This window comes from Anaerolineales bacterium, from assembly GCA_003105035.1.
Lineage (GTDB): Bacteria > Chloroflexota > Anaerolineae > Anaerolineales > UBA4823 > FEB-25.
Window position 1 is genome coordinate 1 of sequence record PQAL01000043.1, and the last position, 57,671, is coordinate 57,671.

The following is a 57,671-nucleotide window of genomic DNA, read 5'->3' on the forward strand; positions in this document are numbered from 1 at the left end:
ATAGGCAGCATGTGTAAGCGCAGCAATGCGTTCAGCTAAGCTGTACTAATGGCCGAGGGCTTAATCACGTGGTACGGAGAACTCGAAACTTTTCGCATCACTCAATCGATAATTATCACTATTTGGTTGGTATCTTAACATGTAAATAGAGTCTCTTGGTGATTGGAGCGACAGGGGTACACCCGGACACATCCCGAACCCGATCGTTAAGCCTGTCAGCGCCGATGGTACTTGGTGGGTAACTGCCTGGGAGAGTAGGTCATTGCCAAGAGACTTTATTGTTTTAATGGAATGTACCCGGGCATAATGCCTGCCAAATTGACAGATTTCCATTGTTCGGTTAGAATTCTCGTCGACGTTAAAATCGCTCTTTTGGATGGATGGTGACCAAGACTATTATCGATGACTGATACAGGAGTGCACGTAATACCTGGCTCGGCTGAGAGCGTGAACGTCAGCCGGGTTTTTTTGTCCCACCGCCCGGCAGCCAGGATACCAGAATGGTAAGGAGGTGAGGAAGTTGACCACGGTAAATCTACGCCCGAACGAGTCGCAGGACGCCCTGCTCAAGCGCTTTCGCAAGAAGGTAGCTAAAAGCGGTATCTTGAGCACGGTCCGCCGCAAGCGCTGGTTCGTTTCGAAAAGTGAGTTACGCCGCATTCAGAAGAAAAAGGCCATTCGCCGCATCAGGCGAAAGGAACGACCAGACATGGATTAAGCTCGTTTGAGCGAGTGGTTCTGCTTCCTTAATCAGGCGCGGAACAGTTAGTCAGGAGGTATGCATGGCGAAAGAGGAAGATAAGATTGTTGTCGAAGGCACGGTGATTGAGGCCTTGCCTGGGACGCAATTTAAAGTACGCCTGGAGACGGGTCACGAAGTCTTGGCATATCTCTCAGGGAAAATGCGCAAGTATTATATTCGCATCCTATTGGGAGATAGTGTGCGGGTGGAAATGTCACCCTACGATCTCACCCGCGGACGGATCGTTTACCGCCACAAGAAGGCTCACGAAGGCGAACCCGAATCCTTCTAACCTGCATATCGCATGAGCATTAAAAAGCAAGAGCGGGCGCGCAGCGCCCGCTCTTTTGTTTTAATTCGATACCGGGGTTAGATAAAATCCGGGTTGAAAGAGTTGAGTACCTTCATATAGTTAGCGCGCTCAAAGGCGGCTGGTTCTGCCACGGCACCTTGGCTCATGCTACCCCGCATCTGATGCACCGAAGAATACTCGTGCTCGGTCATCCAGGCTTCCATCCCCGAGAGGATTTGCTGTACTGCCGGGGTGCCACGCTTCAATAGGGCTGAGGTGGTCATGGCCACATTGGCACCCGCCATAACGGCCTTGATGGCGTCTTCGGAGGTGTGTACGCCGCTGGTCAATGCCAGATCAGCCTTCACCTTGCCGTACAGGATGGCAATCCAGCGTAGGGGCAGGCGCAGCTCATCCGAGTTGCTCAGCACCAGGTGCGGCACCACTTCCAGGTTCTCCAGGTCCATGTCGGGCTGGTAGAAGCGGTTGAACAGCACCAGACCGTTCACCCCCGCTTCCACTAGGCGGCTGGCAAAGTGCGGCAGGGCGGTGAAGAAGGGTGCCAGCTTAATGGCCAGGGGGATGTGGATCGAAGCTCGGATGTCGCTGACCAGCTGGAGATAGTTATCTTCGATCTGGCTGCTGGTCAGGTTGGGATCGACAGGCAGGTAGTACAGGTTGAGTTCCAGCCCATCCGCACCAGCCTCCTGGATCTTGCGGGCATACTCGATCCATCCACCCGTAGAGACGCCGTTCAAACTCCCCAGGACAGGGATGTTGACCGCATTTTTGGTCTTTTCCAGGGTTTCCAGATACTTGTCGGGTGCCAGGCTGAATTTGCCGATGTTCGGGAAGTAAGTGAGCGCTTCAGCGAAAGATTCGGTGCCGCGGTTGAGAAAGTGATCCAATTCCAGGCTTTCGTGGATGATCTGCTCTTCAAACAGTGAATACATCACCACTGCAGCAATGCCCGCATCTTCCATGCGTTTCACATTGGCAACCTTTTCAGATAACGGGGAAGGTGAAGCTACCAGTGGATTTTTTAGGTTAAGTCCGAGGTAAGTGGTTGTGAGGTCTACCATGATTTTTCTCCTTTGTGGCCCTGGGTTATTCGTTGCCGTCATTATTCCCGTAATGCATGGCTGCCATCTGCTTATATAAATCCCAGCGTGATTTAACATCCTGCTGGGCTTGTTTCAGCAGCATTTCGGCTCGTTCTTCATCAGTCTGGGTCAGCATCTTGTAACGCGGCTCATTGTAGGCGTACTGCTCCAATGGGATGGAGGGATCCTTTGAGTCAATCGTTAAGGGGTTCTTGCCTTCTTCAACCAGCCTGGGATTGTAGCGGTAGAGCGGCCAGATACCTGATTGGACAGCCAGTTTCTGTTGTTCTAATCCCCTGCGCATATCAATGCCATGGTTGATGCAATGGCTGTAGGCGATGATCAGGGATGGTCCGTCGTGTGCATCAGCTTCCAGGAAGGCATTCAGGGTCTGCTGATCGCTGGCTCCCATGGCCACACGCGCGACATACACATACCCGTACGACATGGCGATTAACCCCAGGTCTTTTTTCGGCATCCCCTTGCCGTTGGCTGCAAATTTCGCCACGGCACCCCGCGGGGTGGATTTTGAGCTCTGACCGCCGGTGTTGGAATACACTTCGGTGTCTAGCACCAGCATATTCACGTTGCGGCCCATGGCTAAAACGTGGTCCAGGCCACCATAGCCGATATCATAGGCCCAGCCATCACCACCCAGGATCCACACGCTCTTGCGGACCAGCAGGTCGGCCAGGCTGAGTAGATCGCGGGCGCGCGGGTCCTTCACACCATTCAGGCGGGTCTTAAGCAGGTCAACCCGCTCGCGCTGTTCCTTAATCCCCGCTTCGCTGGTCTGGTCGGCATTCAGCAGGCCAGTTACCAGTGGCTCCCCGACCAGGTTGGCAAGCTGGGGGAGCAGCTCACGGGCGTACTCGTTCTGCTTGTCGATCGTCAGGCGGAAGCCGAACCCAAACTCGGCGTTATCTTCGAACAGCGAATTCGACCACGAGGGACCACGCCCGTCCCGGTTGACCGTCCAGGGGGTGGTGGGCAGGTTACCGCCGTAAATGGACGAGCATCCGGTGGCATTGGCCACCAGCAGGCGGTCGCCGAACAGCTGGGTGAGCAGCTTGACGTAGGGTGTCTCGCCGCAACCGGTGCATGCCAGCGAGAACTCAAACAAAGGTTCAAGCAGCTGGGTGTTTTTCAGGGTGCGCAGGTTGATTTGTGCTCGGTCCACAACCGGCAGAGCCTGGAAGAACTCCCAGTTAGCTGATTCTTGCTCGCGCCGGGGTAGCTGCTCAACCATGTTGAGCGCTTTGCGACCCACCTGGCTCTTGTCTTTTGCAGGGCAGGTTTCCACGCACAAGGCACATCCGGTGCAGTCTTCTGGAGACACCTGGACGGTGTACTTCGTGTCGGGGAATTCCTTGAACTTGGCATCCATCGACTTGAAGGTTGCGGGGGCATTCGTGAGCTGCTGTGGCTCATAAATTTTCGCCCGGATGACTGCATGCGGGCAGACGAAGACACACTTCCCGCATTGGATGCACAGGTCCGGTACCCATTCGGGCATCTCGAGCGAGATGTTGCGTTTTTCCCATTGGGTTGTGCCCAGTGGATAAGTTCCATCCACGGGGAAAGCACTCACCGGCAAGTCGTCACCTTCCAGGCCGATGATCTTACCCAAGACATCCTTCACGAATTCAGGAGCTTTTTCTGGCACTTGCGGCCGGCGAGTGATCGTGCTGGTCACCGATTTGCCTGCCAGGTTAACTTCATGTAGGTTAACCAGCGTCTGGTCAACTGCGTTGTAATTCTTCTTGACCACTGCCTCGCCAAATTTTGAATAGCTCTTCTTGATACCTTTTTTGATCTGGGTAATGGCCTCATCGCGAGGCAGCACACCGCTGATGGCAAAGAAACAGGTCTGCATGACGGTGTTGATGCGCACACCCATGCCGGTCTGCTTGGCCACTTCATACGCGTTGATCACGAAAAAGCGCAGTTTTTTCTGCAGGATGGTCTGCTGGACCTCGCGCGGCAGGTAATCCCACACTTCATCGGGTCCGTATAGGCTGTTCAGCAGGAACACGCCGCCGGTCATGGCGAACTTGAGCACATCGAAGCGCTCGAGGAAGTTGAACTGGTGACAGCCCACAAACTGGGCGTGGCTGATCAGGTATGGCGCATGGATCGGCTTGGGGCCAAAGCGCAGGTGCGAGATCGTGTTGCCCCCCGACTTCTTAGAGTCATACACGAAGTAACCCTGGGCGTAGTTGTCGGTTTCCTCGCCGATGATCTTGATCGAGTTTTTGTTGGCGCCTACCGTGCCATCCGCACCCAAGCCCCAGAATACGGCCCGCGTAATTTCAGGTGTTTCGATATTGAAACTGGGATCAAATTGCAGGCTGGTCATGGAGACATCATCCGTGATGCCCACGGTGAAGTGATTCTTCGGCTCGGCCTTGCTCATCTCATCGAAGACACTCTTGACCATCGCAGGTGTGAATTCTTTGGATGAAAGCCCGTATCGACCGCCGATAATTTTGATTTGACGGCCGCCTTCATAAATTGCATTCACCACATCCAAATAAAGCGGCTCTCCAGCTGCTCCAGGTTCCTTGGTGCGGTCAAGCACAGCCACAGTCTTAACTGTCTTTGGCAGGGCATTCAGCAGGTGCATGTTGGAAAATGGGCGGTAAAGGCGTACTTTTATAACCGCCACCTTCTCTCCCTGCTTGTTCAGGTATAAAGCAGTTTCACCCGCGGTTTCCGCGCCGGAACCCATCAGGATGATCACGCGCTCAGCATCGGGAGCTCCGACATAATCAAAGAGGTTATATTTGCGCCCGACCGTGGCAGCAAATTTGTCCATCACTTTTTGGACGATTTCCGGGCATGCGCTATAATAGGGGTTGACCGCCTCACGGCCCTGGAAATAGACATCTGGGTTTTGAGCGGTTCCACGAATCATGGGGTGGTCAGGCGAAAGGGCTCGGCTCCTGTGCGCGCGGATTAGCTCGTCAGAGATCATCGTGCGAATTTCATCATCGCTGAGGATCTCGATTTTATTGACTTCTGCGGAGGTTCTGAAGCCGTCGAAGAAGTGCACGAAGGGTACGCGGGCTTCCAGGGTGGAGGCCTGGGCGATCAGTGCGAAGTCATGGGCTTCCTGTACCGAGTTGGATGCCAGCAGGGCAAACCCGGTCGAGCGGGTTGACATCACGTCGGAATGATCCCCAAAGATCGACAGGGCGTGCACGGCCAGGGAACGGGCTGAGACGTGGAACACCGTCGAGGTGAGCTCACCGGCGATCTTATACATGTTAGGGATCATCAGCAGCAATCCCTGCGAGGCAGTAAAGGTGGTGCTCAGGGCACCTGCCTGCAGCGCGCCATGAACGGCCCCCGCTGCACCCCCTTCAGATTGCATCTCGACTACCAATGGGATTGTCCCCCATAAGTTGGGGCGCTTCTTGGCTGACCATTCGTCGGCATACTCTCCCATTGTGGATGACGGGGTGATGGGATATATTGCGATCACCTCGCTGGTCTTGTGGGCAACATAGGCAGTCGCCTCGTTGCCATCAATATTGGCGGTATGTTTTTTCATTAACAATGCTCCAGTTTTGGAATACGCACTTAGCGTTAGTTATATAAATGATACCCAAGAGACTAACTAACTAGTTTAGCCGTACCAGGAGGAAACAGACAGTTATATATGGCATAAAAAACACCTGTCCCCTGTCATATTTCAATTTCAGCTGGTGAGTGGACTGGTTCATGAAAATTTGCCTGGCAAAAAACTGCCGCATAAAACTGTGCTATACTTTACTCATGAGTGAGAACCAGCAGAACTGGAATAATTGGGCGCGTGCATTGCATCGCTGGGGTGTGGAGAATGGAGTGGCTTCACTGCTTGAGATCGCTGGCTCGCTCAATGTGCTGCTGGCGCAGGTCCTGTATATCAGTCAACCGGTGCTTACCGGGGCGGTCTCGTCCAGGTCACTGCAAGCCTTCGCACAGGTGCTCGAAGACCCTGAAGATCGACGTCAATTTATCGCCATTTTGAGAGAGGTTTCCACGCGTGGAACAAGCGCTTAGTGCTCTCAATACCTACTTAGCTCTGGCGCTGATCTTGGCAGGCTTGGGTTTAATTTTGTTCTTCTATCTTGCACCGAATATCCCCAAGATCACCCTGCGCACCATCCAGGCCTTCTCCCATTTTCGCCGCGAAGTCGATCTGGCCGTGGAGGCCGGCAAGCGCCTGCACATCTCGCTGGGTCGAGGTTCGATCAATGACCTGCAGGGTGGGGCGGCTTTACTTGGGCTGACGATCCTCGATCGGTGTGCCCGGGCTGCCTCGAATAGCGACCGCCCTTCGGTTGTGACGTCTGGCGACAGCGTGGTCACTGTCTTGAGCCAGGATACACTGCAAAGCACCTTTGGCAGCCTGGCTGCGGAGCAGCGATACGATCATACTAATGCCCGCCTCTCTGGCCTCACCCCCATGGCGTATGCGGCGGGAGCCTTGCCTGCAATCCATGACGAGCAAGTGTCTGCCAATATCCTGGCGGGTCATTTTGGAACCGAGGTGGCTTTACTGACCGAAGCGGCTGAGCGTAGCCGTTCACTGACAGTCGGTGGGACGGATAGCATCTCAGCCCAGGCCGTCCTGTATGCAACGTCTGACGAGCCCCTGCTGGGCGAGGAGCTGTATGCCTCCGGAGCTTATCTCGGGGAGGATAAAGTCCATTCGGCCAGTTTGCGTATGCAAGATATCCTGCGCTGGGTGATCGTGGGTGCCATTTTGTTCGGTGCTATTCTTAAATTATTGGGAATCCTGGCATGAAGAAGGTTTTGCCGATCACCAATGCGGTCATTGCCATCGCTGCCGGGGCATTGGTCTTATTAGGGTATTTTTTCCCGGGCTTTTTCGGCAAAATCCAGTCCACCTTGATCGGCTGGGCCATCATCCTGGCCGGGTTTGCGGTGCTATTGGGGATTTTTAACCTGGCAATGGTACATTGGAAGAAAATCACCAGCCATGATAAGAACCAGGGGTATAGCATTGTATTGCTGGTATCGCTCGTCCTCACCATCCTGCTGGTTGGCATCAGTGGTCCCACCGGCTCACTGTCACTGTGGATATTCAATACCTTCCAGGTACCAGCCGAGATCAGCCTGCTAGCAGTATTGGCGGTTGTCCTGATCTATGCCGTAGCGCGCTTGCTCTCCAGGCGACCGAAATGGTACACCATCTTGTTCCTGGCAACCGTGCTGTTGGTTTTACTGGGGTCCGCACCCCTCTACTTCTTAGGTGAGATAAACATCCTCAGCACAATCCGCGCATGGTTAGCCCAGGTACCTGCAGCCGCTGGGGCGCGTGGCCTATTACTGGGGGTTGCCCTGGGAACTGTCGCGGCCGGCCTGCGCATCCTCATCGGAAGTGATCGCCCGTATGGTGGATGAATAGATGGCTGAAATCATTTGCCCACTGTGCGGAAAGCCCAATCCAGAAGAGCTGGATGAGTGCAAATATTGCCAGGCTCCGTTAAAATCGGGTGGTTTCATTGCCTCCCCGGAGGGGGACGATGAAATTGCCAGGATATTTTCCGCGCCTCAAGAAGATCAAAAACCTGCGGAAAAACCTTCAGCAGTACCATTTACCCCTGAAGGCCTGGAGGAAGCGATCCCCGATTGGCTGAAGGAGACCGAAGCTGGTTTCCTCGCCTCAGTTGAACCGAAACCCCCTGAAGAAAAGCCTAAAGAATTCACACCGGACGAGATTTCAGCCCAAATCGATGCATTGATCAGCCCACCTTCATCGTCTGAAGAGTCAGCTAAGAAAAGTGTTGATGACGAATGGCTGGCTAGCTTGCTCAACGAAGCCGGGGTGAGTGAAACGGGTTCGGATGAAAGCTTGAGTGAGCCAGAAGAGGAACCTCTTGCCGAGCAAGAACCTGCGCAGGAGGAAGAGGCTATTAGTGCACCAGCCCTTCAAGAGCCGGAAGAGGAATCGCTCCCACCCGCTGTTCCTGCCGAAAAGCCTGCCTGGCTGACCAACCTTGAGGCTGCCTCGACCATTAAGCTGGAAGGCGGCATCACTCAAGCTGAGGAAGGGCTGCATGAGCCCGTGGCCGAAGAACCTACTGAGCAAAGCGAGCCCGAACCGGCTGAACCACCTGAGTGGTTAACCAAATCCATGCCGGAAGGTGCGCCTCCCGCGTCTCAGGAACAAGAAGGAGGCCTCAGTCCTGCCGAGCTCCCCGGTTGGCTGGAGGCCCTTCGCCCCGCTGAGGTTTTAGAGCCCAGTGGACCAGTGGAGGATGTTTCGACCGCCGATCTTGTCACAGCTGGGCCGTTGGTTGGGTTGCGTGGGGTGATCTCATCCCATCCGTCAGCCATTCGCGCCCGGAAGCCGCCCACCTACTCTATAAAACTGCGCGTCACCGATGAGCAAAAAGAGCGCGTGGAGCTGATGGAGGCCCTGCTGGCTGATGAAGAAAAACCGACCCCGCTTCCTTCGCAGCCTGTCATAAGCTCCCGCAATATCTTCAGGTTGGTGATCGGTCTGGCGTTATTATTACCGATCCTCTGGGTGATCATCATGGGTAGTCAAAACGCTGCCCAACCTCAAGCCAGCAGCCTCCCCGGGCTGGATGATTTTACGCTGGAAATCCAAAAGCTACCCTCCGGGGCACCCGTGTTGATCGCATTTGACTACGAAGCTGGTTTTTCTGGGGAGCTGAACCTGGCCATCACCAGTGTGCTCACCCAGCTGATCAATAAAAACGCCTACCTGACCCTGGTGTCAACCAGCCCATCCGGACCGGCATTGGGCGAAAGCATGGTCAAGGCGGTTTACTCCGGTTTAGTTGGGAATTCCCAGGCTTATACAGATTATGCTGACCTCGGCTATATTCCCGGAGGAACCTTGGGCCTGCGCGGCCTGGCGACATCGCCGAAGACGGTCATGCCTTATTCATTGAGTGGTTATGATGTTTGGGCTGCCCCGCCGTTAAATGCCATCATGAGTATCCAGGATTTTAGCGCGGTGATCATCCTGACCAATGATGCTGACACTGCCCGTATCTGGATCGAGCAGGTAGGTACGCCCTTGCGTCAGAGCGGCCGGCCGCTTTTATTCGTGTCGAGTACACAGGCCGAACCGCTAATCCTGCCATATTACCTGTCCGCGCCAGAGCAGGTTCAAGGCATCATCTCAGGCCTGGCGGGAGGCATAGCCTATGCAAACTCGGTTGGCAGTCTCCCGCAAAATGGTGCCTGGGATGCCTATAGTATTGGCATAAGTGTATCGATCGTTGTCATTCTCGTCGGGAGTATCGTCAGCGGTGTAGGCAAGACGCTGCCCTCCAGTAAGAAGAAGGAGAACTAGGCCCGATTATGTTAGCGCAGATCAGCCAGCTGGCAGATCCGATTGGAGCGATCATCGGTTTTATCCTGACGATCATGGTGCTCAGCTATATCATAGGCGACAATTTTCTTTTCCGCCTGGCGATTCACATATTTATTGGTGCTGCATCCGGGTATGCTGCCATCTTGATCATTTACAACGTACTTTGGTACCAGGTACTCGTGCCGATCCTCCAGATATTTGCCACCGGTAACCTGGATGGTTTGCTGCCCTATGCGGTCCAGGTTGCTCCCGCTGTCCTCCTGGGTCTTTGGATGATGACCAAGCTGTCTCCCCGCCTATCCCGCTATGGAACCCCGGTCCTGGCTTTCCTGACCGGTGTTGGGGCCGCCACGGTGATTGCCGGTGCGGTAATGGGCACGATTTTCCCCCAGGTTGGGGCTTCCGCTAATCTGCTCAACAAAAATTACGCCCCTGCTGAGATGAGCAGCATCGTCGGGTGGTTTATTAACGGGTTGGTAGTTATCGCCGGCACCGTTACCACGCTGATCTACTTTCAATTTGGCCTGAAGCGCCGGGAAGACGGCCTGCCTGCCCAACGACCGGTTGTTTTGGAATACTTATCGACCGTTGGTCAGGGTTTCATCATTATTACCCTGGGAGTCCTGTTTACTGGGGTGTATCTTGCTGCTCTCACGGCGTTGATTGATCGGATCGGTTATCTTTGGAATGTCATTATGCGCTTTTTCTAATGTGAAATCGTTATGCCTACCTCACTCATTGATGCTGACTCAGTCCTGGCGATAGAAATTGGTACGGTTAACACACGGGTGATTCTTTTCGACGTGGTGGAAGGTCGCTATCGTTTTCTGGGGCAGGGTAGTGTGCCCACCACCATAGGTGCTCCCAGCAACGATGTCTCCGTGGGTGTGAAAGCCGCTCTAGACCAGCTGCATGATATTACTGGTCGGGTGTTGTTTAACGCTGAAGGACAGCTGGTCATCCCCTCACAGCCCAGTGGGGTTGGTGTGGATGCCTGTGTGGCGACGGTATCTGTTGGACCTCCGCTAAAAGTAGTGGCGCTCGGTCTGCTGGAGGATGTTTCGGCAGAGAGCGCAAGAAATCTGGCTTCCACCACATATGCCAGGGTAGTCGAAACGATGAGTTTGAACGACCGGCGAGATACAGTGCAGCGTTTGGATTGCATCCTGCAAGCCCATCCCGATCTGATCGTTGTAGCCGGCGGCATGGAGGGTGGTGCCACGAAATCGGTGCTTAACTTACTCGAAGCAGTTGGATTGGCTTGTTACCTGATGCCAAAGGACCTGCGCCCCGAAGTGCTTTATGCCGGGAATTCTGCCCTTGTGAAGGATGTACAGGAATCCATCGGCAGCCTGGTGAATTTACACACTGCCCCGAACGTTCGCCCCTCCTATGAGAGTGAGCAGCTCACCCCTTCTCAGCCTGCCCTGGCACAGGTCTATCGCCTGGTACGATCGCGGCAAATCCGGGGCATCCTCGAAGTGGATTCGTGGACTGGCAACCATTTATTGCCGGCTGCAACTGCCTTTGGCCGTACCATCCGTTACATTAGTAAGGAATATGCCAAGTCCCGTAAGGGAGTGTTGGGTATCGATGTGGGTGCTTCCGCCACGACAGTTGCTTCGGCATTTGCGGGCGATTTGCGCTTGAGTATTCACCCAGGGCTTGGTTTGGGTGAAAACCTGCCCGAAATACTCGATATGTGCTCCCTGAGTGATGTTACCCGTTGGGTCATGGTCGACGTCCCCGATAGTTACGTGCGGGATTACATTTATCACAAAGCACTCTATCCCTCTAGTTTGCCCATTTCACCGGAGGAGCTGGCCATCGAGCAGGCGATTGCCTGCCAGGCTATGCACCTGGCGGTGAAGCAGGCCAGCAAGGCCTATCCTGCCAATGTGCCCGGCACACGGTCCAATCTACTTCCCTGGTTTGAGCCGATCATCGCCTCAGGCAGTGTGCTGACCAAAGCACCCAATCGTAGCCAGGCGTTGTTGATGGTCGTCAACGGATTGCAGCCCACCGGGGTTACCACGGTAGCGCTTGACCGGAACAATCTGGCCGCCTCCCTGGGTGCCACGGCAAGTGTCACCCCACTGTTGACCATCCAATCCTTGGATGCCACGAATTTTGTAAATTTGGGCACGATCATATCTCCCGTTGGCACTGCCCCGCTGGGTACGCCCATCCTGCGCGTGCGCATGACAAACGACAGTGGAGCTGAGTCGGAGCAGGAAGTACGACACGGAGCGCTGGCTGTGTTTAAACTACCCGCAGGCCAGGCTGGAACCCTCCACCTCACCCCGCTGCATAAATTTGACGTTGGTATGGGAGGGTTTGGCAGAGGTGGCACGGTAAAAGTAATCGGTGGTGCCTTGGGCGTGATTATCGATGCGCGCGGCCGCCCCCTACGTTTACAAGCGGAGCCTTCCAGGCGCCGGGATTCCCTCAATAAATGGCTGGCTGCCGTCAGCGCGGGGCAGGCATAATGGCATTCTTTGTGCACCCAACTTCTAATAGTCAGTTTTGTGCAGGGCTTGTTTCGGAGAACTAAGCATGCAGGCACCGCTTACGCATTTTATTTCAGCAGCTGCGATCCAACGGGAGAGGCTAATGCCTGCCAGCGGGCGAATCGTTGCCAGGCGTGGTCAGCAGGTTAACCCGAACGATGTTGTTGCTGAAGCCATGCTCCGCCCGGAGCATTTGGTGCTGGATATTGCCAGAGGTTTGGGTCTGTCAGCCAATGATGCTGACCACTATATCCAGCGTCGGGCTGGCGATGAGGTTGGTGAAGGGGATGTCATCGCCGGACCAGTTGGGCTCGGGCGACGGGTAATTCGCACGCCCCGCTCTGGCACCGTGGTGATCGCCGGGGGTGGCCAGGTATTGCTGGAGCTGGAAGGCGAATTCACCGAGCTGCTGGCAGGCTATCCGGGGACAGTCGCTGATATTGTAGGTGATCGAGGCGTGCTGATCGAATCGACTGGCTCTCTCCTCCAGGGGGTATGGGGGAATGGCAGGATCAATTATGGGTTATTGAACCTCCTGGCGCACGCACCTGAGGATGAGCTTACCACCGGGATGATGGATGTGAGCTTGCGAGGCTCGGTGGTCATGGGAGCGTATTGCGGAGACGAAAGAGTCCTTCAAGCTGGTGAAGAGCTTCCCATTCGCGGCATGATCTTAGCCAGCATGGATTCTGCGTTGTGCTCAATCGCCAGGGGTTTAAGTTATCCCATTGTGCTCCTGGAAGGTTTTGGAAAGCTAGCCATGAACCCTGACGCGTTCAACATCCTGGTTTCAGGCTCGCGCAGGGAGGCGGCTTTAATCGCCGAGCCGTGGGATCGGATCAGGAATACCCGCCCCGAAGTGGTCATCAGCCTGCCAGAAGGCGTGCGCCCCGAGATACCCGCCGAATCGAAACCTTTTGCCAGCGGGCAAACCGTTCGGGTGATCAGCCCACCTTATAAATCGATGGTAGGTACATTGACCAATCTGCAGGCCGGTTTATCGGTCTTGCCGAGCGGGCTTCGCGCGGAAACAGCCGGTGTTCGTCTGGCGAATGGTGATATCGTCCAGATTCCCCTGGCTAATCTTGAGGTAATTAAGTGAAGGTCGGGTAGAATAGGGTTGTGTGAGGAGAGCGAACGATGGCCTTTACAGACATGAACGACATTGAAAACGAGTTGGGTGAGGAAAAGCCGCCAGAGAGGAATGGCAACCGCACATTTCTGATCATCGCCGGCACTTTAGGTGGGATCATGGTTTTGGCACTGCTCTGCATCGCCGGCCTCGCCTTATATCGCTACTTGCCCAGCCAACAGGCAGCCCAGGTGGCAAAAGCTACCCAGGCTGCTCAAGATACAGCTGTGGCGCTCTCTGCCAGCCAGACAGCTTCCTTACCAACCGCCACAGCTACACGCCGCCCTACATCAACCCCCACCAACACTCCCATGCCTACCAATACACCGGTCGTCGTAATCGTTCCGACCAAATCACCGACCATGGATGTGGCTGTAGCCACCCGCAATGCCTTGCTCACCCAAACTGCGGTTCACTCAATGGTCACCATCACCTCGGCGGCGCCTACCAGCACCGCACCTATCAATGCTACTTCAGTGTCTCAGCAACCCACCTCAACCTTGCCCAGAGCTACCTCAACAGCCCTGCCAGGCACTGGTATCGCTGACGAGTTGGGCACTCCTGGACTGGTTGCGGCAGCATTTGCTCTGGTGTTGGTGATCTTTGTTGTACGCAAGTTACGCACCGCTCTCTAGCAGGATTGCCCATTAAACACAAATCGGGATCCATCAATAAAAAGGATCCCGATTTTTTATTTTTTTTCTGCTATACCACCAGGGTAGCTATCTTTTCACCGTATCCCAGTAGGGCCCGCACCATTTCCGGGCTGCGTCCCTCGGCGTATACCCTCAACACCGGTTCTGTGCCGGATGGCCGGATGAGCATCCATGAGCCATCTGCAATCATGTACTTGACCCCATCTACGGTGGATATATCGCTTACTTTTTCTCCGCCAATCTCTGCCGGTGCTTCTTCCACCAACATACGGCTCATGACCTGCTTCGAGACCGGATGGCTTAAGCGCAAGTCAGTACGTTGATAAAAAGAGGGACCTACTTCCCTCAGCAAATCTTCCACTAGCTCGTAAAGGGTCACCCCCGATTCTGCCACAATCTCGAGCAGCAGCAGGCCCATGATAATCCCATCGCCTTCCGGGATATGCCCATGGAAGGATATACCCCCCGATTCTTCCCCACCAATCAACACATCGCCCTTGAGCATGTAATCGGCAATATGGTTGAAACCAACAGGGGTCTCATACATGGGAAGATCGTAGCGCTTTGCCAGCCGGTCGATCATGCTGGTGGTGGAGACGGTGCGGATGACCGGCCCACGCCAGCCGCGTTTTTCAACCAGGTATCGCAGAGACAATGCCATGATCCTATGTGGATCGACGAAATTTCCCCGCCCGTCCATTGCTCCGATACGGTCGGCATCGCCATCGGTGACTAACCCCAGGTCGCCCATCCCCATGCTGATGGCGCTGGCCAGCGCTCCCAGGTAGCGTCCGATTGGCTCGGGATGTACCCCACCAAAGCCAGGGTTAAGCTCGGCACGTATCTCCTGCACTTCACAGCCGGTACCCTGCAGGATGCCCTTGATCACCCCTCGTCCTGAGCCATACATTGAGTCAACCACCACACGCTGTGGGTGTTCGGCAATCAGGTCGAAGTTGATCAGCTTGCGCAGGTGGTCATAATACGATGGAAGGGGGTTAAAGCGCTGGATGAGACCAGTCTGGCGCGCCTGATCAAAATCCATCTGGTTTGGACCACGGCTACGCTCCTCGTTGTCATTCAGATAGACTTCCACTCTGCGGCACTGTTCGGGCAGTGCCGAGCCGCCGTAAGCGGCTTTCAGCTTCACCCCGTTGTAGCGGGGTGCATTATGCGAGGCAGTGATCATCACACCGCCGATGGCACCTTGCTGGCGTACAGCGAATGAAATGACCGGCGTAGGCGCATCGGATTGTGCTAGCAATACTTTGTAACCATTTGCAGCCAGCACCCGCGCCATGTCGGCTGCGTAGCGGTCGGAGAGGAAACGTGTATCAAAACCCACCACCATCTTGTGCATGTCAATCTCGCTTAAGTCGGTATTGCTATTCAGCCAATGCTCTGACCCGACTGCATCCGCGATTGCCTGGCCCACCAGGCGCAAGTTGTGAAAGGTGAACGTATCTGAAATGACTGCCCGCCAGCCATCGGTTCCAAAATGGATGGGCATGAAAACATCCTCCTGTTTGTAAATAGGGTGGGTTTATTCTATCACAAGCTAATCTCTCAGCTGGAGATACCACCAATACCCCGGCTCATCGGAAGCATTGATTCAAAAGAAAAGCAATGTTCATGCTAGAATCAGGTTATGCCCGGTAATCACCAACAGCTGATCGCCATACTCCAAAAGCTCAGCTTATTTGCTGGCCTGAACGATGGCCAGCTGGAGCAGGTGGCTGGTTATATCCACCCTTTAAACATGAAGGAGGGTGATACCCTTCACCTGGAAGGCACGAAATGCCCATTTTTTATTATCGTTTCGGGTAAGCTGCGTTTCACATCCCTTAAGAAGGGCATCGAGATTGGTGGTTATTCCTTGAGGGCAGGCGATTTTTGCGGTGCCGATGTCGTGCTGCGGGGAAAACCTCAAACATTTAACCTCACAGCCTTGCAACCTGCTTTGTTGTTCAGCATCCAGGTGGATAGGCTGCGTTTATTGGTCAATGCCATCCCATTGCTTACTAAAAACATTAAAAAGCAGGCGGCCTGGTACACCCTAATCCATTCAAAGCCATTTGCCTGGCTGGGGGAGGAAGAGACGGTAAAGGTTATCTGCCGTAAACATCCAGCCTACCTGTTGGTTCTGGAGCTTGGGCCATTGCTGGCATCTTGGGCTGGGTTGTTGGTGATCTTGTTTGCTTCGCAGCTAGCTACCACTTCATTCCGTGTGGTGGCGGGCTGGTTTGGCGCAGCGGTGGTGGCTGCCGCTTGCCTTTGGGCGATATGGCGGTTTTATGATTGGGGCAATGATTATTACATCCTCACCGATGAGCGCATCGTCTGGTTGGAGCGCACGGTGGCTATATATGACAGCCGGCAGGAAGCACCCTTGGTGGCGATTAAATCTGGAGAGACCAAATCGGGCCTGGTCGGGCGCTGGTTGGGTTATGGAGACCTGATCAACGAGACATTCATGGGGCAGATATTTTTCCGCCACATCGGGAATCCCGCTCAAATCAAGAGCCTGGTAGATACGGAGCGCAGGCTGGCCCTCGAGCGCCAGATGTCAACGGATATCCATACCATCGAGGGAAAGATCAGAGAGAAAATCGAGCCATCCCAGGCAGCTACCGTGCCTGTCAACGTGAATGATCAAGTCATGGAGACGCAACCCAACACTCCCTCCCGGCAGGAGACTCAGTTCCTGCCGGAGAAAATCTCATTCTGGCAGGCCTTACTGGCGCGTTTCCAAATGCGTCGCGAAGTAAACGGGGTGATCACCTACCGCAAGCACTTCTACATTCTGTTTCGAATGACCCTTGTACCGGCCGGTTGCACGCTGGCTGCAATCTTTGCCACCAGCCTGTTGTATGCCTGGCGCGTGCAGGGCTTAATCAGTCTATGGTCCCCAGGCACAATCCTGCTCGCGGGTGTTGGGTTAACGGTATCGGCTTTCCTGTGGTGGTTGTATAAATTCATCGATTGGAGCAATGATATTTACCGGCTCACCCCTGAAAAGATCATTGATAGTGAGCGCAAGCCCCTTGGAGATGAGATCACTAAATCCGCTCCACTTGAAAACATCATCGGTTTGGATTACGAGCGGCTCGGTTTTTTGGGTGTGGTGCTGAATTTCGGCAATGTGATGATTAATATCGGCACCGAAAACAAATTTATTTTTTACGGCATCCATAATCCAGCCAGGGCTCAGAGCGATATTTTCCAATACATGTTTGAACGGCGTCGCAAGAAGCTGAAGTCAGATACCATGCAAGAGCAGGAACGCGTCTCCAGCTATATTGCTGCCTACCATCGCCAGGTGGAAGACCTGCATCGACCGAAAGAACCTCCCCAAATTTGACCAAATTAGGGTAAAATATTCGCCATGACTGTCAGAGAAATTGTTGCACTCCCGCAGGCCATCCTGCGGCACAAAGCTCATAAAGTAAGTGATTTTGGACCCGGCTTCCAATCGCTTGTGGATGATATGGTGGAAACCATGCGCCAGGCGCCTGGTGTCGGCCTGGCTGCCCCTCAGGTGGACGAGTCCCTCCGCTTAGCCGTGATCGAATTTGGTGATGAAGAGGACGAGGAAGTGCCGCCGAAACTCTATGTGATAGCCAACCCCCAGATCACACGCACATCTTCCGATACGCTGGTGGGCACTGAAGGCTGCCTGTCTATCCCAGGCATCCAGGGGGATGTGGAACGCTTTGCTGCAGTCACGGTGAAAGGCTTGAACCGCCAGGGCAAACCGATGACGGTCAAGGCCAAAGGCTGGCTGGCGCGCATTTTCCAACACGAGATCGACCACCTGGATGGGATTTTGTTTGTCGACCGGGCAGAAAAGGTCTGGCAGGCTGCCGAGCACCAGGGTCAGGTCAGTCCAGACCGGGTATAAGCTGCTCTAAAGCTAGTTCTCTCCATTTATTTGCAACTGCTCTCTTTGATATAATCTAGGTAAGTTTGGAAATGCCACGGCCACCCAAATCCGTGGCATTTACATGATTGTCTGAGGCAATGCAGCTTACCCATCTATCATTGACTAATTTCCGCAACTTCACCCGCCTGGATATGGATGTGCCCGGTGGGACGGTCATGTTGGTGGGCGATAATGCTCAGGGCAAGACGAGCCTGCTGGAAGCGATCTATTTTCTGGCGACCTTGACATCATTTCATGCCAGCAGCGACAAGCAGCTGATCAATTTTATTGAAGCCCGGCAGAACCTGGCCGTCGGGCGTATCGTCGGCGATTATACGCGCGGCAGCGAACATCACCGCCTGGAAGTGCGCATCATCCAGGAGCCGAATGGTCAAAATGGCAGCACCCATCTGCGCAAGGAAATTTTGCTGGATGGGGTGAAGCGCAAAGCCGGTGAAGCCATTGGTCAATTTAATGCAGTGCTATTTCTGCCCCAAATGATGGGAGTGATCGAGGGCGGTCCAGAGGAGCGGCGGCGCTACCTCAACCTGGCTTTGGCGCAGGTCATTTCACATTACCAGTCTGCCCTGGCTGAATATAATAAGGCTCTTCTGCAGCGCAATGCTCTGCTCAAGCTGCTGTTCGAGCGCAAGGGGGATGTCTCCCAGCTCGAGTATTGGGACGATCAGATCGGCACCTTTGGGGCCCAGATCATCCATGCCCGCATTCGGGCGGTGCAGGAGCTGGAGAAACTGGCTGCCCGTACCCATCGTGAGCTCACCCACGCCAACGAGATCCTGCGTTTGAGTTACCAGCCGGCTTATGATCCAGTACCCCAAAAACCTGGTCAGCTGGCCCTGTCTCTGGATGCACCGGTCGACCGCAGTGGCTTTACGGTGGAGCAGATCCGCAGAGGGTTCATCGACTGTTTGCACAAACTGCGCTCTGAAGAGATTACCCGGGGTGTTACCACCTTTGGGCCACATCGCGACGAGCTGCGCTTCCTGGCGAACGGGATCGATCTGGGCACCTACGGATCGCGCGGCCAGGTGCGCTCTGCAATTCTGGCGCTTAAGATTGCTGAGGTAGCCTGGATGCATGCCAAAAGCGGTCATTGGCCCGTTATGCTGCTCGATGAAGTGCTGGCGGAGCTGGACACTCAGCGCCGTTATGACCTCCTCGAACGGCTGACTCAGACGGAGCAGGTGTTGTTGTCCACTACCGATTTGGATTTGTTCACTCCTGAATTTGTCCATCAGGCCGTTGTCTGGCACGTGGCCAATGGCAGGGTGGAAAAGGATTGATGAGGGGTTATAGAGGTTGCTTGGCAGGCATGCCCACCTTACGGGGGTAGGCAGCGGGGGTGGCAGCAACTTTATCGATCACCACCAGATAGCGTTCTTCAACCACGCCGGGCAGGGTGACCGGCAGGAGCTGGCGCAGGTGTCCCCCCAGCATGCGCAGGGCATGCTCGGCAGCATGGGCTTCGGCCGGGCCACTTTCGCCTTTCATTGCCAGCACCGTGCCTCCCACGCGCACCAGGGGTAGCAGATATTCTGCCAGGACGGGCAGGATGGCAACCGCCCGGGCGACCGCCCAATCATACTGTTCACGATAATTCTGGTCCTGCCCTAACACCTCGGCGCGTTCCTGGACGACCTCCACCTCGGGTAAGGCCAGGATCTTCACCACGTGCCGGCAGAACTCTGCTTTTTTCCCAACCGATTCCACTAAGGTTAGCTGAACCTTCGGATACAGGATCTTAATCGGGATTCCCGGGAAACCTGCCCCGGTACCAACGTCAATAAACCGCCCAAAGGCCGATTCACGCATCACTAGCAGGCAGGTAAGCGAGTCAAGGAAGTGCTTGATATGAATTTCATGCGGGTTGCGGATGGCGGTCAGGTTGAAGCGTGTATTCCAATCCAGAAGCTCGCGCTCATACAGCGACAGGGCGGCTAGTTGGGAACGTGTCAGGTGAATGTCCAGCTTTTGCTGGGCATATAGAGCCAATTCCTTCATTGTTTAGATTATACACGCTCCATCTGCCTGGCATGAAGCTTGCAACACCGCTGGTCATGAGCCTTCGAGGGAACCCTGGCATGCATCTTGTGAAGATGTTTCTCCGCACGGTTGCGCTGCTGGCATTGCTGATCCTTGCTGATGTTTCGGTCGCTCAAGGGGATAATTTGCCAGATTCTGCCAATATTGCCAGTGTGCACGGGCACCCACAAAAACATTCCCTTTCATGTGAAGCCCGCTCTGCAGCCGACCTGGCTGCATACTGGGGTATTAGCTTGGGTGAAAATGAATTCCTGGGGGTTCTACCGCGTGCCGATAATCCCGAACAGGGTTTTGTGGGCAATCCGGACGACCCCTGGGGTTATATGCCTCCCCACAGCTATGGTGTGCATGCTGGCCCGGTGGCGCAGACCCTCGGGGAATTCGGGTTGCAGGCCAATGCCCATAGCAACCTCGGTTGGGATGACTTGCGGGGAGAAATTAATGCAGGTCACCCGGTCATCGTGTGGGTCATTGGGCAGATGTGGCCAGGGAACGTGGTGGAGTACCAGGCCCCTGACGGCAGCACTTCGCTGGTGGCTGCCTATGAGCACACCATGATCCTCATCGGCTACAGCTCCGATAGTGTCCAGGTCCTCGACTCCTACTCGGGTCAATATCAGACCTACCCCCTCAGTACATTCTTACAATCTTGGGCGGTGCTTGGCAATATGGCCGTCTTCAGCTCAGGTGAGCCACCTGTCGCCGCGTCTGCTCCAGCGGAGGCTGCCCTAACACAACCCGCCACAACGGAGCCCGCGAGTGAGACCTATACCGTGCAACCCGGTGATTACCTGACCAAGCTGGCGATACATTTCGGCACCACCTGGCCGGTGTTAGCCGAGTTAAATGCGATTCCGTATCCTTATGCGATCTACCCGGGCCAGGTGCTGCAGCTGCCTCCTGCTGCGGTTGTTTTAGCACAGCTGGATAACGCCGCCCCTTCCCCCGAGCAATTGCTGGCTGAACCGGTGATCGAGGTGGTGAATTTCGAAGTGCGCCTGCCGCTTGTGGTGCGCGATCAGGATGTGCGTACTACTCAAACCACGGCTGGCCTCTCCTCGTCGACCAAACCTACCCAGGGTAACAATGCTCCCACGCCACCGGATAGTGGAAACGGGCCTGCCAACCTTGCGGTGGATTGGACATTGCTGGCCCACTTGAGAGAGATGGTTTTCCCTTCATTGGTTAAACCAACCGATGCCCTTGTGCTCAGGTAAAGCCTGACAAGCACCTGGACGAGGATATTCTCATCGCTATTTGCCAATAAAATATAAAAGCTGCCTGGTGATTAGCCAGGCAGCCCTTGATTTTAGAAACACCTATGCTTCAGGGGATGCCGGAGGGGTTGGCTTTGGCCTGCGTATCTTTCGGACCAGAGCTACAATGCCCCAGACAATCAGGCCGATCGGTACGAAGATAATCAGCAGGACGGGGACATATAGGATGATGGCACGTATAGCGAAATTCGTCAGCGACTGCAAGGCGTGGATCAAAGACTGCAGGGCTTGCTTGGCCACCCCACCAGGCTGCCAGCCGGCAATGGTGATGGGCTGCATGGCGGCATTAGCGATCAGCTGTACGGAGATGGAAGATAGTGCGGCTGACTGCTCATAATACTTCATCTGGCCCTTGATCAGCTCTATCTGTTCGCGCACCGACACCAGCTGTTGGTAAACCGAGAGGACATCCTCAGTTTTAACTGCTGAATCCATGATTTCCTGGAGCTGATTTTCAGCCGCTTGCAGGTTTACCAGGCGTGAATTCAGGTCGGTGTACTCCGCAGTCACATCCTGGCTTGATTCGTTTTCGCTGATGATCGGTTGGGTGGTTTCAGCCTTGATGGTCGTCAAGGCTTCCGCCAGGCGTTCGGCTGGTACCCGGATGGCCATGTTAACTTGTGGGACCTTCACACCATTCTCCAGGCTTTGTTGGTACATGTCGGCGTTGACGACGAATCCCCCCATCGCTTCAGCCATGCGTGAAATGTTGTCCATTGATTTGAGCGGATCATCCACTGCCATGGACAGGGTCGCGTTCTTGATCACCAGCCGTTCGATATTCGCAGTTGGCTGATCTAGGGCGTACGCACTTTTATCTGCGGATGGTTGGACTCCCTGGACCGATTCATTCACCGTTATCCCGCTTACTGAAGGTGCCTCAGCTACCCTAAGGTTTTGAGCTGCAGGGGAACAGGCGCTCAGTAGCAATCCGAATATTACCAGTGCAATCGAGATTTTTTTTATCATTGGCTCCTCCTTAGATGAATGACTAGGCTTAAAACGTCCCCGGTCATGCTATTGTTCCCCATCCACGATTTGATATTACAGATTCTACCAACCTGCCGAAAGCCTGCTAATATGCCTCTCAGGCAAGTTCTCACGGCGCATGCGCTCTTGCACGTCCTGGATATCATAGCTCACCCGGTGCCACTCCCAGGTTAAATCATCCATATTGAGGATGGCATAAGCGGAGCGCGCATCACGGTCGCGCGGCTGCCCGACCGACCCTGGGTTGAGGATGGCCCGCGGGGCCAAGGTCATTTGTGAGACGTGTTCAGGCACGATCAGCTGGGCGGTCAGCCGGTCGTCAGGCAGGTAATATAACACTGGCAGGTGTGTGTGGCCAACAAAACAGTAGGGGGTGTCGAAGAACTCGAAGCTGATCGTGGCAGAACGGGTATCCAGCAAATATTCCCAGATTGGTTTGAAAGGGCTGCCATGCACCAGGGTGATATAGTCGAGTTTGATCCGCTCAGGTAGGTTTTTTAAATACTCCATGTTGGCCAGGGTAAGGCGTTCCTGCGTCCATAGGACGGTCTTGCGTGCGTCCGGGTTGAAAGCATCCACTTCGATGGCCCCCACTGCAGCGGCATCGTGATTCCCCATGATGCACTGCAGGTTGCTGAGCCCGCGGATACGCTCGATGCATTCGTTGGGGTTAGGGCCATAACCGACCAGGTCCCCCAGGCACCAGGCGGCGTCGAACTCCCCGGCGTCCGCTAAAACTGCTTCGAGGGCATTGAGGTTCGCATGAATATCAGAGATGATTAGGGTTCGCATGGGTTAATGGTAGCATGATTTTTAGCTTTGAGCAATCAACGACTGGTTATCAGCTTTGTTAGGACAAACCCTGGAATTATGATTTGGATGATTAATTGATTACTATGATTATGAGAGAAAATCATAGTCCATCATCAAATCATTCCAATCATAGTTCAGACCATTCTCGGTGGCCCTTGGCGCAGGCGAGCAGCTGCGTCTTCTTCGCTTGTCTCCCATAAGCCTTCGATCCACCAGGTGGCCCCCGCTTCTGCCCATTGGTTGACCTTTTCAATGGCTTCTTCCTGGTTAAGCTCAGCGCGGTTTCCTTCAACCACATAGTCAAATGGTGTGGTCAGGCTTCGGTTGGCATCGATGTAATCTTTCATCTGGCGCAGGTCAGTCGGGGTAACGGCCTCAAATTCGCCTGTGCTGTTCATCTTCTGAGGCAACAATCCGTCGCACTTGAGGATGCGGCGCATCGATTTCATGCGCGGCCAGATACCCGGTACCCACATGGGGATGCGCGGCTGCTGGATGGGCTTTGGGGGATAGTAGCTCTCATCCAGCTCGGTTAGCTTAATGTGGTAATGCTTGCCATCATAATCGAACGGTATACGCTGGAAAAGCAGGGTCAGGATGTCGATGGTCTCGTCCAGCATGCCGGCGCGGGCTTTTTTATCCGTTGGCTCATCGGGGAAGGCTTGCCAACCCATCCAGACTGCCCCGGCACCGAGGCCGAGTATCAGGCGGCCGTCTGATAGTTGATCCAGGGCAATTGACTCGCTGGCCAGTTTCCACGGGCGGCGCAAGGGCACTGGGATAACCATGGTGCCCAGGCGGATGCGCTTAGTGGTCATGGCTGCCGCTGCCAGGCACACCATCGGGTCTTCTAGCCAGATGGCATCTCCCAGGAAGATGCCATCCCAACCCGCTTCTTCAGCGATACGCGCCAGACGGGCAGCCGCTTTTGCGCTGCCGTAGGGCAAAGCAGCTCCAAATTTCATGGCATCCTCCTGTTCAGGTCGGAGCATGTGCTCTTTGGGTTAAAATTACTGGGATCCTGCCTGAAAGCACCTGTGCCCGGGTCAAACGCCTGCTGTGGTCAATGAATCCACCAGCTTGGAGATCAAGGCCGTCAGCTCGGGGTAGCTGACTTCAAAGTGGCAGATGGCATCATCCAGGCGACCAACGATACCCGGGTGCACATCCAGTGGAGCTTCTCCCGAACGCTCAAGCAGATCGCGAATATCCCCATCGATGTCCTTTAATAACTCAGTACCCTTTTCGTCAACCTGTTGGAGGTTATTAATCTCATCATGCAGTTGTTGGAGAAGATCGCGTGATTTATTGTCGTTCATTGGGATTTATCTCCTTTACATGAGGAATGATTTATTCTAGCATTAAATGAGCCTGGTGGGGGTGTTTCTGGCTTCCGGGTTGATCATTGCTCCCCGTCCTTGAAATGTTTTGTCCAGCACTACATAAAATTGGAAAGCTAATCGGTTTGAGAGGTAGGTTGCCACACCTGGTAAAGTCCCAGGCGGCCGTTCTCGCCGTCCGAGAGGAAACTGTCGAGGATGGTAAACCCGGCTGCATGCGCCAGATGCTCCAGTTCAGTTTCAGAAAAATGATGTACATAGCGTAGGCCTGTGCCACCCTGCCTCCAGTCCAGCAGGTAATCTCCCGGGTCGAGATCGTTTGCGGATAAACCGACGGTCTCCCAGGGTAGTACCCGGGCAGCCAGGCGGGAGCTGTTCAAAAACTGCCATTCGGAATGAATGAGGCGCCCCTCAGGTGCAAGCAGAGAGTGTGCTTTGTTCAGGATTTGCTGGCGAGTTTTTGTGCCTGGAAGGTGGTGCAGCACGGCAAACGCCAGGATGAAATTGAATCGGCTGCCTGCCAGCCCAGCATCCCATGTAGCGCTTGATAGGTCGGCCAGTTGGAAGTGGAAATCAGCTGGCTGGTCAGCTGCAGCTTGCTCAAGCAGGGCAGGTGAAAAATCTAGCCCGGTGTAGGCGCCCGCGTGGCCACAGCGGGCCAGCTCATGGGCCAGCTCTCCGTTCCCGCAACCCAGGTCAAGCAAGTTAGCGGACGGTTCCACAAGCTCAAGAATGCGTAGCACTCCTGGCTGCAGCCGGTGGCGGGTTGCTGAGAAGGGCACGGCGAAGGTCTGGTAGAATTGCCGGTTGAGGTCAAGCAGGAGTGAAATGGTGGTAGGATTCACGTTTGTATTGGTTCGAAGCTCTGTAAATATTATAGCCTAATCAGCTATTCAGGTTTAGCAGGCAGGTATGGATCGAGAAAACTGGCTAAAATCACGCCAATATACCCCGCAAATGCTCGAGCAAGCCTGTGAGGTGCTGGAAGAAGTGAGGCGTGGCGCCCCGGTGGATAAAGCCCTGCGCCGTCATCCCAGCCCTGCAGGCGGCTACCTTGCCAAGCACGTCTTGGTGGCAGCCTATCGCACGCTGGTCGATTCCGGTGATTGGCAACCGGACCCGGCTGTTTTGGAGCGCATTCGCATGAAACCGGTACGCACCCTTTCGGGTGTGACCACGGTGACTGTGCTGACCAAGCCCTACCCCTGCCCGGGAAAGTGTATCTTCTGTCCGACGGATGTACGCATGCCGAAAAGTTATTTGCCGGATGAGCCCGGAGCGCGGCGGGGTGTGGAGCATGATTTCGATCCTTTCGGCCAGGTTTCCAGCCGCCTGCTGGCCCTCGAATCGGTCGGGCACCCCACTGACAAGGTGGAGTTGCTCATCCTGGGTGGCTCGTGGTGCGCCTATCGCCGCAACTACCACGAATGGTTCATCAAACGCTGCTTTGATGCCATGAATGGCCAGGAATCACAGACCCTGGTAGAGGCCCAGGCACTTAACGAAACCGCCGCTAGCCGGAATGTGGGCTTGGTGATTGAGACCCGCCCGACCGACATCAAACCCTCTGAGCTCCGCTGGCTGCGTCAGTTGGGTGTCACCAAGGTGCAGATGGGAGCGCAGAGCCTGGATGATCGCCTTCTCCAGCTGAACCAGCGCGGCCATTCCCTGGCCGATACGAAATACGCGGTGGCTTTGCTCAGGGCGGCTGGTTTCAAGGTCGTGCTGCACTGGATGCCGAACTTGCTGGGTGCTACACCCGAATCTGACCGTGTGGATTTCGCCCGCTTGTGGGATGACCTGTGCCCGGATGAGATCAAGATTTACCCCACCCAGCTGCTGGCGAATGCTGAGCTCTATGAATACTGGAGGCGAGGCGAATATACCCCGTATACCACCGAAGAGCTGATCTGCCTGATCGCTGACCTCAAACCTACCATCCCACGTTACTGCCGGGTGAACCGGGTCGTGCGTGACATCCCCTCCGATAACGTGGTGGAGGGTAACAAGCGCACCAGCCTTCGCCTGGACGTCCAGGAAGAGCTGAAACGCAGGGGCACTGCTTGCCAGTGCATACGTTGCCGGGAAGTAGGTAAGCAAGCAGTGGCAACCGACACCTTGCAGTTGGATGACCTGGTTTACACCGCAGGCGGCGCAGAAGAGCATTTCTTATCATTTGTAACCCCCGAGGATAAGCTGGCGGGCTTTTTACGCTTATCCCTACCCGGAGCAAACGCTCCTTCGCCTGATTTTTCAGACCTGGAAGATGCAGCCATCATCCGCGAAGTGCACGTATTTGGGCAAAGTCTGGCGGTGGGCGCAGAGCAGGACGGGGCTGCCCAGCACGCCGGTTTGGGGACGGTGCTGCTCCAACGCGCCCAGGAGATTTCCCTTGAAAGGGGGTTTAAACGCCTGGCAGTCATCTCCGCCATCGGTACCCGGCTGTATTATCTGGAGCGGGGGTTCAGTAGGGGTGAGTTTTATCTTATTAAAGAGGTGAATAATTTGTGACAGAATGCACTTGTAAAGGGGGATAATGGTCATTTGTGATGATGGAAAATATTTGTCAAAATACAAGGGCTGCATTCCATATGTATTTAATAATGAGTCGCCAAACAACATAATTCATTAAGGAGGAGCTTTGCAATGAGTCCGAAAGGTGGTTCACGTCCATTTGTCCCATCCAAGCTAAATTTGCGCATTCCTGTCCCTTCAGATATTGATATTGCCCAGGAAGCCGTGCTAAAACCTATCTCGGTGATCGCAGAGGAAGTTGGCCTATTGCCCGAGGAGCTCGAATATCATGGTGAGTATAAGGCCAAGGTACGCTTGAGTGTATTGGAACGCCTCAAGGACGTGCCCGACGGCAAATATATCGAAGTCACCGCCATCACTCCCACGCCGCTGGGCGAGGGTAAAAGCACCACTATGATGGGCTTGAGCCAGGCGCTGGGGGCATTCCTGGGTAAGAGAGTGTTCACCTGCATCCGCCAGCCATCACAAGGTCCGACCTTTGGCATCAAGGGTGGGGCAGCAGGCGGTGGCTACAGCCAGGTGGTGCCCATGGAAGATTTCAACCTGCACTTGACGGGTGACATCCATGCCATCACCGCTGCCAACAACCTGCTGGCAGCGGCTATTGATGCGCGCATGCTGCACGAACGGGCTACGCCTGACGATGAGAAGCTCTTCAACGCCCTGTGCCCAGCGGATAAGACGGGGGCGCGCAGGTTCTCCATTTCCATGCTTCGCCGACTTAAAAAGCTGGGGATCAACAAGACTGACCCGAACGAGCTGACTGTAGAGGAACGCAAGCGCTTTGCCCGGCTGGATATTGACCCGGCCAACATCACCTTCCGCCGTGTAGTGGATACCAATGATCGCCTTCTGCGCACCATCACGATTGGGCAGGGGCCTGAAGAAGCGGGCAATGAGCGCCAGACCGGCTTCGACATCACCGTGGCCAGCGAGATCATGGCTATCCTAGCCCTCACCACCGACCTGGCCGATATGCGCGACCGTATGGGGCGCATTGTGATCGGTACCAGTACGGCTGGTGAAGCCGTCACCGCTGAGGATTTAGGCGTGGCAGGCGCCATGACCGTCTTAATGAAGGACGCCATCATGCCCAACCTGATGCAGTCGTTGGAAGGCACACCCGTGTTTGTTCATGCCGGGCCTTTTGCCAATATTGCCCATGGGCAGAACTCGATCATCGCCGATAAGATCGCCCTCAAGCTGGCGGATTACGTGGTAACTGAATCAGGCTTCGGGGCCGATATTGGCATGGAAAAGTTCTTTGACGTCAAGTGCCGCACCTCCGGCTTGATCCCCCAGGTGACGGTGATTGTGGCCACCGTGCGGGCACTGAAGATGCACGGCGGTGGACCCAGGGTGGTGGCGGGAAAGCCGCTGGATCATGCCTACACGACTGAGAATTTGGACCTGCTGCGAGCTGGCTTGGGGAATATGCAGCACCACATCCGCAACGCCAAAAAGTTTGGTGTGAACGTAGTGGTGGCGGTTAACTCCTTCAAGGACGACACCGACGCCGAGGTGGAGCTCATCCGCCAGGCAGCTGCGGAAGCAGGGGCTGAAGATGCGGTGGTGTGCCGGCACTGGATGGAGGGCGGTAAGGGCGCCATCAAGCTGGGTGAGGCTGTCATCAAGGCTGCCGAAAAACCGACTAACTTCAAGTTCCTGTATCCCCTGGAGTGGTCGATCAAGCAGAAGATCGAGATCATCTGCAAGGACATCTACGGGGCTGATGGCGTGGAGTACACACCCGAAGCCGAACGGAAGATCGCGCTGTACAACAAGCTGGGCTTCGACAAGCTCCCGCTGTGCATGGCCAAGACCCACCTCAGCCTGAGCCACGACCCCGCCTTGAAGGGCGTGCCCAAGGGTTACAAGATCCCCATCCGCGACATCCGCGCCTCCGTGGGGGCGGGCTTCCTGTACCCGTTGCTGGGCGAGATGCGTACCATGCCCGGCTTGCCTACCCGGCCCGTGTTCTATGACGTCGACCTGGACCTGGAAACCGGGCGCGTGTTAGGCCTGTTCTAAACAGGTTAATAACCTTCGTGGGCGGCAAACCTCGCCGCCCACGCTTTATTTAATGACAGGATGTTGACGAATGTTCGGGGATTGTCAAATAACTAAAAATGCACGTAGATGGCCTGATACTGCCACTGGATGCAGCTATCGAGCCACGAGGGAAAGGACCATGGATAGGATGATCAGCACGCCAATCACACCCATCACAATCTGGTAAGTGCGCAGGTTGCGCTGCTGCCCCTTGGAGAGTGAGTTCTTTTTTGCCATACCTTGCTCCTAGGTTATCGATTATAACCTTTAATCCTAGATTCACCAATAACTCTATTAAAAAATTAAAAATCGCTCAAGCAATCAGCAGGCAGTTTTGTTCCACTGCCGCCAGTGGTGCAAATAGGCGTACATACTCCTCGATCTGGCGCAAGTGCGACTGGATTTGATCTTGTGGCACACCTGCCGGGGCATAGGTGACATATAAAACATCACGCGTCTGGGCTGAAATTGGGGAACGGTTATCCTGACCATACAGGATCGTGCAGCATATGCCATGCGGGTCGCGCATCACCATGTCTCCTGGGCGGATAGGTTTATGCTCACCATACATATTTACCATCTCATCACCCAGGTGTGAGACATCCATCACGACTGGCTGCTCTAGCTTCGCCCCATCATGCCCGGCGGTTAAGACCAGGCTGCTCACCTCGGCGGTGAAATTGGCATCTACCAGCGGCGATACATCCGGCAGGTTCCGAGACTTTAAGACGATTGATTCTACCTGTAGAAGCACATGATAGGTCTTGTCGAAGTGCCGGTAATACTTCTCGTAGGCTGCCATAACCGGCAGCGCCAGGAAATCCTGGCGGCTGTAGCCTGCGTAATGGCTGCGCAAACGGGCTTCCGTCTCACGTTTACGTTGGTTGAGCTCCGCGCTGGGTGAAGTGTTCACCACGCCCGATAATTCCAATAACCCGATCGCTGCCCCCGGGTGAGCTGCTCTCCATTCTGGCGTGGCAGAGACGTTAATCATCTCGAGTCATTCCTCCAACCTCTCCGGTCATAGGTTCTCCTTGACCGCCTGTGCCAGCTTCTCAGTCATGCCTTTGACTGACTCGAGTTCTTCGATGGGCGCTTCGCGGATGCCGTCGATATCGCCAAAACGAGCCAACAGCGCTTTGCGGCGGCTCGGACCGATGCCGGGTATGGAATCGAGCTGCGAAGCTACCCCGGCTTTATCGCGCCGGTTGCGGTGGGCGGTGATGGCGAAGCGATGCGCTTCATCGCGCACGCGTTGGATCAGGTACAGGGCCTGCGAGTGACGTGGCAGTACGATGGGTACCGCTTGCTCGGGTACGAACAGTTCTTCATTTTGCTTGGCCAGGCCTGCGACGAAGAACTTGCCAGTGAGCTCGAATTTCTCCAGCACTTTCACCGCCCGTCCCAGCTGGCCCTTGCCGCCATCGACGATCAGCAGGTCGGGCAGGATGGCAAAGGCAGGGTCGGGTTTCTCGCCCGGGTTTTCAGCCAGCTCCTGGGCAGCTTTCCAGCGGTTGAAACGCCGGGTGAGCACTTCCTCCATGCTGGCGAAATCGTCTGGGCCTGCTACGCTGCGGATATTGAACCGCCGGTACAGGTTCTTTTTGGGCACTCCCTGGCCAAAGACCACCATGCTTCCCACTGCAGCAGTCCCCTGGGTGTTTGAGATATCGTAACACTCGATGCGGTTGGGGATGCCTGCCAGGTTCAAATAGGTTTTCAATTCTCCCAGCGATTGCTCCTGGCGGTGGGTATCAGCATGCCACTGGGCTTCCAGGGCTTCCAGGGTGGCAGTTGCGTTCTCGGCTGCCATCTGGATTAGCTCCTGCTGAGGGCCTTCCTTGGGGATATGGATCTCCACTTTTTGACCGCCACGTTTCGTGTTCAGCCATTCGCGGATGATGTTCATTTCCTCGATTTCCTGCGGCAGGAGCACCTGGGCGGGCACCGAGGGGCTCTGGTTGTAAAACTGGGTGATGAAATCACCGATCACTTCCTTATCGGGGGTTTCTTCCGCTCCTTCCATCAGGAAGTATTCGCGCCCGATCAGCTTGCCGTTGCGGATGAAGAATACCTGCAGGCAGGCTTCGCCATTTGTGCGCGCCATGGCGATCACATCCGAATCGATATATTCACTGGAGACGACCTTCTGCTTCTCGACCACCCGCTCGATGGATTGAATCTGGTCGCGCAGGGTTGCCGCCCACTCGAATAGCAGCTGCTCCGAAGCCTGTTCCATCTCCACCCTCAGGCGCGACACGATGGGCTCGGTATGTCCTTCCAGGAACTGGCCCAGGTCGTCGATCATTTGCCGGTAGCCAGCCTGGTCGATCTTCCCGATGCACGGGGCGCAGCATAGCTTGATGTCATAATAAAGGCAGGCCCGTTCATCCTTGCCGGTGATCACCCGGTCGCAGGTCAGGTAGGGGAAAATGTGGCGCAGCACATCCAGGGTTTGATGCACCGCCCACACGCTGGTGTAGGGTCCGTAATAACGCGAGCCATCCTGCACCATCTGCCGCGTCACCGTCAGCTTGGGGAAGGGATCATTCCAGTGTACCTTGATGTATGGGTAGCTCTTATCGTCCACCAGCCTTACGTTGTAATGCGGCCGGTATTTTTTGATCAGGTTCATCTCGAGGATCAGTGCCTCGAGTTCCGAACCAACTACGATCCACTCGATCTCCGCGATGTGACTGACCAGTTTGCGCGTCTTGCGGTCCTCCTGGGCGCTGGAGTGAAAATACGAGCGCAGTCGGTTACGCAAGACGACTGCCTTACCGACGTAAATCACTTTTCCGTCGGCATCCTTCATCAGGTAGCAGCCCGGCTTGAGCGGGGCAGTATCTAGGATGCCTTGCAGATGTTCAGATATCTCCATCGGGCTTCGATTTTATCACTCTTGATGGTGGCGGATAAGGGGAGGTGGGATGTATTCAACCTCCATTAATCATGCCTGCTAACTCGGGTGTTGTATAATTGCGCCTGCTGGCGTAGATGCAGCTTATTCAGCCTATTGGAGGATCAGCTTGGATAAACCCTTGGAAGTGCTTGTAGGCGAGATACTATTACAGCATGAATTATGGCTGGCTACTGCTGAATCCTGCACGGGTGGCCTGATCAGCCATCTCATCACCAATGTGGCGGGGTCGTCGGCTTATTACCTGGGGGGTGTGACCGCTTACGCAAACGAAACCAAGGTCCGCCTGCTGGGGGTCAATCCGGAGACTCTCGAGCTGCATGGGGCGGTCAGCGAGCAGACTGTGCTCGAGATGGCCCGTGGCATACGCTATACCCTGGCTGCGGATATTGGCCTCTCGGTGAGTGGCATCGCCGGGCCTGCGGGCGGCACACCCGAAAAACCGGTCGGCACCGTATGGATCGGCCTCAGCGCTGCCAGCGAGAAGATCGCCCGCCACTACCTGTGGTCGGGGAGCCGGTCGTTGATCAAAGAGCAAGCGGCCCAGGCGGGGCTGCAGCTCCTGCTGGAACATCTGCAGAAGGTCTATAAATAAACCGTTGGCGTTTTGAACCATTTCTTGAGTTAGAATCAATATTCAGACTGAAACATGGAACCCATTGAAGTTACCGCCCATTTTGACGACCATGGCACGGTCACCCCGTTGCACTTCAACTGGAAAGGTGGCCATTTCCGGGTTGAATCCACTGGCAAGCGCTGGTCTGATGATACCGGCCTGCACATGCTGGTCATGCTTTCCAGTGGGCAGATTTACGAGCTGGTCTTTAAAGGTATGGAGGGGTGCTGGTACCTCGCCAGGGTTAGCCCGGAACGCCCGGTGATCTAAGCCCATGCCACGCAGGTTAGCTCAAATTTCGCTTGGCATCCTTGTGCTCCTGCTCCTGGGATCATTCCTGGTGCCTCAACCTAGCCAGGCTCAGGCGGGTGACCCCTATGCACTCATCGATGCAGTGAACACCCTGCGGTTGAACAGTGGGCTGACTCCCTACAAGATCGATAACACCCTGATGGCAATTGCCCAATCACACAGTAATTATCAGGCATCCATCGGCAGCGTTAGTCATATCGGGCCAGGTGGCAGCCGGCCGCGTGATCGGGCAGCTGCTGCAGGCTATGGAGGCGGCGCTACGTTTTTTATTTCTGAGAATATTGCTGGCGGGACTGATTTATCGGTGGATGGTGCCGTTCAAATGTGGCTGGGGGATGACCCGCACATCCAAACCATGCTGAGTGGCAATTACCAGGATGTGGGTGCGGGGGTGGCTGTAGCTGATGGTTTCGTATACTACACGCTTGATGCTGCCTATGTTGCCGGAGGATCCTACAGCCCACCTGCCACAACCCGCCCAGGAGGTCCCACCGCCTTGCCATATTATGCCGTGCGAACGGTCACTCCGAATCCGGATGGTTCACTGGTGCATACCGTGATGGCCGGCCAGAACCTGACCCTGATTGCCAAGGGTTACGGCGTCACGGTGGCTGAGCTTAAGGAGATGAACCACCTAACCAGTGATACGATTTACGAGGGCGATATCCTGATCATCCGCCTGGGGAACACACCCGGGCCGACGGGCACACCTACAGGCACTTCCACGCCAACCAAAGTAGCCACTCCCACCCGGAAGCCCACCCGCACGCCTACTGTCACAGCCTCACCGCAGAACACCGATTTCTCTACCCAAACCCCCGACCCGCCCAGCCCGGAGCTGGCCCAACCCGGCTCAGATAGCTTGGGAAATATCCTGGTGGTGGCCATCATCGTAATGGCCGTGGGTGGTGTTGTGCTGATGGTGGCAGGCAGCGTGATCAAGCGCCGCAGGTGAGGGCGGCTAGCCTTCGCGCGGCACCCATAACTTTTGTAATCGTCCGTCAGTGGCTTCGTTTAGCTCATTCCAGCTTGAAATGGGTAGGTCAATTTGCGCCAGGGCTGCCGTGTTCATGTGTTCATTCACATCGGTTAGCAGGGTTAGCAGCTCATCCAGGTCGGGGTTGTGCCCCACGACCAGTACACGCGTCGCTGTATCCGGTAAACGCTGCAGGATATCCAGGTAACAGTCTGTATCCGACAGGTACAGGTCTTGGTATAACTCAATTTCCTTGGCGTAACCGCTTTCCTCTGCCACTGCCTGGGCCGTATCATGAGCGCGGCGGGCAGTTGAGCTCAGGATTAAGTCTGGCACGAGGTCATTGGCCTTGAGGTATTCCCCCACCTTGGGGGCTTCCTTCTTGCCGCGTTTATTCAGTGGCCGCTCATGATCGTTCAATTCTGGCTGTTTCCAGCTTGATTTTGCATGTCGGAGAAGCAGGAGTGTTTTCATAGAATACCCTCGAATATCATTCCTGTACCCATTATAATTGCATCTTGATTTTTTATTGGGATGGTGACGATGATCCGCGCAATCATTTTTGATTTTGATGGCTTGATCTTGGAGACGGAAGAACCAACCTACCAGGCATGGGCGGAAATCTACCAGTCCTTCGGTTTCCCCCTGCCGTTTTCGACTTGGATGGCCAATGTCGGCACCACCCAGGGAGATTTTGACCCGCGCAGTGAGCTGGAACGCCTGGTGAAGGGCAGCCTGGATTGGGAGCAAATCGAGCTCCGGCGGCGCGCGATCGAAAACCAGCTGATAGAAACCCAGCCTGCATTACCCGGGGCAGCCCAGTACCTGCAGGATGCGCGCCGCCTGGGATACAAAGTGGGTATAGCCTCGAATTCCCCCATTGCATGGGTGACGAAATACATGAGTCGCCTGGGCTTGCTAGACTGTGTCGACCGCTTCAGCACTTCCGACTTCGTCAAACATATCAAGCCAGACCCCGAGATTTATCTGAATGCGCTGCAGGCCTTAGAGCTGAGTGCAGCAGACGCCATCGCTCTGGAGGATTCACTGATTGGGGTCCGTGCTGCCCGGCGGGCAGGGATATTCTGCGTTGCGGTGCCCAATCCATTGATCAGGGGGGTAACCTTTGCTGAGGCGAATTTTCAGCTCCAGTCGTTGGAGGAGATGCCGCTGGAGAGCTTGCTTGAGCGTATAAATCCATTAAAAACACAGGAAGTCGCTGCTTAGGCGGCTCCCTGGTGCGCTGCAGCACCCTTATCCGATCTGGAGGAGGGATGCTGCAGCGCTGAGTCTAAAACGTTCACTTGACATGGCTGACATCACCTCCTATACGGTGGGATAGCATATGAAAGGTGGCGTTGCCACCACCCGTTACTTAAAGTATCACACAAATTGAACTGGCCGTCAATGGATGGTCATTGGGTTATAATAGCCAATCGTTCGCGAAGGTGAGGCTACGATGGGATTTCATGGTGGTGGTTGGTTTTCATACCTCAGCTCAACCGGCGAAAAGCCCAAGGTGACCCTGGGGTTGTTACGGCGGGTGATGGCTTATTCAAAACCTTACCGCTGGAAGTTGGTGGCTATGCTGTTGCTCATCCTGGTTTCCACCGGCCTGGCCCTGCTCACCCCGCTCATCCTGCGCAATTTAATCGATAAGACCATCCCCTCTGGTAACATCACACAGCTCATCCTGCTGGCACTTGCCCTGCTGCTTATCCCGGCAGTGGGAGGCTTGCTGGGTGTTGTCCAACGGCGCCTTAATGCCACGGTCGGTGAGGGGGTTATCTACGACCTGCGGGTAGCCCTGTATAGCCGCCTTCAGCGCATGTCGCTGCATTTTTTTACCAACACCCGCTTGGGCGAGTTAATGAGCCGGCTCAACAACGACGTGGTGGGTGCCCAGAATGCCATCAGCAACACCATCGTGAGCATCATCACCAACATCGTCCAGGCCGCCGCCGTGCTGGTGGTCATGCTCACCCTGGAGTGGCGCCTGACCCTGATCAGCATCATTATCCTGCCGCTTTTCATCCTGGCTGCCCGCCATATGGGAGGTCGCCTGCGTGATATCTCGCGGCGCCAGCTGGAAGCCAATGCCCAGATGAACGCCACCATGAACGAAACCCTCAACATTGGCGGTGCACTGCTGGTCAAGTTGTTTGGCCGGGTGGACACGGAAGTGCAGCGCTTTGAGGGTCGGGCTGCCCAGGTGCGCGATCTGGGGATCGGCAGGGCTTTCCTGGGCGCCATTTTCTTCATTATCATAGGTTTGGTCAGCGCAGTCGGTACAGCCTTGGTTTATGGCATTGGGGGCTACCTGGTGATGCAGAATGCTTTCACCATCGGCACCATCGTTGCCTTCGGGGCATATATGTCCAGCCTGTACGGCGCCTTGCAAGGTCTCACCAACGCCCCGGTTGATTTTGCCACATCGGTGGTCAGCTTCGAGCGCGTTTTTGAGGTCATCGATCTGCCGCACGACATCCAGGAAAAACCCGATGCGCTTGCCCTGAGTGCTGTGCGCGGTGAGCTGGTCTTTGAACACGTCACCTTCCGCTATGACACGGATGGCAAAGCCCTGCTGAGCGATGTAAAGCGCTACGGCCGCATGGATAATGTCGATGCGGTGCTTTCCGGAGAGCCTCAACCCCAGAAGGCCCCCACCCCCAAAACCATAGAGACCCAACCCGTTGGCGATGTGGAAGAGCCTGGCCATAACCAGGCGCGCTTGAACGCCCTGGAAGATGTGAGCTTTATCGCCCAGCCAGGCCAGCTGGTTGCCCTGGTAGGGCCCAGTGGAGCGGGCAAGACCACCCTCACTTACCTGATCCCGCGCTTGTACGACCCCACCAGCGGGCGCATCCTGCTGGATGGCCACGATCTGCGTGATGTAACCCTAGATTCACTCTCGGCCCAGATCGGCATGGTGACCCAGGAGACGCACCTGTTCCACGATACCATCCGCACCAACCTGCTATATGCTAGGCTGGATGCTTCCCAGGCCGGGCTGGAGGCAGCCTGTGTGGCGGCCAATATCCATGACTTTATCGCAAGCCTGCCCGATGGCTACGATACGATTGTGGGTGAGCGTGGCTATCGCCTGAGCGGCGGCGAGAAACAGCGCGTGGCCCTGGCGCGCGTCATCCTCAAAGACCCACGCATCCTGGTATTGGATGAAGCCACCAGCAGCCTGGACAGCGAGTCGGAGATGCTCATCCAGGAAGCCCTCAAGCGCGTGATGGTGGGTCGTACCAGCATCGTGATTGCCCACCGCCTCAGCACCATCCTGGCCGCAGATATGATCCTGGTCATGGATCGCGGCAGCATCGTCGAACGCGGCACCCACCGTGAGTTACTGGCTAAGGGTGGGCTGTATGCCCAGCTTTATGAAACCCAATTCAGTTGTGAGAGAGAAATGGCATGAATATATATTTTGCTTGTTCGATCACTGGCGGCCGTCAGGATGAGCAGGTGTACCAGCGCTTGGTGGCAGCCCTGCAGGAATTCGGTCACCATGTGCCCACGGCCTTGCTGGCCAGCCCCGATGTGATGCCCCTGGAGGGCGTGGTACCTGCCCGGGATGTCTATGAGCGCGACGTCAGGTGGATCTCGGAATGTGACTTCCTGCTCGCCGAGGTCAGCACTCCCTCGCATGGCGTGGGTTATGAGATCGGTTATGCCCTGTCATTGAACAAGCAGGTTTTGTGCCTCTATCGGAAGGGTCGCAAGGTTTCCAAGATGATCCTCGGCAACCCGCACCCCTGTCTGACGGTGCATGACTATGAAACCCCCGATCAGGCAGTGAATATGTTGAATACTTTTTTAGCTGGCCTGACCGTCATTGAGGCATGATGAATAAGGGCATCCTGGCTGGCATCGGGGCCTATGTATTCTGGGGGCTTTTCCCCATTTACTGGCGATTGTTGGAAAGTGTCCCTGCCATCGAGATTCTGGCTCATCGCGTAGTTTGGTCGCTGGTGTTCATGCTGGGGTTGTTGCTCCTGCAAAAGGACCTGTTCTGGTGGAAAGGCATCCTGCAGAACCGGCGTACATGGCTGCTCTATACCATGGCAGCCATCCTGCTCTCGGCCAACTGGTTCACTTACATTTGGGCGGTCAATGCCGGTTATGTGGTGGAAGCCTCCTTGGGGTACTTTATCAATCCCCTGGTCAACTTCATGTTGGGCGTGATTTTCTTCAAGGAAAAGCTGCGTGGAGGCCAGCTGGCGGCTGTGATCCTGGCAGTGCTGGGCGTGCTTTACCTGACCTTTAATTACGGCAGCCTGCCCTGGATTTCGCTGGTGTTGGCGTTCACCTTCGGTATGTACGGGCTGATTAAGAAAATTGCTCCCCTCGAATCGATGCATGGTTTCAGCCTGGAAACCGCCGTGATGTTCCTGCCTGCCCTGGCATTTTTACTCTACCGGAATGCATCCGGAATGGGTGCCTTCGCCCAACAGGGAGCGGCAGTTACCATCCTGTTGATTCTGGCTGGCCCGGTGACTTCCATTCCTCTGCTCATGTTCGGCTTCGCCGTGCGCCGCATCACCCTCTCTTTGCTTGGTTTCCTGCAGTATATCGCCCCCACCTTACAGTTCCTGCTGGGCGTGTATGTCTATCACGAGCCCTTCCCCACCTCCCGGCTGGTCGGTTTCTGTATCATCTGGCTGGCTTTGCTGTTGTACTCACTGGAGAGTGTGTACTTTAACCGTAAAGCTCGACCGTCACTGGTCGAGCCGCTGTAGTATATCCCAAACCAATCCCTGGATGCGTTCAAGGGCAGCCGGCTGGAGTTTGCTGGGTGTATCTGTCATGCGGTGCCACTCCGGCATGAGCGTCGACCCAGTGCGCGAAGCGATCAGACGGGCCGCGTTGAAGCCGCGGTCCAGCAGCAGACTGCACTCAGTGGAGGCACCCACCAGTGGGGTTTTATCCGCCTTCAGCCCGTAGGGCTGACCAACTTTCTTGAGCAATGTCTCCATCTCCTGTGAAATGGTGACCCTCCGCAGGCTGCCTTCTTCGCGGATGTAATTCAAGGTATCACCAATCCCCACCATCTCAAGGTCGATGAACCAGGCCTCTTTGAGTTCGTTTCCATAAGTTGCCATCAGCGCCTGGATTCCATCCCCGCTGCTCTCCTCGCAGCCAGTAAATGCCAACCAGACTTCAGTGTTCTTCAGCGGTTGCTCTGCCAGCCTCCCGGCGAGTGCCAGCAGGGTGCCCACTGAGCTGGCGTTGTCGTTTGCCCCCGGTGAGTAGGGGCCCAGGTCTGCAGTTACTCCTGTGAACCAGCCCAGGAAGTGAAAGCCTGCCAGGCAGATCCCCAGCCAGCCAAAGGCGGGCCAGTCGGTTAATCCAGCCAGCAGGTATACAGGGATCGCCAGGAATATCCCTAATATCGCCATCATCCCGATTGGGCCGAACAGACGCACCAGGAAATCGCTGGCGAACCAGAACACTGCCCGGTGGCTGTCGAGGTGGGCAACCAGCACGACCTGGCGCTCTGCTTGATCGGTTGGCGGGATCCTGGCAATGACGTTCTGGCTGGGCGCTTGCGGCAGGCTGTTACGCAGGGGGTTACTCCGGTAGGTAAACCTGAGCCAGTACAGATATCCGCTTATGCCGAAGGCCAGCACTGCGATGATCACCGCTGGGAGCTCACCCACCGGTTTTCGCAGCAGCCAGTAGGCAGCATGCCCGACCAATGCCAACCCAAGCACCATGGCGATAAACAGCCACAGCGAACGCTCCCCAGAAAAGAGTTGCAGGCTGATGTTTTGTAAGCCCAGCGAGGCTAGCTGTGCTTGCACGTACTCAGCAGCCTGTTTTTCAGCCTGGGTGGCAGAACCGCGCCCGGTTTTGGAGAGGTGCTGGGCATGCGCCAGGGCACGTTGGGCATACCGTGCTGGGTCAGTGTAGTTCAATTCTATGGTGTCGATGTTTGCATTCTCTCTCTTGTAGATAATTTACAGATCGGCAAACGGTGAATTAAGGTTTTATCTCCAGCATGCCTCCCGCACTGTTTCCCTGTACCTCGGGGAAATACACCATCCAGGCATGTGTAGGCAGCAAGTGATACTCGCCAGCCTGGAGGATGTTGAGCGTATAGGTCAATTCATAGGTACCAGCAAGCAGGTAGGCGGCTGTCCAGCTGATATGGTCATCATAGATGCGAGCTGCATCAAACAGCCACCACGCCCATCCATCACGGTAAGGATCGGTCGAATCATACAGTGGTAGCGGCTCGCCCATGTCTCCCAGCTGCATCGTTTTAATGTTGGTGTTGTAGATTTCGCTTCCCGCTGGGATATAGTCTTCCACCTTGAAGTGATAGGCATCCGTGGGCAGGATGATGACCAGGCGCACAACTACCTTATCACCCACCCTGGCGGAGCTGATGGGGGTGGCTGTTGCCAGGTCGGACCCATACGGATAATATGACCGGCTGACGCTGACACCTCCATTAAAGGGTGCCACATCTTCAGCCGGGCGCGATACGTTGAGCGCGGCTGTGTAGTACAGCTGCCCTGTGCCCACCTGGCGCTGGATGGTCAGGCTGTTCGGGTCATTTGGGAAAAGGTTGCCGATCGGCTGGCTGGTTGTCACTGGGCTGAGCTGGGTTTCGCCATCCGCTTCTCCGCTGGCAATCTGGGTGCCATTCAGGCTGGCTCCGAAGGTGTAGTTGCTGTTTAATTCGCCGGTGCCTTTCATCACCTCATCCATTGCCAGCAGGATCCAGCTATCTTCATAGGTGGAGTTCCAGCAGCCATCTGCCTGGCGGTTAGACATCAGGTAGTTAACCGCATCGGGGATCAGCGCCGAATCCGGCTCGAGCTGCGCCAGGGTGTACAGTACGATGGCGCTGTTGGAAAGCGTGGAGGTCATGTTGTTCCAGTCGGGGTTGGTCACCTCCCAGTGTACTCCGGTAGCTGAGCGGATGGCCGTGGCCTGCAAGTCGGAAATCAAGGTGGGAATGGCATCACTGCTGGATGAGGTCAGATCCAGCGATAAGGCCAGGAAAGCCTTGGCCCACGGGCTGAGCCGGTCGCGTACCTGGTATAGCTCGTTGGCACTTTCCAGGTTGCCTGCCCCGGCTAGTTTAAGGGCGTAATTCTCAAATGCCTGGCGGTCCAGCATCCAGGCTTTGGCGGTGGAGTCTGGCGTAACCAGGGACGAGGTGACAAATCCCACGGTGTTGCTGATCGTGTCCGATGGCACTGCAATCCCCACCGCCTGGCTGGTCGCCAGCCCGTAAAGCACATAAGAGGAGATATAGGCATCGCTCACACTGTTCCGGCACCAGCCCCAGCCGCCATCAGCATTCTGCAGCATGAGTAGCTTTCCCAAGGCCTGCTCAAGGTTGCTGTCCAGGCTGGTTTTAAGGTCGGGTGCCTCAATCCCGAAGCTCTGCAGGGTGGTGTAGGTCACCAGGTTCGGTAGGAAGCTCGAAAGTACCGGTTCCGTGCATTCCGAGGGGTAGTACTTAAGCGCCTCCAGGCTGTCCAGCATGGCAGAGGCCAGGGATGGATTAAGCTCGACATCCAGGGAACCCTGTTTGGCATCGAAGGTTGCCGGCAGGCTGACCAGCTCCAGGCGTTCGCCCGCTTCTGGCAAGCTGCCTGAGGTGGCAAAGGTCTGCGGGGCGGTATACCTCAGCACCGGTAGGGCTCCGTTCGCCACCAGGATGGCATCCTGCAGGTTACCAGCCTTAACTGAGAAACGCAAGGAGACACTGGCAACATCCTCAGCGCTGCCCCACCATTCCAGGCGCACCCGCCCATATGCAGGCACGCTGACGGGTTGCGATATCTGTCCAGGGTCGTCTAGCGTGAATCCGCTTGCCTGGAGCGTGGCCATCCCTTCCAGGGCGTTCTCGGTGTTGTTCTGCACCACCGCTGCCAGCTGGGCATGGTCGCCCACCACCAAAAAGCGCGGAGTCGCCGGGTTGATTAGCAGCTCCTGGGTAGTGACCACTTCGATTTGTGTTTCACCCACCAGGGTTTCTTTGGTCAGGCCGCGCACCAGCACCTGCCAGGTGGTCAGGCTGTCTGGCAGGTTGATGCTGACCGTGGCTTCTCCGTTGGCGTCCGTGCGAATTTGCGCATTCCAGTAGGCCGTGTCGGGGAAATTTTCACGGGTCACCGATTCTGGTGCTTCCCCGCCGCCTCCACCACCCATCCCTCCAGGCATGTAGCGCAACCTCTGGCCCGAGGCCGCCAGGCTTAGCCCGGTCTGCACGGCTAGTGCCTGATTGCCATAGAAAGCCTGATAAATATCCTTTGCGTTAGGGTTTGCCAGGCTGAGCACTGCCTTGTCCACTACAGCCAGGGAGAACTCACCCTCCACCGGCTTTCCGTCAGCATCGGTGATACGCAGGTTGAACTTTACTGGCTCGCCCGGCCCTGTGCGCTCGGGTGTGCTGGTGAGCGTCACTTCAAGGTAGTTAAAGGACGGATCTACGGTCAGGTTGGTATACCCCTGGCGGAAATCGGGGTAGCCATTTTCATCGTATCCCAGCAGGGTGACTGCCACATAGACGTTGGGAGCTTCATCTTTGGTGAGCTGCATGGGTATCGTGCTACCGCCCGGTTCCAGGTGCAGGATCTGGTGATCAAGGATTGAGCCGCGCTCGATTGTTAGTAATCCCAGGGCAGTGTCGTTGAACGGGTTGGGGACGAATACCTGGGCAGTCTCACCAGCCTGGTAGCCGTCTTTGTCAGGCACCAGGCGTATGCGCTGGTTGGGCAGGGAAGGCCACACGCTGGTGCCTGCCCCTCCGACCCAGATAACCACCTGCGTCAGCGTGCCATCCCCATCTATGTCAAGTTGGTACGTGCCAGCCTGGGGTGGGGTGAACACCACCCTGCCCGTACCGTCTGCTGCTGTGCTGAGCGTGCTGGTAGCGACCGGGGTATAAACAGCCTTGTATGTTGGAAACGAATATCCCATTGATTCGGGTGGGGGATCGGTACGTACCCAGGTCACGCTTTGGAAGCGGGCGGAAAGCGTCTGCTCTCCCGCCGGGTTGCCATCCCAATCAGCCACCAGGATGTTAAAACCGGCTTCAGCTTTGGCTGCAAACGACCAGGCATCCGGATGGACCCCAATGTAGTATTCAGCCGGGTTCACATAAGCGGACGCTCGCGCACTTACCGGCATCCCACTTTCATCGGTCAAGGTGACTTCCAGGATATACTCCTGGCGACCCGGCTTGCCTGGGGGTGTGATCGTCACGCTCGCCAGCCCCTTGGCATCCGTCCGCAGATCGCCGTCACTGATGAATTCGCCCAACCCGTATGGAGAAAAGTGATAATTGTAGGCACTCAGCCAGCTGGTGTCCACGGGTCCCACCTGGTAGTTGGGGATGTCAAAATAAGAAGTCTGGCGGTACAGCGCCCAGTGCACTGGCTGGTTGTTCGCTGGAGCGTCGTAGAAGTAGCGGGCATTGATCGCTGCCAGCAACTGTGTGCCGCTGAGCACTTCGGTTGCTTGGAATGCAACCTGCAGGTCGACAACAGGTTTTCGGTAATCAGCCACCTTGAATACAACGTAGGTTGAATAATCGTGGTCATGGAAACCGTAGTCACCCGGGGTTGCGTCGATGGGTATGGTGTATTCACCCTCACCCGTACCATATTCCGAAAGAGGCACATCGAAGCTTGCCAGCGTTGCACCCATTGGGTCGTGAATTTCCAAACGGTATGAGCTGATATCTGGCAGTATATAATGCCCTTCGGAGACCTGCCTGGCTACTAATCGAAAATGCATCGTATCGCCGGGGCGGTAGATTGGCCGGTCTGTGTACAGGTACCCGGTGATATCCGATGGGTAAAAGCGCATCGTGATGTCGAAATCCCAGGGCGACACACCGTCGTACCAATGAGCCATGGCGAATCCGAATTTGTCCGTGCCTTGCTCCCCCAACACAACATAAGAGCTATTCGCCTTATTCGGATCGGTTTGAATAGGTTCTTCGAAAACTCCATCTCTGTCGGTTGCTCCGGAGCTCAGCACATCCCCATCTTGGCTATACACGGTGACGGGCAGGTCAGCTACGGGCGTATTGGTGGCGAGGTCGACTACCCAGGCGAAGGCTTCCGTCGAGCTGGTTTTGAAGGTCGTCTGGTAAGGACTGACCGCCAGGATGAGTGTGTTATCGTAGCTATATGAGTTTGGCGGCGTCATGCGCATAAAATACAAGCCCGCCGGTAGGGGGTGCCCATCGGGCGAGACCGGGATGGTTACCGGGGTGGCCTCATTGAGCGGGGTCTCGGGATAGAAGGTCCACGAAACGGCATCCGCAGGGACGAAGTTCTGACGATTTTCATAATTATATGGATCCTGAATTTTCACCAGGTCTTCGATGGTTAGCGAGCCTATACTGATGGGGATGGAAGGCGTGTTGGTCACCAGGGCCAGGATGCCGGTGTCTTCTGTGGTCAGAAATGCTGAGTCGGCGATGTAGGGGAATTGCACCGAGGCGTTCAACGAGCCAGTGCGGAAATGCAGCGTGAAGGGTTGGCCCAGCTTGCTGCCCCACAGGTCGGTCAGCTCGGGTGACACGGTCAGTGAATAATCCGTATCTGGGTCGAATTGCCCATTGGCGTACAACGTCAGCGAGCCTTCATCCAACCATGACCCAAACCCCGGCACGTCTGGCTTAAAGGTCAGGTAATCCTTCATCTCAGAAGTATCCACATATGATGAAAGGATCAGTCCAACGCCTTCATATTGGGCTTTGGTGCCTCCTTCAGGTGGCAGGCTGCCAAGGAGTGTCAGCTCCGATACCGTATGCCAGCTCTGTTGGATCTGGTTCCCCAGAGGAGTGCCGCCCAGCGCGGCTGCACCGGAACCGAGTATGGCTGTGTAAGAGCTGTCGCGCTTCAGTAAAACGGTGGGGGTAAACGTAAAAGTGGTGGAGATATCATTCCAACCTGTATTACCATCCATCGGCGTTCCGTCGCTGGCCTGCAGCGAGAAATTTGCCTCCACACTGGCTTTATCCATTGAATAACTGAAATCCAACCGCACGGAAGCATCCAGGCGTACATTTTCTGTCCCGTTGTAGGGCATGCCAGACACCAGGCGCGGCAAGGTGGTGTCGAATGCCCAGCCCGTTTTGGACTCCAACGGCGCTCCACTGGTGCTGGTTAGGTTCGGGTTGATGCTCACATAATAGTGCTTGCCCCCTGACAAACCAGGTGCAGGATAGAAAATATACGTGCTGGTGTTGATCCATTCACCCGTGCCCGAGGCAGTGGGGGTCAGGACAAACCCCGCCGGCAGGCTGGCAGGGTCTGCACCCAGTGCAACCACAGGCTGGTTAAAGCTCGCCACAATGGCTGAAGTGGGATCCACCTCCTGGGAATCTGGCGCGGGCAGGCTCTCTGTCAGGGCCAGGTAGCTGCTTGTATCGAATGAAAGGCTGATGGGTTGTTGCAAGGCCAGACCCTTGGTAGATTGCGCCGTTGCGGCAATGTTGATGACCTGCGCGCTGCCGGGCTCCAGGGCAGTCTCAGGGGTGTAGGTGACGGTTGCATCATCCTTCCAGGAAAACTTTCCCTTGAGGGCTGGCTCGCCCGTCATTGCGCCTTGAACGGAAGTCCGTTGCATGGGCTGATTGAAATAAAAGGTGATTGGGTTTTTCAGCGCGATCTGCGCTCCTGGCAACGGGTCTGTCTCCACCAGTGCCGGAGGCAGGGTCTGTGGTACCGGCGGGGGCATTGTGGTCGGAGTGGCAGGCACCGAGGTCGGAATGGCAGGCACCGCAGCAGTCTCCACTGTCTTGGAGGGGGATGTCTGCCTGCAGCCTGCCAGCGATATGATCAGGCTGGACAGGATCAGAATGGATAAGATTTTAAAAGAAATAGAAGAATGTTGCCGGATTCCTGGCGCGGAATGGGAACACATGGGCCTCTCTCCTTTTTGGAAGGGAATGGACCTTCCCAGTTGATTGGATTATAACACCCGCCCTTTAAGACGTCCGCCGGGCGGGATTTGTTCACCTCAGGCCCTGTTCCAGGTCTGCCAGGATGTCGGCCAGGTTTTCAACCCCCACCGAAAGGCGTACCAGCCCATCTGTGATACCCTGGTTCAGGCGGTCTGCCTTTGCTACCGGCCCGTGGGTCATGCTGGCTGGGTGCTCGATCAGTGTGTCCACCATACCCAATGAAACAGCCAGGGTGGCCAGCTTAACACGTTCCATCAGCCGTATCCCTGCTTGCATGCCACCCTTGAGCTCGAAAGACAGCATGCCGCCATAGGCGTGCATCTGCCGTGTGGCGATCTCGTGCCCGGGGTCACCTTCCAGGCCCGGATAATGCACTTCCGCCACCGCCGGGTGGCTCGACAGGAAGTGTGCCACCTGTAAGGCATTCTCACAGTGGCGCTGCATGCGCAGCTCAAAGGTCTTCAGCCCCAGGTTTGCCAGCCAGGCGTCGAAGGGGCTGGGGATACCGCCCAGGATCTTCACGAATTTGAATAGCTCATCGTGGATATAGGCTGGGTGCGAGCTGACCACTGCCCCGCCGGTGAGTGTGCCATGCCCCGAAAGGAACTTGGTGGTGGAATGCATCACGATATCCGCCCCCAGGCTGAGCGGCCTCTGGCAGTAGGGGGAGGCGAAGGTATTATCCACCGCCAGCCAGGCACCGTGCTGGTGGGCCAGCTCGGCCAGGGGCTTAAGCTCCACCACCGCCATGGTCGGGTTAGCTGGGGTCTCTGCATATGCCAGTTTAGCGTTGGGGTGTTGGTCAAAGGCAGATACCCAGCTGGAGGGGCTGGTGTCGTGCACCCAGCTCACCTGGATACCCAGGCTGGGAGCGATATCCTTAAGGAATGTGAACGTGGCGCTGTATACCGCTTCCTGTGCCACGATGGTATCGCCGGCTTTTACTTTTGACAGAAGGACGGCCGTGATAGCCGCCATCCCCGAGCTGAAAACCTGACCGGCCACCAGATCGGCAGGCTGCACACCTGGCTGTGCACGCAGCAGATCCAGTCCTTCCATATAAGCGATTTTTTGGGCCAGCTGGTCGAGGTTGGGGTTGGCCAGGCGGGTGTAGTAATATCCGGGCTCTGTCCGGGCGACGATCCCGGCCCCCGTGGCAACATCCGTGAAATTGAACGTGGAAGTCTGATAGATGGGGCTCACGTGGCTGTGGTGAGGGTTTTCATCTTCCCCGACGTGGATGGCCAGGGTGCCGATGCTGTGGTTGGGCAAATATTGGTACATATATTGCTCCTGGTTTACAGAGGTTGTCCTCTAGGGTAGCGTCTGCTGGGTGCAGAGCATATGATTCTAAAGGCTATGTGCAGGGTTTGTTTACCAAAACCCTCCGTTCGCGATCGATTTGCCGCCTTCAGAAGCTGCTTTTTATATGGAAAGCTGAGCTACTGCGATCTGAGCTGAAGCGCCTCGCGGGAACCATACCCTAGGATTATACGTCTATGCGCGGTATCAGAGGTAACGATCCTGGATACTAATCCAATTCTTAGCAAAATTGTCCTGATTTAGACGAATCACCTGGCACTCTTTGGTAAAATCAACTTATGACAACTCATCCCAACACCAGCGCCCGTCCCAGGATGGCGCATGCTCCCGCTACACCCGTTAAAGCCAGCCCTTTGGCACAGGCTGCCCTGGCATTATTTATTGGTTTCGTCTTACTGGCTGTGCTGATCGCTTTGCTGCCTGGTTTCTATGCCCAAAGATATGCAGGACACATCTTTCAGGGTGTGGCCGTGGGTGGCGTGGATCTGTCAGGGATGACCACCGACCAGGCAGCTACCCTTCTTTCGGAGCAGCTGGATTACCCGCAGCGTGGCCGCATCGTTTTCCAGGAGGGCACCCAGCTGTGGCAGGCCACACCTGCTGAGCTCGGGCTGACCCTCGACGCCCGCACGACTGCCCTGGCAGCCTACAACCTGGGCCGCACTGGTAGTATGTCCATACGCCTGGGTGATCAGTGGCAGGCATGGTCTTCGGGTACTGACCTGGCGCCTTGGTTCGTGCTGGATAAAGGTGTGGCTCAGAATTACCTGCAGGGGATTGCCAGCCAGGTTGATAAACCCATCGTTGAAGCTAGCCTTGGTTTCAACGGGGTGGACGTGGTGGTAAATTCCGGCCAGGTTGGGCGCAGCCTGAATGTCCAGGCGGCAATGGACAGCCTGGATGCCCAGCTGAAAACCATGACGGACGGTATGGTTCCCCTGGTGGTGAATGAGACCCCCCCGGTCATCCTAGATGCCACCGCCCAGGCTGAGCTGGCCCGCAGCATGCTTTCGGCACCCCTCACCCTGCAGATTCCCAATGCCGAGCCCGGCGATCCGGGCCCCTGGTCCTTCGACCAGGCTGCCCTGGTCCAGATGTTAACCATCCAGCGGGTTAAGAGCGATACTGGCGAAGTCTACCAGGTGGGACTCAACCCCGAGTTATTGCGAACCTTCCTGCAGAATGTTGCCCCTTCCCTCAACCGTGACCCGCAGAATGCCCGCTTCATATTCAATGATGAAACCCGCCAGCTGGAGGTGATCCAACCAGCAGTCATTGGGCGGGGGATGGACGTTGGTTTGAGCTTGCAGCAGATCAACCAGCAGCTTCTGGAAGGCCAGCATACCATTAACCTGGTGATGCAGACTACCAACCCCCAGGTGCCAGATTGGACCACGGCTGCCGACCTGGGTATCACCGAGCTCACCAGCGAGTACACCTCATATTTTTACGGTTCCGATGCCGCGCGCATCCAGAATATCAACACGGCTGCTTCCCGCTTTCACGGGTTGCTGATTGCTCCGGGGGAGAGCTTCTCGATGGCAGCTACCCTGGGTGATGTGAGCCTGGATAACGGTTATGCTGAGGCACTGATCATCTTCGGTAACCGCACCATCAAGGGTGTGGGCGGTGGAGTTTGCCAGGTGAGCACCACCCTGTTCCGCACCGCTTTCTTCGGAGGCTATCAGATCGACGAACGCTGGTTCCACGCCTACCGGGTGAAATACTACGAGCAAACTGCCAGTGGCGGGCATGACGAAGACCTGGCCGGGCTGGATGCGACCGTGTTTGCCCCGGATGTGGATTTTCGCTTCACCAACGATACACCTTACTGGCTGCTCATGGAGACCTACCCGGGGAAGAGTTCACTCACCTGGAAGTTCTATTCCACGTCCGATGGGCGCTCTGTAGATTGGAATACCAGCGGTTTACAGAATGTAGTCGAGCCACCGGATCCGCTTTATGAGGAAAATCCCGACCTGGCCCAGGGTGAGATCAAGCAGGTCGATTGGGCGGTCGATGGTGCGGATGTGTCGGTGACCCGCACGGTCACCCGTGATGAGGTCGTGATCCACGGGGATATCTTTGACACACACTACATGCCCTGGCAGGCCAAGTACCAGTACGGCCCTGGCACGGAGGTGCCCACCCCCGAGCCGAGCCCCAACCCGTAACACCACAATTTCATGAATCTAGCCGTAAATCTCGCAATGGCATTCGTACCCAGGCTGTTACGAGATTGCTTTTTAAGTGGTGCTGGAAATCTCTGTCTTTTTTGGTGTCTGCCCTGAATAGCCACAATATTTGCACGTAATAAAATTAAGCCGGGAATGCGCGGACTTTTAAGATAGAATATTCTTGTAAATCGACCAGGTACTTATTGATCAAGTTCCGTTTCTGGTCTGGATAGGTAATTACAAAAAAAGTTTTATTCCTTTGGAGGGATCATGGTCAGTCAAGAATTGCTGGAGATATTACGCTGCCCAAACTGTGTGCGTGAAAAAGATGGCTTGTTGGATTATTACAAGGAATCCTGGCTGATCTGCCATGACTGTGATCGCAAATACCCAATCCGTGATGACATCCCGGTGATGCTGATCGATGAGGGTGACAAATGGATCAACACACCCCGCGAATCTTTGCCGGTGCCACCACCTGATAAATAAGCCTGGCCCTCATCGCCGTCGCATTGGAACGTCTTATTGGTGTGGATATGGATAGTTATTTGGGTATATTATATGAGCTGAGCTGTGGGGAGGATGAACGGGCTGAAGAGGCTTTGACTCACCTGGGAGTATGGGGGCCGGAACTGGTGGCGCCATTGCGCGAGCGTCTTCATCATCATGAAGCGGAGATACGCTGGTGGGCAGTTCGTGCCCTGGCTGAGATCAATGACGAGCGCGTGCCAGACCTGCTGGTCAAGGCCCTGGCTGACCCTGACCAGGGGGTACGCTGGTGTGCTGGATTAGCGCTGCGTATGCACCCGGCAGCGCAGGCAATACCTGCCCTGTTACCTCTGCTGTCTGATGCGGATGCCCTTACCCGCCGGTTGGCTGGCGACGCCCTGGTAGCTATCGGCTCCCCAGCCGTGCCTGCCCTGCTGGAGCTGATGCAAGCTGGCATACTCCCCGCCCGTCTCGAGGCAGTCCGCGCTTTGGCACACATCGGCGATGAGCGCGCCATCCCAGCTTTGTTCACCGCCCTGGATGATGGCTCGGCGCTTATCGAGTATTGGGCCAGCGAGGGCCTGGAAAAGATGGGGGTGGGGATGGTGTTTTACCGCCCTGGTGAAGCTTAATTTAGCCCTTTGATTGTTTTTAAAGCAATTACTATCAGTACTTATCTGTGTGTATCTGTGGCTGATATTATCTATTTATCGCCCACACCAGCCAGATACCGATCATCGCCAGCCCGATCATGAAGCGCACCACGAAGGCTGCTCCCCACCCGATGGCCATGCCACGCAGCGACGCAAACGCTCGCCTGATATCCTTAAGTCGCAGGTACTCGATTAAAAACACCACCAGCGGTGTAGCGATGACGCCCCCGAACGGGGGGAAGAAGATAGTCCCCAGGATCCCCGCGGTCATCCCGATGGCCAGGGTAAGCCAGGTTGCACCTTCCTTGTGTGCTTTGGCAGCCATCAGCACATTATCGATGGTTGCCCCACTGACCATCAGGATGGTGAGCACCACCAGCAGGGCTATCCCCAAGGGTGTGAACCCGGTTACCAGGCCGTAAACCAGAGCGGCCAGCCAGATAACGACGATCCCCGGGAAAATGGGCACCACCAGCCCGAACAATCCCACCACCATGACGATCAGGGTGAGCCAGAAGATGGATGCGGACAGCCAGGCTGGCATATCAACTCACGCTAGGAACTATTTTGCTTCCGGGCGGATTAAATCAACCCCGCCCATCCATGGGCGCAGCACTGGTGGCACCACCACGCTGCCATCCGCTTGCTGGTAATTCTCCAGCACGGCGATCAGTGTGCGTGGCATGCCCAGCCCTGAGCCATTCAGGGTGTGCACCAGGCGCAGTTTTCCGCCTTCCGTAGGGCGGTATTTGATGTTGGCGCGCCGGGCTTGGAAGTCACCCACGTTCGAAACCGATGAGACCTCCAGCCATTCCCCTACACCAGGTGCCCATACCTCAATATCATAGGTCATGCGTGCTCCAAAACCCAGGTCGCCGGTGCACAATTTTTTCACCCGGTAAGTCAGGCCCAGCTCAGCACACGTCTGTTCAGCGTCTGTGCGCATCTTCTCGTGCATCTGGTCCGACTCCTCCGGCTTGCAATAAATATACATCTCAACCTTGTCGAACTGGTGGCCGCGTTTAATGCCACGCACATCCCGCCCGGCGCTGATCTTCTCGCGCCTGAAGCAAGGGGTATAAGCCGTGTAATAGCGCGGCAGGCTGGCTTCTTCCAGTACATCATCCATATGTAGCCCAGTCAGGGGCACTTCAGCCGTGGGCACCATCCACAGGTCATCCTCCACGTCGTGGTACAGGTTGTCTTCGAACTTGGGCAGCTGGCCTGCGCTGAACATGGTATGTTCCTTGACCATGAAGGGCGTGTACTTCTCGGTGTACCCCTGCCGAATGTGCAGGTCGAGCATCCAGGCGATCAGGGCACGCTGCAGTCGTGCGCCTGCCCCGCTCAGCACATAGAAACGCGAGCCAGTGATCTTGACACCCTGCTCAAAATCCAGGATACCCAGGGTTGGTCCCAGGTCCCAGTGGGCTTTGGGCTCAAAATCGTATTCGGGGATCTCCCCGACCCCGCGTAGCACCACATTCTCGCTGTCGTCCTTTCCGTAGGGCGTACGCTCATCGGGGAGGTTGGGGATGCCCGCCAGGATAGCGCTCAGCTCATCCTCGATCGTCCGCAGGTTTTCGTCCAACTGGCTGATGCGCTCGCCCACCTGGCGCATCGCTTCAATTTTTACCTGGCGTTCGCCGGGGTCCTTGGCTTTGCCGATCTCTTTGGACACAGCATTGCGCTGGGCTTTGAGAGTTTCAGCCTCCTGGATAATTTGCCGGCGTTGCTGGTCCAGCTCCAGGATCTGGTCGACCGGTGTCGCTTCCATCTGGCGGTCTGCCAGGGCTTTGCGCACCACGTCGGGTTGTTCACGGATGATATTGATATCTAGCATCTTGCACCTCCAAATAACGAATAAATACGCCCCCTCGCCAGCAGGACGAGGGGGCGGTCGTGGTGCCACCTGCAATTCGCCAGTCCATTTTCCTTCCCTGGGGAGGAACCATGCTGGCCTCATCTCAGCGCTAACGGGCTGACCCGTCTCCCTTAGCCTTTACGGTCTCCAGGAGCAATTGGACCTGACCGGTCCGGCGGAGTGGATTTCACCCGATGCCTGCTGCCTCGCACTTACCGGCAGCTCTCTGGCGGGCTGGTGGGTTACTTGGCTCCGCGCTGGTCAATGTGTACTCGATTGGTGGGGATTATACTTGAGCCTGGAGCGCTGTCAAGAGAGGGGGTCGTGCCTAAATTAAGAGCGAAAAGTGTCCAGATACGAAGCCTGCCAGTCAGATCTTTCCTCATTTGCGTGATGGCTGTGGTTAGCGTCTTATTTTTAGGGTAAAACCTGCGTCGATATTTGTTCGCGTGCTTCAACCTCCACCTCATCCGGTTTCACCAGTGAGTAGTAAATATTCCTGCCGCGTTTCTCACCCTTGATCAGATTGGCTTCCTTGAGCACCCGCAGGTGATGCGATGTGGTGGATTGGGCAGCGTCCAGGAATTCCACCAGCTCATCCACGGTGAACTCACCTTTGGCTAGCAGCTTGACGATCCTGACGCGTGTCTCATCTGCCAGGCCGTTGAACATCTGCGCCACGTTGATCACCTGCTGGTCATCCATGGTTTCTTCGCTGGCCAGGCCGGTGATTGCCTTGCAGCAGATCTGACCGGGGGCAAAATCCTCCGGCCTGGCACGTACGATCTGCAGCACGTGCATTTTAGACGAGTCTGCTCCGGCTATGGTTTTTACAGGGTCTGCACAGCAACCGCTGTCCAACACCGTGCGTGTCAGGCTAAGCAAAAACTCCTGTTGCCCATCTGGCGGCAGCTGGGCGAACAGCTTTTCTACGAATGCCAGCCTTTCTTCAGGCTGTGTATTTTCCATCGCCTTATCGAGCAATTGGGAGATCAAAGTGGAAGCAAGATTATCCATGTTTTTTCCTTACCAATCGATACATCCAAAATAATCAATACAAGATGCATATATATTACCAGAACTCCCCTATATTGTCAATAATTTGGGTGATACATCGAAAAATATGACATCAACCACCTTGACTTAACGGGATATTTGAATATAATACTGCTTAAGCCTTGAATTAAAGTAGAGTAACAATCGAACCAATTTTCATAGTCCTAACCATCGATTTGTATTGCTAGTTTTCTAAAAATGCTTCACCCTTAGGAGAGAAGAAGATGTCAGAACCGACCGCCCCCAAAGAAACTGAAGATATCCGCACCGCTGTGCGCCAACATTATGGCCAGGCTGCGGCCAGTTTTCAACCCAAAACTCGCTCCAGCTGCTGTGGTCCGAATGAGCCAGCCGATCTGTCCGCCAACAAGCTCTATCCAATTTCCGAGCTCGAAACATTACCAGAGGAGGTCACCGGGCTCTCCATGGGCTGTGGTGACCCCATCACCCTGGCCTCTCTACAGCCGGGCCAGACCGTGCTCGATCTCGGCTCAGGTGGCGGCATTGACTGTTTCATGGCGGCTAAAAAGGTCGGTGAGACCGGTCACGTAATCGGAGTGGACATGACACCTGAGATGCTCGAGAAAGCCCGTGCGAACCAGGCCAAAATGGGCTTCTCGAACGTCGAATTTCGCCTGGGTGAGATTGAGCACTTGCCGGTGGCAGATAACAGCGTGGATGTGATCATCTCCAACTGTGTGGTCAACTTGTCGCCCGATAAGCCGCAGGTCTTCCGCGAGGCTTTCCGCGTTTTAAAACCCGCCGGCAAGTTTGCCGTCAGCGATATCGTCACCGATGGACCCCTGCCCAGGCAAGTCAAGGATAGCCTGGCTGCCTGGGCTGGTTGCGTGGCTGGAGCGCTGGATGTGCAGGAATACCTCTCCTGGCTGGGTGAAGCCGGCTTTACCAGCATCGAAGTTACCCCGGTCTACTTTGACCAACAAACCGTGGATGAATACGCGAAGCAGGTTAATGATGGGTCATGCTGTGGAGGTGGTGCACGCCTGGTGATCGGTGATGGTGAGCAGGCTCAGGTGATCGAGATAGCGGAGTTAACCGACCTTGGCGATAAGCCCCTCCGCGAGGCGATATTCAGCGCCAAGATCACTGCCTATAAACCTGCCTGATGCTTCTATTAAAAATGGTTGCCCAATAAAGTCAGGCAGCGCCCAACAACGCCATGTAGGGGCGCATGCCATGCGCCCCAAAACACATGTATCTTGAAAACTACGTGTCAGGGCACAGCGTCGCTGTGCCCTGACATTTTCTGGTTATAACTAACGGAATGCGCCGGATTGAACTCCCCGATTATTTGTTCCCCAGTGAATTGAATTTACCCAGCCCCGATGAGTTGGTATTGGTCTGCGGGTTGCCATAATATGACACACTCCCCGCACCGCTGATGTTGCCGGTCAGCTGGTCAGTTACCCACAGCGTGGCTCCGCCCAACCCGCTGATCGTGACATTGGCGGTCTGGACCTTCAAGTCAGGGGCATTGATACTGCCCGCTCCTGAGATATCGACCGAAGCCTGAGTTGCCTCACCAGAGATATCGATGTCTCCCGCCCCGCTGAGGGTGACATTGACCTTATCGGTGCTGAGTTGATTTTGCACGATCTTTCCCGCCCCGCTCATATTGATGCTCATGCTCGGCGTGGACAGGGTCTCGATCTGCACATCTCCGAAACCACTTACGGAAAGGGAGGTCAGCTCTTTGACCACGATCGTGAAGGTCAGCATGTTTTCCGTGCTCAAGGTGGGGACGGTGATGTTGTTGGTGGTCTTGATCATCAGTGTCCCATTGCTGACCGTGGTGCTGATCTCCGGCACCAGGTTATCGGGGCCGGAAATATTCAGCGATTCCTTGTCGCCCTGAATGATGTTGACCTTACCATATGTAGAAAACTCGATGGCAGTAAAACCACTCACATCGCGGTTCTCACTCATGTTTACATTCGAGGGGGTGATGATCTTGACACCTGCGTTGCTCAGCACGCTGCAACTGGTCAGCGACAGGCTTAACAGCAGCAATGCAGTCAGTACGATGCGGATTTTCATTTAGATCTCCTTTCTATTGTTTCTACTACTATTGATTCTGGATGACATTGGTTGTACTTTCTCGCGCGTATGGTGATAAGAACAAGATTATCGGCAAGCAGAGTGTCATACCTTTTGATCTTTATTTCCTGCTGTTCATCCGACTAGAGTCCCGCCAGTTTGTGCTTAAACCCCTCCAGCATGGTGATCGGCGTGGGGTCAATCTCGTATAGCATGGCCAGGTAATAAGCCATGTAATCGCCGAACAGCAGTGCTGTCCACTGTTGCGTCAGTGGGCTCTCTCCTTGGGCATCGATGAAATCTGTGTTTAGGCCTTCGAGCATGTACGCTTGCTTGGTCAGCTCAGTGCGTAGCAGGTTGTGTGGGTGATAGGATTGTGCCCGCAAGAACAATGCCATGCTGGTGGATAATAGGCTCTCAGGTTGGCTCAGCCCAGCCAGGGCGTTGTGGTCCGCCTCCGGCACTGCCTCAAACTGGGCCCAGGACTTGGCCAGCTCGTTGATCTGGGTCTTCCAGCGGCGGGCCACTGGTTCGAGCACGTCGGCTCCGAAGACCAGCACCAGGCGCCCCATTAGCTGGCCGGCTTCACGCTTGGCTGGGTTGCTCGCCACGGGGATGTCAGCCCGAACTTCGTTCTGTAGAATGCGCATAGCCGTGATTGTGGCTTTCAGTTCCACCACTGGATCTGAGATGAGACCCAGGCGGGCCAGCAATGCCAGCAGCAGGCCGAAGGAATAACCCACCGCGGCGCGTGGCTGGCCGGCGTGCTGAAAGATCCATGACGGGAGGTTCGCCTGCCTGGCTTTCTCATCAAGTTTACCCCCAGTGCATACTGCCAGGATACGGCAGCCCCGTTGCTGCGCCTGGTCGAACGCTTGCAGGGTTTCCTCGGTGTTGCCCGAGTGCGAGCTGGCGACGACCAGCGTCCCTGGGCCGTGCGCCCAGGCTGGCAGGTTGTAATTGCGCAGCAGGCTGACGGGCACCGGGCATATTGGTGCTGCGTAGGCAATCAGCAGGTCAGCCCCAATGGCCGAGCCGCCCATGCCGGCGATGAGCACGTTTTTTATCCCTTGCCAGGCGGGTAGCTCTGCTTGTAAACCCAGCTGGTAGGCTTCGTCAAGCTGGTCGGGCAGGTGATTAATTTCAACCAGGTAGTTCTGGCTGTCGATTTTCTTAAATAATGTGTGATTGTTCAGGTCCATGTTTACCTTTATTTTTTCCCCTTGGTTATAAATACTAATATTAATCCGTGATTTTACCCTGTTTTTTGAGCAGCAACCGATAAATTTCCCGCCGTGTCCAGCCTGAACTTGCAGCTAACCCAGCCGCTGCCTTAGAAGCGCTTTCTCCAGCCTCCAGGCATTTCTGCAGCTCGTTCTCCAGGCGTTCTGTGTTCCATTTCTCCTCGTTTACCTGGCATCCCATCAGCACCAGGGTGAATTCTCCTCGCGGAGGTCTCTCTGTGAAATGCTGGCGAGCTTCACTCAGGCTGCCGCGGAAAATCTCCTCATGCAGCTTGGTCAGCTCACGACCAACTGCCACCTGCCGATCACCCAATACGGCTTGCAAGGCTTCCAGCGCTTCCAACACCCGGTGAGGGGCTTCCAGGAAGATCAGGGTGTATGGCAGGCTGGTGATCTGCTTTAATAACCGCTCCCGTTCGCTGGCCTTGCGCGGCAGGTAGCCCAGGTAGAGGAATGCATCCGTGGGCAGCCCTGACGCCACCAAGGCCGCGATGGGTGCAGACGCTCCAGGGATAGGGCTCACCATGTGTCCGGCTTGGATGGCTGCCCGGACCAGCTCGTAACCCGGGTCGTTCAGGGCCGGTGTGCCCGCATCGGAGACCAGCGCCACATCTCCCTGTACCAGGGCTTCAAGCACCCCTTCCAAACGTACCAGCTTATTATGCTCGTGATAACTGATGCAGCGTGTGGCAATATCATAGTGCTGCAGCAGTTTGGCCGTGTGGCGGGTGTCTTCCGCGGCAATCAAGCTCACTTCAGCCAGAATGCGCAAGGCACGCTGGCTGATGTCTTCCAGGTTTCCGATCGGGGTTGCCACCAGGTAGAGCGTGCTCATGGTGCAGCCCAGGTAAGCAGGTCCAGGGTCAGGGTGAAGTCATTCGGGTCCACTGCCTGCAGCTGTATCCTGCCCAGGTGTTCCTGGCTGGTGGTATAGCATAGATAGGTGCCGATCGGCAGGCTCTCGACAGCTACTGGCGCCGGACTCATCACAGCCGACTGGCAGATGTTGAGTGAAGGCGCCTGACCGCCGTATATCCCGATCATTGCACCATTCGTCGGGCTCAGCCAGTGGAAGTTGTTCTCGTCCATCAGGTACAACACATCTTCATCCCCGCTATTCAGGGTGATGGTGTCCAGGTCAATTGCATCACCCGGCACAGGCCTCAACACACCGCTCACTTGCCCGGGTGGGGTAACCGTGGAGGTAGGTATTTGTGTGGGATTGGTCGTAGCTGATAT

General features: G+C 55.6%; 49 protein-coding genes and 2 rRNA genes (1 of these 51 running past the window's edge). 28 read left to right on the plus strand and 23 right to left on the minus strand.

Annotated features, from left to right (window positions below; all coding sequences use genetic code 11):
• From C3F13_18605 to C3F13_18620, 4 genes are all read left to right on the plus strand, one after another.
• Positions 1-68: ribosomal RNA gene (locus C3F13_18605) — 23S ribosomal RNA — on the plus strand; the annotation flags it as partial.
• Positions 69-154: 86 nt separating this feature from the next.
• Positions 155-271 (plus strand): 5S ribosomal RNA (rrf, locus tag C3F13_18610).
• 249 nt (positions 272-520) lie between these two features.
• Positions 521-718 carry a 30S ribosomal protein S21 gene (rpsU, locus tag C3F13_18615; protein ID PWB49417.1) on the plus strand — a complete coding sequence of 66 codons (198 nt, stop codon included), beginning with the start codon at positions 521-523 and terminating at the stop codon, positions 716-718.
• 64 nt (positions 719-782) lie between these two features.
• Positions 783-1,034 (plus strand): translation initiation factor IF-1, encoded by a 252-nt coding sequence (locus C3F13_18620; GenBank protein ID PWB49418.1) that lies wholly within the window; start codon positions 783-785, stop codon positions 1,032-1,034.
• 77 nt (positions 1,035-1,111) lie between these two features.
• Here C3F13_18620 and C3F13_18625 read toward each other — a convergent pair whose 3' ends face one another.
• Positions 1,112-2,116 carry a dihydroorotate dehydrogenase gene (locus C3F13_18625; GenBank protein ID PWB49419.1) on the minus strand — a complete coding sequence of 335 codons (1,005 nt, stop codon included), beginning with the start codon at positions 2,114-2,116 and terminating at the stop codon, positions 1,112-1,114.
• Between the two features lie 25 nt (positions 2,117-2,141).
• Positions 2,142-5,693 carry a pyruvate:ferredoxin (flavodoxin) oxidoreductase gene (gene nifJ, locus C3F13_18630; protein ID PWB49420.1) on the minus strand — a complete coding sequence of 1,184 codons (3,552 nt, stop codon included), beginning with the start codon at positions 5,691-5,693 and terminating at the stop codon, positions 2,142-2,144.
• 170 nt (positions 5,694-5,863) lie between these two features.
• Between nifJ and C3F13_18635 the strand changes: the two genes are divergently transcribed.
• The 8 genes from C3F13_18635 (at position 5,864) to C3F13_18670 (ending at position 13,777) form a co-directional block, all read left to right on the plus strand.
• Positions 5,864-6,184, plus strand: a complete 321-nt coding sequence (locus tag C3F13_18635; protein ID PWB49421.1) for a hypothetical protein — start codon at positions 5,864-5,866, stop codon at positions 6,182-6,184.
• Positions 6,168-6,932, plus strand: coding sequence for a hypothetical protein (locus C3F13_18640; GenBank protein ID PWB49422.1), 765 nt, complete (start codon positions 6,168-6,170; stop codon positions 6,930-6,932). Before C3F13_18635 ends, C3F13_18640 begins: the two co-directional genes overlap by 17 nt.
• The gene (locus tag C3F13_18645; GenBank protein PWB49423.1) at positions 6,929-7,552 is read left to right on the plus strand and encodes a hypothetical protein; all 624 of its coding nucleotides are present in this window, start codon (positions 6,929-6,931) and stop codon (positions 7,550-7,552) included. The genes C3F13_18640 and C3F13_18645 overlap by 4 nt, the downstream gene beginning before the upstream one ends.
• Positions 7,553-7,556: 4 nt before the next feature.
• A complete protein-coding gene (locus C3F13_18650; protein ID PWB49424.1) occupies positions 7,557-9,479 on the plus strand; it encodes a hypothetical protein in 1,923 nt (640 codons plus the stop codon).
• Positions 9,480-9,487: 8 nt separating this feature from the next.
• A complete protein-coding gene (locus C3F13_18655) occupies positions 9,488-10,210 on the plus strand; it encodes a hypothetical protein (protein PWB49425.1) in 723 nt (240 codons plus the stop codon).
• A 12-nt stretch (positions 10,211-10,222) separates the two neighbouring features.
• Positions 10,223-11,989: a hypothetical protein gene (locus C3F13_18660; GenBank protein ID PWB49426.1), complete on the plus strand. Its 1,767-nt coding sequence runs from the start codon at positions 10,223-10,225 to the stop codon at positions 11,987-11,989.
• 67 nt (positions 11,990-12,056) lie between these two features.
• Complete coding sequence (locus C3F13_18665; protein ID PWB49427.1) at positions 12,057-13,112, plus strand: hypothetical protein; 1,056 nt, start codon at positions 12,057-12,059, stop codon at positions 13,110-13,112.
• Between the two features lie 38 nt (positions 13,113-13,150).
• Positions 13,151-13,777, plus strand: a complete 627-nt coding sequence (locus C3F13_18670) for a hypothetical protein (GenBank protein PWB49428.1) — start codon at positions 13,151-13,153, stop codon at positions 13,775-13,777.
• Between the two features lie 70 nt (positions 13,778-13,847).
• Here the strand turns inward: C3F13_18670 and C3F13_18675 are convergent, their stop codons facing one another.
• Positions 13,848-15,308 carry a phosphoglucosamine mutase gene (locus C3F13_18675; protein ID PWB49429.1) on the minus strand — a complete coding sequence of 487 codons (1,461 nt, stop codon included), beginning with the start codon at positions 15,306-15,308 and terminating at the stop codon, positions 13,848-13,850.
• A 138-nt stretch (positions 15,309-15,446) separates the two neighbouring features.
• Here C3F13_18675 and C3F13_18680 point away from each other — a divergent pair, with 138 nt between their 5' ends.
• From C3F13_18680 to C3F13_18690, 3 genes are all read left to right on the plus strand, one after another.
• Positions 15,447-17,159, plus strand: coding sequence for a hypothetical protein (locus C3F13_18680; GenBank protein PWB49430.1), 1,713 nt, complete (start codon positions 15,447-15,449; stop codon positions 17,157-17,159).
• 24 nt (positions 17,160-17,183) lie between these two features.
• Positions 17,184-17,699, plus strand: a complete 516-nt coding sequence (gene def, locus C3F13_18685) for a peptide deformylase (GenBank protein ID PWB49431.1) — start codon at positions 17,184-17,186, stop codon at positions 17,697-17,699.
• Positions 17,700-17,818: 119 nt separating this feature from the next.
• Positions 17,819-19,024, plus strand: coding sequence for a hypothetical protein (locus tag C3F13_18690; protein ID PWB49432.1), 1,206 nt, complete (start codon positions 17,819-17,821; stop codon positions 19,022-19,024).
• A gap of 7 nt (positions 19,025-19,031) precedes the next feature.
• Here C3F13_18690 and C3F13_18695 read toward each other — a convergent pair whose 3' ends face one another.
• On the minus strand, positions 19,032-19,742 hold the full coding sequence (locus C3F13_18695) for a 16S rRNA (guanine(527)-N(7))-methyltransferase RsmG (GenBank protein PWB49433.1): 711 nt from the start codon (positions 19,740-19,742) through the stop codon (positions 19,032-19,034).
• A gap of 32 nt (positions 19,743-19,774) precedes the next feature.
• On the opposite strand from C3F13_18695, the gene C3F13_18700 reads away from it, so the two are divergent.
• Positions 19,775-21,001: a hypothetical protein gene (locus C3F13_18700; GenBank protein PWB49434.1), complete on the plus strand. Its 1,227-nt coding sequence runs from the start codon at positions 19,775-19,777 to the stop codon at positions 20,999-21,001.
• Between the two features lie 102 nt (positions 21,002-21,103).
• Here the strand turns inward: C3F13_18700 and C3F13_18705 are convergent, their stop codons facing one another.
• The 5 genes from C3F13_18705 to C3F13_18725 form a co-directional block, all read right to left on the minus strand.
• Complete coding sequence (locus tag C3F13_18705) at positions 21,104-22,030, minus strand: hypothetical protein (GenBank protein ID PWB49435.1); 927 nt, start codon at positions 22,028-22,030, stop codon at positions 21,104-21,106.
• 84 nt (positions 22,031-22,114) lie between these two features.
• On the minus strand, positions 22,115-22,843 hold the full coding sequence (locus C3F13_18710; GenBank protein ID PWB49436.1) for a metallophosphoesterase: 729 nt from the start codon (positions 22,841-22,843) through the stop codon (positions 22,115-22,117).
• A gap of 155 nt (positions 22,844-22,998) precedes the next feature.
• The gene (locus C3F13_18715) at positions 22,999-23,856 is read right to left on the minus strand and encodes an LLM class flavin-dependent oxidoreductase (protein PWB49437.1); all 858 of its coding nucleotides are present in this window, start codon (positions 23,854-23,856) and stop codon (positions 22,999-23,001) included.
• A 54-nt stretch (positions 23,857-23,910) separates the two neighbouring features.
• A complete protein-coding gene (locus C3F13_18720) occupies positions 23,911-24,183 on the minus strand; it encodes a hypothetical protein (GenBank protein ID PWB49438.1) in 273 nt (90 codons plus the stop codon).
• Between the two features lie 137 nt (positions 24,184-24,320).
• Positions 24,321-25,082, minus strand: a complete 762-nt coding sequence (locus C3F13_18725) for a hypothetical protein (protein PWB49439.1) — start codon at positions 25,080-25,082, stop codon at positions 24,321-24,323.
• Positions 25,083-25,116: 34 nt separating this feature from the next.
• On the opposite strand from C3F13_18725, the gene C3F13_18730 reads away from it, so the two are divergent.
• Positions 25,117-26,715 carry a tRNA uridine(34) 5-carboxymethylaminomethyl modification radical SAM/GNAT enzyme Elp3 gene (locus tag C3F13_18730; protein PWB49440.1) on the plus strand — a complete coding sequence of 533 codons (1,599 nt, stop codon included), beginning with the start codon at positions 25,117-25,119 and terminating at the stop codon, positions 26,713-26,715.
• Between the two features lie 135 nt (positions 26,716-26,850).
• The gene (locus C3F13_18735; protein ID PWB49441.1) at positions 26,851-28,770 is read left to right on the plus strand and encodes a formate--tetrahydrofolate ligase; all 1,920 of its coding nucleotides are present in this window, start codon (positions 26,851-26,853) and stop codon (positions 28,768-28,770) included.
• Positions 28,771-29,104: 334 nt separating this feature from the next.
• Here C3F13_18735 and C3F13_18740 read toward each other — a convergent pair whose 3' ends face one another.
• The gene (locus C3F13_18740) at positions 29,105-29,785 is read right to left on the minus strand and encodes a hypothetical protein (GenBank protein ID PWB49442.1); all 681 of its coding nucleotides are present in this window, start codon (positions 29,783-29,785) and stop codon (positions 29,105-29,107) included.
• A gap of 27 nt (positions 29,786-29,812) precedes the next feature.
• Positions 29,813-31,672 carry an excinuclease ABC subunit C gene (locus tag C3F13_18745; protein PWB49443.1) on the minus strand — a complete coding sequence of 620 codons (1,860 nt, stop codon included), beginning with the start codon at positions 31,670-31,672 and terminating at the stop codon, positions 29,813-29,815.
• 94 nt (positions 31,673-31,766) lie between these two features.
• Here C3F13_18745 and C3F13_18750 point away from each other — a divergent pair, with 94 nt between their 5' ends.
• The gene (locus tag C3F13_18750; protein ID PWB49444.1) at positions 31,767-32,306 is read left to right on the plus strand and encodes a hypothetical protein; all 540 of its coding nucleotides are present in this window, start codon (positions 31,767-31,769) and stop codon (positions 32,304-32,306) included.
• Between the two features lie 42 nt (positions 32,307-32,348).
• Here C3F13_18750 and C3F13_18755 read toward each other — a convergent pair whose 3' ends face one another.
• Positions 32,349-32,603: a hypothetical protein gene (locus C3F13_18755; protein PWB49445.1), complete on the minus strand. Its 255-nt coding sequence runs from the start codon at positions 32,601-32,603 to the stop codon at positions 32,349-32,351.
• Here C3F13_18755 and C3F13_18760 point away from each other — a divergent pair.
• Positions 32,602-33,594, plus strand: a complete 993-nt coding sequence (locus C3F13_18760; GenBank protein ID PWB49446.1) for a hypothetical protein — start codon at positions 32,602-32,604, stop codon at positions 33,592-33,594. The two genes, C3F13_18755 and C3F13_18760, sit on opposite strands and share 2 nt — an antisense overlap.
• Positions 33,595-33,600: 6 nt before the next feature.
• Here the strand turns inward: C3F13_18760 and C3F13_18765 are convergent, their stop codons facing one another.
• Positions 33,601-34,089 carry a hypothetical protein gene (locus C3F13_18765; protein ID PWB49447.1) on the minus strand — a complete coding sequence of 163 codons (489 nt, stop codon included), beginning with the start codon at positions 34,087-34,089 and terminating at the stop codon, positions 33,601-33,603.
• Positions 34,090-34,149: 60 nt separating this feature from the next.
• Here C3F13_18765 and C3F13_18770 point away from each other — a divergent pair, with 60 nt between their 5' ends.
• The 4 genes from C3F13_18770 (at position 34,150) to rarD (ending at position 38,363) form a co-directional block, all read left to right on the plus strand.
• Positions 34,150-34,842 (plus strand): hypothetical protein, encoded by a 693-nt coding sequence (locus C3F13_18770; GenBank protein ID PWB49448.1) that lies wholly within the window; start codon positions 34,150-34,152, stop codon positions 34,840-34,842.
• A 232-nt stretch (positions 34,843-35,074) separates the two neighbouring features.
• Positions 35,075-37,042 (plus strand): ABC transporter, encoded by a 1,968-nt coding sequence (locus C3F13_18775; GenBank protein PWB49449.1) that lies wholly within the window; start codon positions 35,075-35,077, stop codon positions 37,040-37,042.
• On the plus strand, positions 37,039-37,470 hold the full coding sequence (locus tag C3F13_18780) for a hypothetical protein (GenBank protein PWB49450.1): 432 nt from the start codon (positions 37,039-37,041) through the stop codon (positions 37,468-37,470). Before C3F13_18775 ends, C3F13_18780 begins: the two co-directional genes overlap by 4 nt.
• The gene (gene rarD, locus C3F13_18785) at positions 37,470-38,363 is read left to right on the plus strand and encodes an EamA family transporter RarD (GenBank protein PWB49451.1); all 894 of its coding nucleotides are present in this window, start codon (positions 37,470-37,472) and stop codon (positions 38,361-38,363) included. The genes C3F13_18780 and rarD overlap by 1 nt, the downstream gene beginning before the upstream one ends.
• Here the strand turns inward: rarD and C3F13_18790 are convergent.
• The 3 genes from C3F13_18790 to C3F13_18800 form a co-directional block, all read right to left on the minus strand.
• On the minus strand, positions 38,343-39,542 hold the full coding sequence (locus tag C3F13_18790) for a hypothetical protein (GenBank protein ID PWB49452.1): 1,200 nt from the start codon (positions 39,540-39,542) through the stop codon (positions 38,343-38,345). The genes rarD and C3F13_18790 overlap by 21 nt on opposite strands.
• Before the next feature lie 64 nt (positions 39,543-39,606).
• Positions 39,607-45,528 (minus strand): hypothetical protein, encoded by a 5,922-nt coding sequence (locus tag C3F13_18795; protein PWB49453.1) that lies wholly within the window; start codon positions 45,526-45,528, stop codon positions 39,607-39,609.
• Between the two features lie 91 nt (positions 45,529-45,619).
• Positions 45,620-46,852: a methionine gamma-lyase gene (locus C3F13_18800; protein ID PWB49454.1), complete on the minus strand. Its 1,233-nt coding sequence runs from the start codon at positions 46,850-46,852 to the stop codon at positions 45,620-45,622.
• 317 nt (positions 46,853-47,169) lie between these two features.
• Between C3F13_18800 and C3F13_18805 the strand changes: the two genes are divergently transcribed.
• The 3 genes from C3F13_18805 (at position 47,170) to C3F13_18815 (ending at position 50,189) form a co-directional block, all read left to right on the plus strand.
• Complete coding sequence (locus C3F13_18805) at positions 47,170-49,065, plus strand: hypothetical protein (GenBank protein PWB49455.1); 1,896 nt, start codon at positions 47,170-47,172, stop codon at positions 49,063-49,065.
• A 273-nt stretch (positions 49,066-49,338) separates the two neighbouring features.
• A complete protein-coding gene (locus C3F13_18810; GenBank protein ID PWB49456.1) occupies positions 49,339-49,557 on the plus strand; it encodes a hypothetical protein in 219 nt (72 codons plus the stop codon).
• Positions 49,558-49,604: 47 nt separating this feature from the next.
• On the plus strand, positions 49,605-50,189 hold the full coding sequence (locus tag C3F13_18815; protein ID PWB49457.1) for a hypothetical protein: 585 nt from the start codon (positions 49,605-49,607) through the stop codon (positions 50,187-50,189).
• A gap of 67 nt (positions 50,190-50,256) precedes the next feature.
• Here the strand turns inward: C3F13_18815 and C3F13_18820 are convergent, their stop codons facing one another.
• The 3 genes from C3F13_18820 to C3F13_18830 form a co-directional block, all read right to left on the minus strand.
• A complete protein-coding gene (locus tag C3F13_18820) occupies positions 50,257-50,754 on the minus strand; it encodes a hypothetical protein (GenBank protein ID PWB49458.1) in 498 nt (165 codons plus the stop codon).
• Positions 50,755-50,772: 18 nt separating this feature from the next.
• Complete coding sequence (locus C3F13_18825; protein ID PWB49459.1) at positions 50,773-52,053, minus strand: serine--tRNA ligase; 1,281 nt, start codon at positions 52,051-52,053, stop codon at positions 50,773-50,775.
• Between the two features lie 438 nt (positions 52,054-52,491).
• Positions 52,492-53,091 (minus strand): hypothetical protein, encoded by a 600-nt coding sequence (locus C3F13_18830; protein ID PWB49460.1) that lies wholly within the window; start codon positions 53,089-53,091, stop codon positions 52,492-52,494.
• Positions 53,092-53,354: 263 nt separating this feature from the next.
• Between C3F13_18830 and C3F13_18835 the strand changes: the two genes are divergently transcribed.
• Entirely contained in the window at positions 53,355-54,257 is a 903-nt protein-coding gene (locus tag C3F13_18835) for an arsenite S-adenosylmethyltransferase (GenBank protein PWB49461.1), read from the plus strand.
• A gap of 181 nt (positions 54,258-54,438) precedes the next feature.
• Here the strand turns inward: C3F13_18835 and C3F13_18840 are convergent, their stop codons facing one another.
• From C3F13_18840 to C3F13_18855, 4 genes are all read right to left on the minus strand, one after another.
• Entirely contained in the window at positions 54,439-55,188 is a 750-nt protein-coding gene (locus C3F13_18840; GenBank protein ID PWB49462.1) for a hypothetical protein, read from the minus strand.
• Between the two features lie 143 nt (positions 55,189-55,331).
• Complete coding sequence (locus C3F13_18845) at positions 55,332-56,390, minus strand: bifunctional phosphoglucose/phosphomannose isomerase (GenBank protein ID PWB49463.1); 1,059 nt, start codon at positions 56,388-56,390, stop codon at positions 55,332-55,334.
• 40 nt (positions 56,391-56,430) lie between these two features.
• The gene (rsmI, locus tag C3F13_18850; GenBank protein ID PWB49464.1) at positions 56,431-57,267 is read right to left on the minus strand and encodes a 16S rRNA (cytidine(1402)-2'-O)-methyltransferase; all 837 of its coding nucleotides are present in this window, start codon (positions 57,265-57,267) and stop codon (positions 56,431-56,433) included.
• On the minus strand, positions 57,264-57,671 hold the 3' end of the coding sequence (locus C3F13_18855; protein ID PWB49465.1) for a hypothetical protein. Its footprint extends 729 nt past the window's final position; the window shows 408 of its 1,137 coding nt (coding positions 730-1,137); the start codon falls outside the window, past its right edge — the gene reads right to left on this strand; it ends in the stop codon at positions 57,264-57,266. Before C3F13_18855 ends, rsmI begins: the two co-directional genes overlap by 4 nt.

Excerpts from the sequence above, each read along its gene's own strand:
- C3F13_18815 (PWB49457.1), top strand. The coding sequence starts at position 49,605 with ATGGATAGTTATTTGGGTATATTATATGAGCTGAGCTGTGGGGAGGAT.
- C3F13_18700 (PWB49434.1), top strand. The coding sequence starts at position 19,775 with ATGAAGCTTGCAACACCGCTGGTCATGAGCCTTCGAGGGAACCCTGGC.
- C3F13_18760 (PWB49446.1), top strand. The coding sequence starts at position 32,602 with ATGCCACGCAGGTTAGCTCAAATTTCGCTTGGCATCCTTGTGCTCCTG.
- C3F13_18625 (PWB49419.1), bottom strand. The coding sequence starts at position 2,116 with ATGGTAGACCTCACAACCACTTACCTCGGACTTAACCTAAAAAATCCA.
- C3F13_18740 (PWB49442.1), bottom strand. The coding sequence starts at position 29,785 with ATGATTAACGTCTCTGCCACGCCAGAATGGAGAGCAGCTCACCCGGGG.
- C3F13_18675 (PWB49429.1), bottom strand. The coding sequence starts at position 15,308 with ATGCCCATCCATTTTGGAACCGATGGCTGGCGGGCAGTCATTTCAGAT.
- C3F13_18765 (PWB49447.1), bottom strand. The coding sequence starts at position 34,089 with ATGAAAACACTCCTGCTTCTCCGACATGCAAAATCAAGCTGGAAACAG.
- C3F13_18720 (PWB49438.1), bottom strand. The coding sequence starts at position 24,183 with ATGAACGACAATAAATCACGCGATCTTCTCCAACAACTGCATGATGAG.
- C3F13_18845 (PWB49463.1), bottom strand. The coding sequence starts at position 56,390 with ATGGACCTGAACAATCACACATTATTTAAGAAAATCGACAGCCAGAAC.
- C3F13_18825 (PWB49459.1), bottom strand. The coding sequence starts at position 52,053 with ATGCTAGATATCAATATCATCCGTGAACAACCCGACGTGGTGCGCAAA.
- C3F13_18670 (PWB49428.1), top strand. The coding sequence starts at position 13,151 with ATGGCCTTTACAGACATGAACGACATTGAAAACGAGTTGGGTGAGGAA.
- C3F13_18840 (PWB49462.1), bottom strand. The coding sequence starts at position 55,188 with ATGAAAATCCGCATCGTACTGACTGCATTGCTGCTGTTAAGCCTGTCG.
- C3F13_18705 (PWB49435.1), bottom strand. The coding sequence starts at position 22,030 with ATGATAAAAAAAATCTCGATTGCACTGGTAATATTCGGATTGCTACTG.
- C3F13_18830 (PWB49460.1), bottom strand. The coding sequence starts at position 53,091 with ATGGATAATCTTGCTTCCACTTTGATCTCCCAATTGCTCGATAAGGCG.
- C3F13_18730 (PWB49440.1), top strand. The coding sequence starts at position 25,117 with ATGGATCGAGAAAACTGGCTAAAATCACGCCAATATACCCCGCAAATG.
- C3F13_18655 (PWB49425.1), top strand. The coding sequence starts at position 9,488 with ATGTTAGCGCAGATCAGCCAGCTGGCAGATCCGATTGGAGCGATCATC.
- C3F13_18665 (PWB49427.1), top strand. The coding sequence starts at position 12,057 with ATGCAGGCACCGCTTACGCATTTTATTTCAGCAGCTGCGATCCAACGG.
- rsmI (PWB49464.1), bottom strand. The coding sequence starts at position 57,267 with ATGAGCACGCTCTACCTGGTGGCAACCCCGATCGGAAACCTGGAAGAC.
- C3F13_18770 (PWB49448.1), top strand. The coding sequence starts at position 34,150 with ATGGTGACGATGATCCGCGCAATCATTTTTGATTTTGATGGCTTGATC.
- C3F13_18820 (PWB49458.1), bottom strand. The coding sequence starts at position 50,754 with ATGCCAGCCTGGCTGTCCGCATCCATCTTCTGGCTCACCCTGATCGTC.
- def (PWB49431.1), top strand. The coding sequence starts at position 17,184 with ATGACTGTCAGAGAAATTGTTGCACTCCCGCAGGCCATCCTGCGGCAC.
- C3F13_18810 (PWB49456.1), top strand. The coding sequence starts at position 49,339 with ATGGTCAGTCAAGAATTGCTGGAGATATTACGCTGCCCAAACTGTGTG.
- C3F13_18710 (PWB49436.1), bottom strand. The coding sequence starts at position 22,843 with ATGCGAACCCTAATCATCTCTGATATTCATGCGAACCTCAATGCCCTC.
- C3F13_18835 (PWB49461.1), top strand. The coding sequence starts at position 53,355 with ATGTCAGAACCGACCGCCCCCAAAGAAACTGAAGATATCCGCACCGCT.
- C3F13_18645 (PWB49423.1), top strand. The coding sequence starts at position 6,929 with ATGAAGAAGGTTTTGCCGATCACCAATGCGGTCATTGCCATCGCTGCC.
- C3F13_18660 (PWB49426.1), top strand. The coding sequence starts at position 10,223 with ATGCCTACCTCACTCATTGATGCTGACTCAGTCCTGGCGATAGAAATT.
- C3F13_18695 (PWB49433.1), bottom strand. The coding sequence starts at position 19,742 with ATGAAGGAATTGGCTCTATATGCCCAGCAAAAGCTGGACATTCACCTG.
- C3F13_18735 (PWB49441.1), top strand. The coding sequence starts at position 26,851 with ATGAGTCCGAAAGGTGGTTCACGTCCATTTGTCCCATCCAAGCTAAAT.
- C3F13_18650 (PWB49424.1), top strand. The coding sequence starts at position 7,557 with ATGGCTGAAATCATTTGCCCACTGTGCGGAAAGCCCAATCCAGAAGAG.
- nifJ (PWB49420.1), bottom strand. The coding sequence starts at position 5,693 with ATGAAAAAACATACCGCCAATATTGATGGCAACGAGGCGACTGCCTAT.
- rarD (PWB49451.1), top strand. The coding sequence starts at position 37,470 with ATGAATAAGGGCATCCTGGCTGGCATCGGGGCCTATGTATTCTGGGGG.
- C3F13_18800 (PWB49454.1), bottom strand. The coding sequence starts at position 46,852 with ATGTACCAATATTTGCCCAACCACAGCATCGGCACCCTGGCCATCCAC.
- C3F13_18620 (PWB49418.1), top strand. The coding sequence starts at position 783 with ATGGCGAAAGAGGAAGATAAGATTGTTGTCGAAGGCACGGTGATTGAG.
- C3F13_18755 (PWB49445.1), bottom strand. The coding sequence starts at position 32,603 with ATGGGCTTAGATCACCGGGCGTTCCGGGCTAACCCTGGCGAGGTACCA.
- C3F13_18635 (PWB49421.1), top strand. The coding sequence starts at position 5,864 with ATGAAAATTTGCCTGGCAAAAAACTGCCGCATAAAACTGTGCTATACT.
- C3F13_18780 (PWB49450.1), top strand. The coding sequence starts at position 37,039 with ATGAATATATATTTTGCTTGTTCGATCACTGGCGGCCGTCAGGATGAG.
- C3F13_18745 (PWB49443.1), bottom strand. The coding sequence starts at position 31,672 with ATGGAGATATCTGAACATCTGCAAGGCATCCTAGATACTGCCCCGCTC.
- C3F13_18775 (PWB49449.1), top strand. The coding sequence starts at position 35,075 with ATGGGATTTCATGGTGGTGGTTGGTTTTCATACCTCAGCTCAACCGGC.
- C3F13_18715 (PWB49437.1), bottom strand. The coding sequence starts at position 23,856 with ATGCTCCGACCTGAACAGGAGGATGCCATGAAATTTGGAGCTGCTTTG.
- C3F13_18805 (PWB49455.1), top strand. The coding sequence starts at position 47,170 with ATGACAACTCATCCCAACACCAGCGCCCGTCCCAGGATGGCGCATGCT.
- C3F13_18680 (PWB49430.1), top strand. The coding sequence starts at position 15,447 with ATGCCCGGTAATCACCAACAGCTGATCGCCATACTCCAAAAGCTCAGC.
- C3F13_18795 (PWB49453.1), bottom strand. The coding sequence starts at position 45,528 with ATGTGTTCCCATTCCGCGCCAGGAATCCGGCAACATTCTTCTATTTCT.
- C3F13_18690 (PWB49432.1), top strand. The coding sequence starts at position 17,819 with ATGCAGCTTACCCATCTATCATTGACTAATTTCCGCAACTTCACCCGC.